Consider the following 57,671-nt stretch of genomic DNA (forward strand, 5'->3'; position numbering starts at 1 on the left):
AGCCAAAGATAGGAATCGAACCTACGACCGGCTGATTACAAATCAGCTGCTCTACCAGCTGAGCTACTTTGGCGTATCCTATTTTCATTACTGTAGATAGGAGTGAGCCAAATTTAATAAGATTTCCCCCGTCTTGTCAACGAAAAACCGCATTTTTTTCAAAAAAAAATCAAATTTTTCAAATTTTATGTACACACAATACACAAAAGAGTGTTTATAGATTGTTGATAAAGTTTAAAGTTCCTAAAAAAGGCCCTCTCCCTACCGGAGAAGGCCTCGATACTAATAAAACTTCCCTATCTGGTATTATTCGAAATCATCGAACCACATTTCCCCAAGAGTGAGGTTTCCACTCAAGAAGGCCGGGCACACGCCGTCCCTATAGAAAGAAACAATCGATTCCAGCGGAGCACCTTCCGTAAGCTGCGTCGAGGTAATCGCCGCACCGTCGCAAACGACATCCATCTGTTCCGCATCAGACTTGTAGGTATCGCATACAGCCTGCAGGGTCGCCGCGTCAACACCGGTATAGGATTCCGTGATAGTGAGGTAATCGCCCCTGTACTCGCCCACGACAGTCGCCGTCCTACTCGGGAAGACGACTTTCTGGGTCACGATATTTCCCGCGACATCGACATCGCAAGAAACCGCCCACTCCGCGGAAACATCCCCCGGGGTTGCACTAAACTTATCAGCCACTTTCTGCATTTCTTCGCGGAAATCATCGCAGCTTTTCTTCAGACCCTCGACTATTTCCTGAATCAACTCATCATCCAGAGGACGCGCAGCGTCTTTCGAAATACTGCGATCCACACTGACGCGGTCTTCGGAACACACGACATAGTCGGCACCGAACCTGTCCTTCATACATTCGCACGCATCGTCAACCTCCATCAAGAACAGCCCCGACATGCGTTCGTCTACCAAGACACGATAAGACCCGTCTGCATTCCAGGTTCCCGATTCTTCCACTCTAATCGTCGAGCCGAACGCTTCCGCGCTGGCAATCTTAGTCACCGACGAGGACGTCGCATAGACATCGCAACGCCCCGTCACGTTCCCCTGTTTTACAGGGACGCTGTACTTTGTTGCACCTTACGGGGAACCGCCGTCCGACGAGGTCGAAGAATCGCAAGCGACGAGAGCCACTGCAACAGCAAACGCAGACATATACTTGAGGGTGTTTTTCATTTGTTCTCCTTTTTCAGGCAATTTGTATGAGAAATGTAATAAACTGAATCAAAAAAACAAGGTTCGCAGCGAAGTTTCGCCCCTTTTTTATATATTTAGGCCATGGAAATTTGCACATTCAAGCACACCGCGCGGATTGACGTCCGCTACGCAGAAACCGACCAGATGGGAATCGTCCACCACGCCGTTTATCCCGTATGGTTTGAACAGGCCCGCACCGAGTTTTTCCGCGCCGTAGGCGCAGGTTACGCCGAAATGGAAGCCGAGGGCTTTGCCGCTCCAGTTCTGGAACTCTCCGTGCGCTACAGACAACCTACCCACTACGGGGAATTCGTGGATATCGAGACGACCATGGTCCGCGAAGGGAGCCTCAAGTTCCGTTTCGAATACAAGGCTTACGTGAACGGGACGCTCTGCACCACGGGTTCAACGCTCCACTGCATGACCAAGGGCGGTCGCCCCACCCGCGAACTACCGAGTGGATTTCACAAGCTCGAATTCGTGACCGAATAAAAATCTTAACGATCTTATGCGGATTTCCTCATTTTGAAGCTGAAGATTCTAAAAGATTTAGCTTGACAGAGCCATTCAAATAGTGTACATTTGCGCATAATAAAAAGAGATTTTGACTTATGGACCAGCCGCTCGCCGAAAGATTACGCCCCAGGAACCTCGATGAGTTCTTAGGCCAGAACAAGATTCTGGGCGAGCAGAGCCTGTTGCGCAAGAGTCTCGAAAACGACAGCGTGCCGAGCATGATTTTCTGGGGCCCGCCGGGCTGCGGAAAGACGAGCCTCGCCCATGTGATTCGCCAGCACACCAAGAAGGCATTCGTGGCACTTTCGGCGGTAGCAAGCGGCGTGAAAGAAGTCAAGGAAGTCCTAGCGGATGCCCGCAAGATGAAGGCGATGTTCAAGGACACAATCCTCTTTATCGACGAAATCCACCGCTTTAACAAGGGGCAGCAGGATGCGCTGTTGGGTGCCGTCGAGGACGGCACGGTGACGCTCATAGGCGCCACCACCGAGAACCCGGGGTTCGAGGTCAACAGCGCCTTGCTCAGCCGTTGCCAGCTGATTTTATTTGCGCCCTTAAGCAAAGACGACTTGCGCACGCTGATTTTTAGCGCGCTCCGCGACCACCCTCGCGGTTTGCAACTTAAAGATGTAGAAGTCGAAGAAGCTGTTGTAGACAAGTTAATCGCGCAATCCGATGGTGACGCACGATTCCTGCTGAATCAGATTGAATGGATCGGCAAGAATCTGGGCGACAAGAAAGTCATCGACGAAAAACTCCTCGAAGAATTCCAGTACAAGAAGCCCCTGCGCTACGACAAGGGCGGCGAAGAACATTACAATTTAATTTCCGCTTTGCATAAATCCGTTCGCGGCTCAGACCCCGACGCGGCCCTCTATTGGCTGCACCGCATGCTGCAAGGCGGCGAAGACCCGCGATTCATTCTGCGCAGACTCATGCGCATGAGCATGGAAGACATCGGCCTTGCCGACCCGAACGCATTACTGCTCGCCACTTCGGCACGAGAGGCCTACGATTTTATGGGAATCCCCGAAGGACTCATCGCCCTCGACGAACTCGCCATTTACCTTTCGCTTGCGCCCAAGAGCAACAGCGTGGAACTCGCCGGAATGAAAGCCGATTCCATCGTGAAGCAGACGGGCACGCTCCCTGTACCACGCGCCTTCCGCAATTCGGTCACGAAGGTCGGCGAAAAATTGGGCTACGGAATCGACTACCAGTACGATCACGACAGCCCCGGCGCCTACTCCGCCCAGGAACATTTGCCCAAGCAGCTCGAAGGCGTCGAAATCTATGAGCCCAAGCCCTACGGCAAGGAAAAGCAACTCGGCGAAAGGCTTGCGCAATTAAAGCAGATCAAGCGGGAAAAGAATCAGAAGTAACATGCCGACGCTGGTCCTGAAACAAGTTCAGGGAAACCAGCAGTATGAAACGCAGCGCTTAGTCGCGATGATTGCGTTCGTATATCTGGTCGATCGCCGCCCCGATAGGACTGTGCTGCACCTTGTCGATTGCTTTCAGGCTCTTTTCCTCGGCACCATCCAAAAAGTTCATTACCTTGTTGAAGATGCGGTCGCAGCCCGCCTCCCACGAGGGCGTGATGTTTTCAATGTAGTTTGCGGCGCCTTCCAGCAGGTCGCCCACCTTCCTGTGGAACCTTTCGGTCGCATCGGGGAAAATGTCATGGGCGATGTCGTAGATGTCGTCGAGAATGCTCGACGATTCTTCGGTTTCAAATTCGATTTCTTCTTTCTTTGCCATAACGGCCTCCTTGTCATTCCCGCAACCTGTGCTGAGCGTTGTCGAAGCAAGGCGGGATTCCCTACTAATTTAGCCTCGGATGGCGATTGCTCAAACAGGCATTATTTTTTTGTTCTACAGGCCGGAACTTTTATGGATTCGTGGACTAGCGAAAACAACGAAATTTCGCAATATTACAAGATAAACGGCCCGTTTTCTGGAACTTCCGTTTTTGAGGCGCTGGGGTTCCCTTTGTGCGTTTTGAAATGTATCTTTATGACATGATCAATGTATCGCAGAAAATAAAAGTCGCCGTATCGCACCTGCTGCGTTCGCAAATGGAACTCGATGCCGAAGATTACGGACTCAAGAGCCTGAGCGACCTGTGCAACAGGATACTCGCCCGCTATGCGGAATTTGCGCCGCCCGACCCGACCAGAATCGGCGCCGACGATACTTTGTACAAAAATGTGCCGCCGTTGCAGTTCTCGCTGAACCAGGCAGGCGAAAGCTTTGCGAACTTCGCGAATTCCTTCGCCAAGAACGCGGGCACCAAAATCGCGACCCTCTGCCGCTACTACTTTGAATGCTACGTGAACATGCCCCGCGGCAAGCGGGAATGCTTTATATTCCGCGATGAACTGGACAAGCTGAATGCCGCCGCGAAGGCTCGCACCAACGTTTCGCTCACCTACCGCGGAGAACGAAAGTGCGTTTCGCCCTGCTTCTTGGCGTTCTCGCCGTCGCAGGTGCGGGCATACGTGGTGGTGTGCGATGACAAAGTAGAGTGTGCCGCTGCCGGCGAGCGATTCCATTCACTACGGCTCTGCCACATCCGAGGAGTCGCCCCCGATACCGCAAGCAAGGCGTTCCACTGCGAAAACTTTGAACTCTCGCACCAGGCGGAAGTGTTCCGCGAACACTTCGACCCGTTCCTGTGTTACGGACAAAGCGTCAAAGTGAAACTCACCGAAGAAGGTGCCAAGCGCTACAACAAGCTCACCACCAACCGCCCGAAAGTGATTGCCAAAGAAAGAACCGATGTGGATGTTACCGCAACCGAGACGAGTTGCAACAACAGGATGTCCGCAGGGACCACCGCAAATTGTATCAGCAACAGAATGCCCGCGGGAAATAATGCCCGCCCGGATTGCGCAGAAGTAAACGGCTCCGGCACCTACACCTTCGAGTGCTCCGAAAAGCTCGCTAAGGTATACTTTCCGCAGTTCCTGAACGACGCCGAGGTCCTCGCCCCGCGAGAACTGCGCCTCTGGTTCAAGGAACAGTTCGAGAAGGCTGCGGGAGTGTATAAGGGCATTTAACATTTTGTATACTACAAAATGTTAAATGGATTTCGTTATTCCGCATCCTTGATCAGACGGACAGACGCATAAGCCGGATAATCCTCGTCGTCAATTTCATCAACACCATCTTCGAAACGCACACACGTATAGAATTTTTCGCGACCAATCGCGTGACTTATTGGATCAACCGTTTTTTCGACGCACCAAAAATGAGCCGAAAATTCGATCAGTTCAAAATCATCGTTGTCATCGCGCCTTCCGCCAGGTACCATCGAAAAGCCGTACTTGTCGGAACTCGAATCGATCCATTCTTCCGAGGCGATGACGCTCAGAACGTCCTTGCAACGGGAATCCTTTTTGGCAAAGCGGATCATCGTTTCCCATTCCTTTTTGCTCGGCAAGTGCCAACCCTCGGGAATCGCCTCTTTCAAGCCTTTTTCGCTATACAGATAACCGTACTTGTCAAAATACTGATAATCCTCATCGTAGGCGACGCAGTCGTCTGAATCCAGCTCAAATTTCAGGTTTTCAGCGAGCCAGACCTGGTTGCCGATTTTGCAGGTCTTGTATTCAGTACCGTCGCGCGTGTCGACGAATGTTCCCATTTCGGCGGCGGTTCTCTTTGCAGTCTTTTCGCCCTCGGCCTGGGGCTGAGCGGTTTTCTTGGCCATAACCATAATGGACATAAGCATTCCTTTTTTAAGTGATTTACCTTTTGCTTTAAGGCAAATCTAGGTAAAAAAGGGTGCTTCAGACGCGAATTATTATTCGGGCAAATTTTTCGGAACTTTAGAGAGGTGATAAATGTTCCGGTATTTGGAACCTGAAAAAATTTTTATGGGTAACTCCGACGGGCTTCAAAATCACCTATACCGAAGGCACACTTGGAAAATCCCTGAACCGCACATGCCTAAATACATGCGTCATCTGCACACCGTTTTCGCTATGAACCTCAGTCGCCTCGCGCTTAGTCGTGGCATAGACACAGCGCAGCCCATGAGCGTGGCACCACAAGACTACAGTGAGCACCGCACCCCATTCGCCCTGCACCCACACAATATCGCCTTTTGTTACTTGAGAGGCAAGCCAGTCAACCGCTGGCTGAACATAGTCGCAAACGGAGTCGAGCTCCGGCGGCACGGTTCCCCAGCAACGAGCGATATCGGGCGGCATATCGACAACATCACCAATGCCGAGCGATACAATTGCATCTGCCCGTTGGTCATCGGTAATGGCGTGGTTCGTAATGTTGAAAAGGCGGGGCATGGTGTTAAATCCCCTAACACTTATAGTCAGCACCAAACCATTTTTTGACTTCAGCTATAGCCGCATCCTTTGCAAAATCCTTGTTTTTACTCCCCCACTTTTTTTCTGGGCGAGCAAACATACGAACAACAAAGTTTTCAATACACTGTCTTGCTTCATCGGGAACAAGATCAAGCACTTCTGGCGTTATCGGGATCAAATCAAGTTGCTTAAAGTTCCCTTCAATTCTACTTTTTCCTTCCTTGAAGGTCGTGATTCCGTTCAAGAAGGAAAGATCCATACTTGCCTTTTTCGCAGCCTTCTTCTGTTCTTCAGCTTGCCGTTCCTGTTCAACAGCGGCTCGTTCCGCAGCACGCTCTGCTTCCTTGGCAAGGCTTTTCTGGATACGCATTTCCATATCTGCAAGAACTTTTTCTTTTTCGTCGCTAGGCATATTCACGATGGATTTTGGTTCGGCCATCTGCCAATTGTTCCACTTTTTCAATGAAGCAATTTTCCTGAAACGATCTAGATTCTCGTAACGAGCAGGTTGTTTGTTAAACTCGTTCACGCCACCATTATCGAGTTTCATATACTCAAAAGTACTATTCGCCTCTGTCGGTATCGGCGTCGCCATAGCACAGAGTTCCTTAACACCCGCATCATCAACCCAAGCGGACCCCAGAAAATCATCCATGGCGTTTTCAAATTCGCCCATATACTTGAGACAATCTTTTTCGCGTTCACCTTCGACAACCAACTCCTCAATTTCAAACGACGTTGCACCCCAGCCAAAAGGTTTTCCTTGACCAATGGAATGTAGGCACTTTGCATTATTATGGAATGTCAAAGCAGAAAGCAAAGCTCCCAATTCAATATGTTTAAGATTATGGAAGGTAATAGTTTCTTCGAATATGGCGCCGGCATTTAGTACATTCGCCATAGACTTCATGTTGTCAGTTCCAACAGAATCCGCAACTCCGTATTCACCAGTTCTTACAACATATCGTTTACGCCCAGCAATAGATTTCGCATCATCCCAGCTTCCGTCAATTGCGTAAAGCGGATAATACGAAGCCTTCGGATTAGCAAGAACAAATTCAACATCTTTCTTGCAGCCCGTAGTAGATTTGCTAAAGGCATGGCCGAACTGAACACGTCCTTTTAAAGAAGGATTATCCTTTTCTTTTGCGATATAGCCAAAAATACTCTCGGCTAAATCGTGATTATTAGAATTATGGGCAGAAGGAATCCAATCAGCAGGGGATTTTGTAAATGGTTGCTTATACATATAGGCGAGACCACAATCCACAAGTTTCGCTCTATCACCAAAACCTTCTTCTCTAAAGAAGACGGGAATACCCTTGGTCTCTAAATTCTTTGCATGGTACGCCCATTCAGGATTATCCTTGTAAATGTAGGCGAGATCCTTGAACATCTCTTCAGAAATTGGGTAGTTCTTTTCGGGCTTGTCCTGAAAAACGAACTCATAAAATTTACCGTCACCCTGTTTGCGATCGATAAAACCAGAAACATCCGGTTGTCCTGTCAAGACTATACTTCCCACCATTTCGCCATTTTCATCTATGCGAACTTTCCGCTTATCAGGCTTACCTTTAGACGGAATCTTTGCAAAATGTATACCATCTCGAGTCTTTTTCAAGTCATCAAAAAAACGGTATTTAAACATCGCCGACTTAGGATCATCTTCGGGGCGATTGGCTTTTTTCGCATCTTTTTGAGCGACATTCAAATCAGCAGATTTCTTATTTGCCTTTGAAAAATTTTGTTCAAATAGATTTTTTCCAAGATACTTGTCCAAATCCTTGAAACTGATACGCCATGGTTTGCCACAGCTTTGAACACTGTATGTTCCATCGGATTTTTTCCTGAGCCAGCCGCACCCTAATTTCGAACCCTTTATCTGGTACAGACAAACAGATCCATTATTGCCGTCATAATCCCATTCGCGATGTGCATACTTATGCGTTTCTTGCGTGGTCATCTTTCCGAAGCTCATGATTTCAAGCACGCTGCGTACAGCCCCCTTGACGGAGGTTCCCGGAATATAGTACTTGCCATCCACATTTGAAAACTGCTTATAAGCATCTGACATTTCGTCGGCATCCCCTTGAGTATGGCCATTGTGGACAAAGATGGGAGACCTCGCCGTAATTTTCACCTTGATGCGTCCGCTTACGCCGTCTTCAAAAGGAATATCGTGCGATATATAACTAGCCCATTCCGGGAAATAAACCTTGTCAGAGACAGGAACAAAATTAAAAGGAGCTTTCACCGTCATTATTCGCCCACCTTTTTAAAGCCTGCAAAAACAATCTCAGCAGGAGTTAATGTTTCAAAACCATTGCACAACTTATCAGGAGTTTTTTTCCAAAACTGTTTCAGCTTAAGCTCAGGAATGCCCTCCATACGGTTCGGCAAAACAGATATTTCAGTAACATCATCGAACTTATTGAATAAATTATACTCCTGAACAAGATGACGACCATCTACATACTTGATCATATAGGAGTCCTGCGTCTGAGCGTCATAAAGCATCGCCTCCAGAACAAAGGGATTCGCAGAATCATCTAGCACGAGATTGCAAGCGCAATCATTAAAGACCTGCGGCTTGTCCGCATCACTTTTCCAGATATAGCCTTGGCACTGTTCAATATTTATCGTCCTGCTCATTACAATACCTCGCCATTTTTATAAACTTTGCCTTCAAAAATGCCATGTCCGCGATTGACGCCGCCACCCAAGGGAAGCATACCCTTGGCTATATCCTTGAGAGCATCTTCAAACGCACCAAGAACATCTGCATCAACCTCTCCTGGTTCCAACAAGAATTCCAATGCATAAGGTTTCTCCGAAGACTCCTTCGACCAGACCCTTTCAGAGAAAAGTGCTCCTGCAACGGCACCGCCCGTAAAGCGATCAACAGAAACATGGTTAAGCATCTTAGTACTGGACTTTTGCTGAATCACGTCCGATACAAGAACTCGACCGCGGCAAGAATAATCCTTGTCCTGAGAACCGAACAAAGTCTGCACAGCCTTATTTTTGCAGCCGGTATATTCCTTGACTAAATCGAAAATATCCTTGTTCGTTGCATCGGCAATTTCTTTCAGCGTTTCAAGAGTCACTCCCATGCGCTTGTTATAGCGGTAAGCCACACGATGCGAAATGGCTCCTTTTACAGAACTTCCAGGAATCAACAACAAGTTCGGCGTAAAGACGGGCTTACCATCATTCCACTCTATCTGAGAAGCACGAACGGCACATATATCGGCATCGTTTTCGCCAGACCCCGCCGCGAACAAGAAAAAGTCACGTGGAGTAAGCTCCAGCTTGTAGCTAGTCCAACCATCCGTATTCAAAACCTGATTACGTTCCTTCGGAACATCCTTCCAAAAACCAGTCGGATCAAAAAGATCCGATGACTTGGCGATATATTTTTCCAAATTTTCACCGTTCGTCAGATCGAGAGTCATCTTTTTAAGTTCGACAATCTTAACCTTGCCAAAGCCTGAACGAGAACCAGCTCCTATACGGAATTCCGAATGCATCATCTGTTCCAGCAGCGTATCAAAATACTGGGCATCATTGGACTCGCCCACTAACTCAATCTCAAAGCAAAAACGTGAGCCCTTGAACACAATCTCTTCGTCAAACTTTCCCGTTTTTTCAGCAGCACCATGATGCGAAATACGGACATGATCGCGAACGGGCAACGTGGCAAACCGGCTAAAGAAAGCATCCGTATCGAAATTGATATTTTGAATGCCATCAACAACGCCATTAGGGCCAACCAAACGGCCATCGGTAAATATGACACGAGAGCCCTGACCATCGTCAGACTTTTGATAACCGAAAACTCGTTCCAATTCTTTGACATCCAACTTCGATGCAAACGCATGGCGAAGGCATCCCGCCACAGACGACGCCGGAATATACGGAAGTCCGTTTACATCTTTTTGCACAAGGGAATCCGTAAGGGAATCTTTATCTCCGCTCCCGATAACCACTGGCGTTTCAGCCTGCAAAACAACACGAGCCAAATAACGGAAGTTATTACTTCTAGCAAAGCTTTTCATTATACACCTCCCTGAATCTTTTTAGCCATCTCGGACGCCAAATTGACAACAAGCGACTTGAATTCCATATCGGAGAAGCCATACTGCTTTGCCGTACTATCAAGGAAATCCTTCAAAAGTGTCTTGCGCGAATTTTCATCCCACTTTTTAGTAGCGACGCCATGCTCTAGGTAACCCTTTTCGGGCTCAAACAGTTCACCAATAATCTCGGTGCGGCGAGAAAGGCGTGAAGCGATACTGCGGATAGTTCCCCATTGGCTTGCAAACGATTCTTCGCCAGTCCAGTAAATCGACTTCTTTGAAATAAACTCGTTTACGCTAGCATAAATGATTGATTGAATGTTAAACTTTCGTTGTTCGCGTTTTAAATAACTCAACAGTACGCTGTCGCAAGCAGGTTGCCAGTCATTCAAAGTCTGATTCAGAGCCTCTGGTTCCGAGGCTTTTTCATAAGCATAACTTGCAGCACCCTGCCCATCGTAACTCAAGAATTTCGGATTGTAAATTACCTTTCCGAAACCTTCGTTTTTGAATTCTCCTACATAACATGATGTGCCTGAAAAATCTTTCACACCGCGCACTACAAATACAGAACCCTTCTCAATACCGCAACGGTCCATATCTCTAGACTGGCGCTTGAAATTCCACGGAGAATACTGGAATGTGCGCACCTGCGACTTTTCCCACACAATTTCTCCACCTGCACAACCCAACTGGTCTGCCGTTGGCGTAAACGTAGGCATTCCGTATTCATCGAAAAAGATAAGACGGGCATCCGCATATACAATTATGTAATCATCGTTGCGCTTTTCCACAACGGGTTCAGCATAGTCAACCGTTTCAATTTCAACAAGGCCGTACTGAGCGGTCTTGGAACGGCCCACGCGTTTTTTCCCAACAAGCAATGAGCTAACAAGTTCTTTGACATCTGTGGCCAAGGAGTCATCTACTTCCACCTCGAAAAACAGTTCCAAGCCTTTTCGTAATGACTCGTAGCCATACATCTGGCTATCCTTGGAACGGAACTTCTCCCTGTCGTGCGCTGACTTTATCGCAAAGAATTTTTCTGGAACGACATCCGTAAACGAGCTCTTAGAATCGTTAAATGCGAGGAATCCGTTACGGCACTGTTTTAAATGCTTTTTCTTGAGGTCATCGCTAGCAAGGTTAGGGATACCATGATGGACATAGCATTCCTCCTTATAGCTGCCAAGCTTTGGATAAAAGAAACAAGACGGTACACGTAACGAGCGCACGCCATTCAAGGCCGGATGCGCATCGCCAAAACGAACTTTTCCGCTATGCAAAATATCCAAAGCAAGGTCACGATGTTCCGCATAGACATTCCCTGCCACAATTCCAAGGAAGTTGTTTCCAGGAATAAAGTCAAGTGTTGACTGGTTGCCCTCAGTAGCAGCGTGCTGGTTGAGGATTACATCGGTCAGCAAGGTGCATTTAAATTTCAAAGTAGACATTATTAGCAACCCTCGCATTTAAAAGTGCAACGACCAAGGCCACGGTTTCTCCAGGAACCCAATCGTTTGATAAGCCCCATACTCTTTTTCAAGACTTCAACAAAGTCCTCGGGGACATCAAGAATTTTCCCCTGCAACTTGCACGGGACAACAACTTCAATACGACGAAGGCTATGGTCCTTTGCGACACCATTTTCGCCAATCGCCGTAGCCGAAAGTCTCTTGTACAAGAACTGCTGCAATTTGTCGCTCTTTATAGCTTTAACTTCGTCATTACTCAAAGTGGCATTGCCAAAAAAGGCAACCCCTCGTGAAAATTTCTCTTTTAAATCAAACGAACCGAAAACAGCATCTATGCGTTCAGTAGAAACTTCATTCGTCAATGCTGCGTAATCTTCAACGGCCTCACGCAAAAGGCCCTTAATCGTTTTGCCAGGAACAAAAGGTAGGCCATCATCATCCTTGACAACCAAAGTATCCACATCGGCACCTGCCGAAAGTCCGGAGCCACAATGCCAGCCCGAAAAAAACTGTATCGTATAATTGATGTTCACGTCAATACTCCTTATTTTGCGGACCTGGTTTCTTGATAGCGGACCGAATGCAACGACAAGACATCGTACGCAGGGAAACTCTTCTTACCATCGCGCAGCACTTCGTTCTGCACCAATTCTTCAGCAATAGAACGCAAGTCGCTATTTTCCAAAATGCTCACGAGACGCTTCGCCTTCTGTTTTGCCATATCTGCATCTTGAGACTGCAACGTAAGCCACTGACGGACATTTGATTTTAACGCGTTACCATCTTCGCCATCCAGCAAGTCGCACACATCCATCAGCTTATTCACCGTCCAGCGATTCGGAGTTTCAGCGAGATAATAAGGGCCAAATACATACGAACAACCCGATGCAGCCAGCTCTTTATCGACAATTTTGTCAAAGCTTTCAACAAAGCTACTCTGTACCTTGTGGAACATCAAGCAAGAAGGAGCCAAATAACGCGGGTTTTCCGGTTTCTTGGCATCTTTTTTAGCCAGGGAACATAGCGATTCCGCAAGATCATAGGCATAGTAGAACGGATACGAGGACTTGACAAACGCAATACCTGCGCAAGCCGTCAGCTTGTTTCCGTTTTCGAATACGGCATTCTTTTTGAGCAGTTCTGCAATAACGCCTTCGCCAGTGCGTTTTTCAAAAGATTCCAAAAACTTTTGTACATACTCAACAGCAAATTCAGCACGGCAAATCACTGTAAAGTCGTCACCACCAAGCACCACCGGGCGAATCGGAATCAATTTTGACTTGTCCTGTACATCGAAATACCCGTGTTCAACAAGAGCATTGAAGGCATCGACCGCAGCACCGACAGTCGCTTCATCCAGCGCTTTGGAAAACGCCTTGAACTCGTCCGTTTTCTTGCCGACTTTCTGCACAACCTGACCAAGACCATTTCCATCGGCATGAATTACGGCAATCCAGTCGTTCTTGCCGGTAATCTGGTCAATTTCAAAAGCAACCTGCTTTGTGAGAACATCAAACCCAAAAGCTTTTTTGGAGAGCGCCTGCGTTTCGGATGCATCACGCTTTTTTTGAGTAGCCTTGTCAAGAAACTCATCCTGTCCGTTTTTATTCTTACGCACTTCAACAGCCGGGAAACCCGTAGAACGAGAACGGAGAACGCCCGTAAACCCCAAATTGATAGGACGCATCTGCCTGTTGCGCTGCACCCTGAGCGAGGCTTCCAATTTGTCAATAGCGTCTGCAATGTCCGTACCATCTTCAACAGGAACAACCGCCTGGCTAATCGTTATGCCGGGAGCGTTCTCGACCACCTTCTTAGGGAACTTGAGCACAGCCTTTTTACAAGCATCTTCGCTTTCGAACAAATACTTGATATTACCTGCTGCTCGTAGAATAGACCTTGGGTCATTCGCCCCGTTATGCGATTCCGTAAAATCATCAAAGTCGGTGGTACAAATCCGTTCCACCAGTTCGCTTGCACCGACAATATCCCGCAACTTGTTCGTCTGAAAAATAAAGCCTTGGATGCCCTGCACTGCAGCACCGTACAAATACTTAGCCATTGTCGTCTCCTATCTTTTCTACAATTTTTTCCAATATCGTCATCGCGTTGTTGAATTTTTCCTTTAAATCTTTGGGAGCACCCTTGCGATGAACCCCTGTCCAGCCATGGTTAAACCCATTGCGGATTTTTTTTGACTGATCCAACAATTCCTTAATTTCTGCAAGAGTCGTATATTTTTCAAATAACGTCTTATAGGCTTCATCTAACGAAGCTTTAAGGTTTACATCATCTTCGCTTTTAGCCTTAAAATCGTCAGGATGTTGCAACATATTCAAAAAGACCGCAGCGTAGCGACGAGCCGAAGTTTCTCTCTCACGCGACGTAAACCTATACTTGTTCCCCCGTTTCATAAGGAACACGCCAAGTGACCCCAGCCATTCATTCATGGCCGTAAACGCCTGCATGTACAAATTGTATTCTGCAAACATCTTAATGAGGCGAAGCTGAAGCTTCAGATAATCCAACGAATAGGAGCCATCAAGAGGCGGTTCACTTACTAACGGTTGGAACTTGTCCACAATCATCTGAAGCACTTGTCTTTCTAAATCACCACCTGATTGCTTTTTGAATTTTTCGATCAAATCAAGGGAATTACGCGCCTTACTTTCAATATTCTGCAATTCGACATTCCTGAATGCGGATGTCAAATCTTCGATGCTGTCCAACAATTCCTTATTGTTCAAGCCGGCAAAGCTACCATTAGACTCCTTCTCTGCCGTTTTCCTCAAGAAAGAAGCATCCGCTGTATCCACCAAGCGCCCAACGCCCTCGGTCCAGTCGCTTATGGTGTAGAAATCCTTTAGCTCAACGATTGGATGTCCAGAAATTTCAAATGCTCCATACAAAACCGACTCAAGGTGAACATTTTTCACCCTTTTCAAATATGCAACTGCAGCCGAGAATACGACAGGCACCATTCTGAAGCCGTGAGTGACATCCAAAACGAGAGAGTCACCATTGTTGAACTTGCTTTGGAGCGATTCAAACCATTTCCAGGTCAAGGACAGATTTGAAACATCTGCAGAAATCTCTTCCATCTCGATTTTTTCAGGTTCTACGCCCAATTCTTTAAGATCTTCCAAAAGAGCTTTCTCGTTTTTTTCCCGCGATTCTTTGGTTACAAAAATGACTATTTTGTCCAGATCAGTCTTGGGATACAATTCGACAATCGCCTTTTGCACAAAACGCGTTTCTTTCTTGGAGTCGCATCCATCCTTACGCCATGATTTATAAATGGCAGGCGTATAGCCATCCTTACCACCGATCCCAAGAAAACTTACAAAGATTCTTCTGCTCATATTTCTCCTATTTTCAAGGGAAAATATACTCTTATTTTGGCTAAAATGAGCAAGAAAAACAAATTTTTTGAAAAACGTCTTGTTTTTAGCAGGAAACGTTCGGGGGAGTAGGGATATCGCCCCAAGGAAGAGTCCAAACGCTTTGCTGATCGTGTTTCATATTTTACCTCTCTTTTTTTCGAACGCCCCATGCGCCCGTCAACCTTTATATCTCTTTGAAAAAGATGAATGTCAACCACATAAAATAAAAAACGGCCCCGATTTAACCGGAGCCGCCAAACAACGGAGATATATGTACCTGCCGAGCTCAATCATCACCCGACACTTACTATATCAACAAATACAACAAAAGTGTCAACCAGAATTTTGAAAAAAAATCTCTCTTGCGAGAGTATGGATTCTATCGCCTTCGGCTCCAGAATGATATCTTGGTCTTACTGCGCACGAAGGCGAGCGAAGCGGACAAACTCGTTTGTCCATTTCCGAGCCGACAAGCAGGCAACCGTTAGGTTGCCATCTCTCTTGCGAGAGTAATGCTTTTCAGGGGGTAATCCGTAATCGGGTAACCATCGGCAGAAACCTGGCGTCTTAATCTCTCTTGCGAGAGTAATGCTTTTCAGGGGCAAAAAGATGAATGGTGAAGAACTCAACCTTTATAAAGTCTTAATCTCTCTTGCGAGAGTAATGCTTTTCAGGGTGGTAACTAAATATGAATTGAATGATGTACGTGACCATGTCTTAATCTCTCTTGCGAGAGTAATGCTTTTCAGGGGACAACTTCCTCTTTGAAAATGCTCCGATCAGTATGGATAGTCTTAATCTCTCTTGCGAGAGTAATGCTTTTCAGGAGTACCCCTCTGGAACCCGCATAAATAAAGGGCTCCAGCGCGCCGTTTTAAACAACTGCACAGAAAAACACTTATTGGAATTTTAATTTTTCTTTACAAATCCCTAAAAAGCACCCGAAATTGGCGTTTTTGAGCGAATTTCGGCAATGAAACACGAATGTTGTTCGTAATAATGTCAAGCGGCAGCCCGGCCACGCGTACCGGACACCATAAATATACCCATTTTTCGCCGAAAAAGGGCATTTCACCGTGAAAATTTCAAAATACCGAGAACTTTTCTCGGCAAAAAGTCTATAAATACTTTATTTTTTTGAAACGGGTAGAGGATCTCTTTTTTCAGGTCGTTGACGCTCTACTTGACTTTTGCTCCGCCATCATTGAGTGAGGCCAGCCTCGTCCGAGCTTCCTCAATTTTTTCAGACGGTATCCCCATATCCTGCAAAACATCGAAAACGTCGTCGTGTCCAACTTCACGCGCCTTTTCCGCCCTTTGGCGCTGCTTTTCGGTTTCATTATGGGCGTCAGTGAGCTTTTTACGGAACACGTCGCCGGCACTCACGAACCCGTACTTTTGTCCTACGCTAACGAACGCCATGTCCAGCTCCTTTTGAATGTCTTCGTTGACATACTCTCCTAAATATACACTAATTTTATGCAGAAGACAAGACACCCTGTAAGGAGGAAGCTTCGCCAAGGATTCCTTGAAACTAGGCAAAATCTCAACCAGTTTCTTTCCATTAAACGCATACTTCATCGCTGCAATTCCCATTCCCACCTCGACATACTTGCAAGCGAGACATTCCCGGTCGGGTATATCCGCCATATTCACGAATGTACAACGGTAGGGCAACGACCATCCGCGAAAGTATTCGGGATACTCGTCATTAAACTCTTTGAGAGGATCCCAGTTTTCATGGCCATTGTAAAAGATGATGGCCATTGTCGGCAAGCGCATTAAGTCGCTATTCTTATCCCGCATTTTCATAAGCGAATTTGCATATTTCGTAATCTGCTCGAATACATTCGGATCACGGCCAGACTTGTGCTCGAGCAAAATCCCTACGAGAACAGGTGCACCGCTCGCAACATTTACACGGAAAGCCAGATCCGCTTCGCCCGTATCATCGACATTTGAATACGAATCGGGAATCCGCACGAGCGTATCAAGATTCACCATCGATAGGAATTTTCCGACTTCCGCGTTCACCTTCCCCGACAGCTCCAGCAGCAATCTAAGATGTTTGACTACGGCGAAAAGCCAACGGAAGAAGGGGTCGTGAAGTCGCTTTCTTTTCTTTTTCTCCATATAGTGCTCCATTTAAAAAAACATCCAAATTCTTTTGGATGTCTCGGTGCACTATTTCGAACCGCAGCAGAAATGTAGAATATGGGAAATTTTTGGCAAGTGCTATTTTGTAAAAGATTTGTAAAAACAATGCACCACTGCCGTTAATTAAAAAAAGCCCCGGTTTTCACCGGAGCCACCCTGGAGGGACACAAAACAATACCGAAACGGCCGTGGCCGAGAAACACTCTAGCCACGTTTGCCTATCGGCGGATCGGGCAGATTGCCCCATGGAAGTACGCCTATAGATTGATGAACATTTTTCATAATCGACCTCTTTGTTTGAACCGGGAGCCCCATGCGCCCGGCACTATTTATATCAGCAAATCAAACAAAAGTGTCAACCAATTTTTTGAAAATATCTCTCTTGCGAGAGTCTTTTACTTTAGATGAAATTGGCGATGCCGGAACGGTGTCCGGCATGACATGCATTCGAGTTTTGCTTTTCAAGTCTTACAAATGGATAAGGAGAGCGTCGCGACGGAATGCTTGCATTCCGGCATGACCGAACCGACCATTTGGCAGCCGTAGGCTGCAATCTCTCTTGCGAGAGTAATGCTTTTCAGGGTTATAAGAGGTAGAAAATTGGAAATCAACGTTAATGCAGTCTTAATCTCTCTTGCGAGAGTAATGCTTTTCAGGGCTTCAAAATAGCGGGAAGGTGAAGCTTCTTGCCGATGTGTCTTAATCTCTCTTGCGAGAGTAATGCTTTTCAGGGTGAAGGCGATCGACGGGAATTGGCGAGCCATCCGTGACGGTCTTAATCTCTCTTGCGAGAGTAATGCTTTTCAGGGCGATAAGTACTCTGATATCTTTGAAAAGGATCTTAGTCTTAATCTCTCTTGCGAGAGTAATGCTTTTCAGGGTTTGAAAACGATTTCGGATGAAGATTTGCTTGCACTTAGTCTTAATCTCTCTTGCGAGAGTAATGCTTTTCAGGGCAACGTCGGCACCGAGGAAGACCTCCCCTCCAACGTCAGTCTTAATCTCTCTTGCGAGAGTAATGCTTTTCAGGGAGAACGTTGCAGAGAATGAATCCTCTATTAAGCGTGTCTTAATCTCTCTTGCGAGAGTAATGCTTTTCAGGGTAAAGTTGATATGCATCAAATTGCTGGTGGTTTATGGAGTCTTAATCTCTCTTGCGAGAGTAATGCTTTTCAGGGTTCCTCAGTGACAATGAATTGTGTCCGAGTTGGGAAGTCTTAATCTCTCTTGCGAGAGTAATGCTTTTCAGGGCTACATTAAGGATGAACGTTGGAAGGAGGTAGTTAAAAGGTCTTAATCTCTCTTGCGAGAGTAATGCTTTTCAGGGAGCTCAAGAGTCTCATCTCTTGGCTGCGGGAAGCCATTTGTCTTAATCTCTCTTGCGAGAGTAATGCTTTTCAGGGAGCTCAAGAGTCTCATCTCTTGGCTGCGGGAAGCCATTTGTCTTAATCTCTCTTGCGAGAGTAATGCTTTTCAGGGCTAGGTATCCGAAGGAACTTTGGAACAGCCGTTTCGGTCTTAATCTCTCTTGCGAGAGTAATGCTTTTCAGGGTGATAAAGCAACGGATGGCTACATCATTTCGTACTACAGTCTTAATCTCTCTTGCGAGAGTAATGCTTTTCAGGGCTCTCCGAAGCCCTTAAGAGGGCAGACAGTCTTGAAGTCTTAATCTCTCTTGCGAGAGTAATGCTTTTCAGGGAAAGGCCGTAAGACCGAAAACGGTCTTGAAATCAGCGGGTCTTAATCTCTCTTGCGAGAGTAATGCTTTTCAGGGGCTTGAAAAGAACGAAGACGAAGTTAGCCGTAGCGTTCTGTCTTAATCTCTCTTGCGAGAGTAATGCTTTTCAGGGGCTTGAAAAGAACGAAGACGAAGTTAGCCGTAGCGTTCTGTCTTAATCTCTCTTGCGAGAGTAATGCTTTTCAGGGGATAATAATATGTTGACTGTAAACGATAAAGGTATGTTGAGTCTTAATCTCTCTTGCGAGAGTAATGCTTTTCAGGGTCGGGGGATACCACGATGCCGTGTAATAATAAGCTCGGTCTTAATCTCTCTTGCGAGAGTAATGCTTTTCAGGGAGTACCCCTCTGGAACCCGCATAAATAAAGGGCTCCAGCGCGCCGTCTTAAACAACTGCACAGAAAAGCACTTATTGGAATTTTAATTTTTCTTTACAAACCCCTAAAAAGCACCCGAAATTGGCGTTTTTGAGCGAATTTCGGCAATGAAACACGAATGTTGTTCGTAATAATGTCAAGCGGCAGCCCAGCCACGCGTACCGGACACCATAAATATACCCATTTTTCGCCAAAAAAGGGCTTTTCGCCGTGAAAAATCCCGCGAATAATCAAAAACGGTTCACTTCAAAGCACCTTGAAGGCGGGATTTTCGATCCGTTTGCCGTTCCCGACAATCCGCACTCCGGTGTCCGCCTGAGCGTCGATCGGGTACATCCTCACCGAATCCGTTTCCGGATCGATAATCTTTTCCATCTCGAACTCGAAGTCACCCAGCTGCCTAGCATCCATAAAAGACTCGAACACCGACTTCTGAACCCTGAACCCGACAGAGAGGCAAAGCTTTACCACCGAGCGGCGACGTCTGTTACTCGACACATCAAAAGAGACCAGATACTTCATGCCGACTCACTGTAATCGGGAGTCCACACCAGTTCCCGCATTTCGCTCCCGTCAAGTATAGCCCGGCGGAACTCTTCCACCCTGAACCGCATGACGCTCCGCCATGGCAGATTCGCCATGTCACCGTAAATTCCGTTCGGCCGTTCCATGAACTCTTCGTAATGCCGCAAGAACACCCGCAACTTGTCGGGCTTAAGATAAAGTTGTCCGTCATTACCCTCGTTCATTCGAGTCTCGAAATCCGCTCCAGCCAAAATCCGCCTATTGAACAAGAAGAGAACGAGCCTGTCCACCAAGGGGTGCCTGAATTCTTCCAGCAGGTCCTGCGCAAGTGAATTGCGTCCGTACACGGGTTCGTGCAGGTAGCCGACCATCGGATCCATGCCGTAGGATTCCAGCAGCGAATCCAGCGACCGTGCCGTCAGGGTGTACCCAAAAGAAAGCAGAGCGTTTATCGGGTCTGTACTTGGACGATACTTGCGCCCCGGGAAATTCAAACCGCATGTAATGCAGTGGGCAAAATTCTTGAAATAAATCCGAGCACCATTCCCTTCGTACCCTCGGAGCGCATCGCGGTCGTCGCCTTGCAAGTTACGGGCCATTTCAAGATTTTTTATGTATTCGTTACGATTTTCAAAGCGGAAGGGATTGTGTCTGCTCCTGGCGTAGGCATCTAAAACACACAGGCCGTTTTCGAGTTTTCGCACCACGCAGCCCTTGGCCAACGCGAAAGCCCGTTCCCTGTCGCGGTAGGCGTCGTATTGCCCGAGCCGCAGAGTGACATTTTTCCCGACCGCAGAAATCAGGCGCCCCCTGTAATGTCCACCGCTGCTCAGGAAAGCGATGTCGGCCCCCTTGTCAAGCAGCGCGAGCATCGCATCGGTTGTCGGGTGGACCGCACCAAAGAGCGAAAGCGAATCCACTTCCGACAGCAGGATGTCGTCGATGGTGCAGCCGTCACGCTGAACCACTAGATGCCCGCCGTTTTTGCCCAGGCGGGTTCCCTGTTCGGTTACATACAAATGCATAGCATAGATTCCCCATTTTTTGAGTTGAGTCCGGGGCTTTGCGCCCCTACAACCTTTATGTCTTTTCGTTTCGGAAAAATGTCAACCACCAAAAACACGAACGGCCCCGGTTTTCACCGGAGCCACTCAACACATACTATATCGCTACGCACAACAAAAGTGTCAACTAAGATAAAAAAATTCTCTCTTGCAAAAGAAGTCACGATACGTGAAAAGCCCCAGTTTTTAATACCAGGGTTTATTGCTTTTGATTGAAATAATATTCGGTGATTAGCAGTGATTTGCAAGGATTTCGATTTCAGTTTCGTCGACAGATGCGATAATCGGACTCATTGAGGTATCCTCCGTTAAGGTTCGAGAGTGCACCATTGCACCCATCCATCTTTTTATTGCCTTTTCAAATGGAAATGTCAACCAAAATTTTGAAAAAATTCTCTTGCGAGAGTGACTTGTGGATCCCCTCCCTTCGGTCGAGGATGACTTGGGCGTGAACGAGTCTTACTGCGACAGAGGCGAGCGAAGCGGGACCGCTTGCGGGACCATTTCCGAGCCGAGAAGCAGGCAGCCGTTAGGTTGCACAAATGCCCAGGGCGAGAGTCGCGGGGGTGCTCGCGCACCCATGACCGAGCCCAGCATTTGCTGTACCGCAGGCACAGAATCTCTCTTGCGAGAGTCTTATTCTTTAAATGAAATTGGCGATGCCGGAACGGTGTCCGGCATGACATGCACTCATTTAACGCTTTCCCTGTCTTACAAGTGTCCAAGGCGAACGCTGCGACGGGGTGCTTGCACACCGGCATAGCTGAACCTCACACTTGGGCTGCGAGCAGCCAATCTCTCTTGCGAGAGTGACTTGTGGATCCCCTCCCTTCGGTCGAGGATGACTTGGGCGTGAACGAGTCTTACTGCGACAGAGGCGAGTGAAGCGGGACCGCTTGCGGGACCATTTCCGAGCCGACAAGCAGGCAACCGATAGGTTGCCATCTCTCTTGCGAGAGTAATGCTTTTCAGGGTTGAAAAAATTGCGGCTTTCATTGATGCTGCGAAGAAGGCGTCTTAATCTCTCTTGCGAGAGTAATGCTTTTCAGGGCGAAGATGCTCTCAATGCCCGTGACGAAGTTAAGGTCGTCTTAATCTCTCTTGCGAGAGTAATGCTTTTCAGGGGGGATGACGGCGGCGTCTTGTATCTACTACCGAATGGGTCTTAATCTCTCTTGCGAGAGTAATGCTTTTCAGGGGGAAAAGGTTGCGAAACAATTCTTGACCTTTGTAAAAAGTCTTAATCTCTCTTGCGAGAGTAATGCTTTTCAGGGTGAACGACGCCAAAACCTTCGTGAACGAATGTGTCGAGTCTTAATCTCTCTTGCGAGAGTAATGCTTTTCAGGGAACAAATCTTCCGGAGGTAATACCATGGAAATAAACTGTCTTAATCTCTCTTGCGAGAGTAATGCTTTTCAGGGGGTACCCCTCTGGAAGCCGCATAAATAAAGGGCTCCAGCGCGCCGTTTTAAACAACTGCACAGAAAAACACTTATTGGAATTTTAATTTTTCTTTACAAATCCCTAAAAAGCACCCGAAATTGGCGTTTTTGAGCGAATTTCGGCAATGAAACACGAATGTTGTTCGTAATAATGTCAAGCGGCAGCCCGGCCACGCGTACCGGACACCATAAATATACCCATTTTTCGCCAAAAAAGGGGCAAATCTTGCAGAAAAAACAGATTCCTTTAGTTATTCGAACCTCGATGCCCCAAAAACACAAACGGCCCCGGCTTTCACCGGGACCGCCCAGCCACAACACAAGGGGCCGTAAGTCTTTTGCGCAGGAGCGCTACCAGCCGAAGATGCCGCCGAAGAACGACTTCGCGATGCTCTTGATCGCACCGAAGGCGCTTCCGACAACCCGGCCCGCGACACGCCCCACAGCACGCCCCGCACTGCCGAACAGACCTCCAAGGCTTTCACCGATATCGGCACCGACATCGGCGCAGTCCGAAATCGATTCAACAATATCGTCCAGGATGCTGTTGCGGTAGTCCTTGAGGTCATCGTCGTCCTTCCACATTTCGCGATCGCGGTTGATGTTGTTCACGTAAATCGTGCGCTTTTGCTTGGGGGTGTAGTGAACAATCTGGTACAGCAGCTTGGTCAAGTTGTAGGGACGCTGCGGCTTGTCGCCGTCCTTGTAGCCTGCGCTATAGTAGATGGGCTCCACGTCAACACCCGTACTTTCCTTGATGCGACGCCGTACCGATTCCACCTTCTCGTTCAGGAATCGCTCAAGTTCGGGCTCGGGCCTGTTATCCTCACGGTTCCAGCCGCGACCCTTCATAGCCATGTCGGCCTGGTTGATCGCCACCAGAATGCGGGACTTGTCTTCACCCAGGTTCGGAACGATCACGTTGCTAATGAGTTCGAAAGAGGTTCCCATGTCGCGGGAACTTCCGTCGAGAATCACCAGCACGAGATCGATCAGCGGGTTGCCTTCGGAATCGCGCTCCAGGAGCTTTTTCGTCAGATTTTTCGCATGACGGTTGTCGGCTTCCTTGCCGTCGCCAAGCCCCGGGCTATCCCACAGAATCAGGTTACCGAGTTCATACTTCTCGATATCCATCGTCTCGGGATCCACCCCCACACCCACCTTGGACACATCGGCGTCAAAGAGCGCGTTGATGGTCGAACTCTTGCCACAGCCCGTGGCACCCGTGATGAGGAGGTTCACTTTTTTGGCCTTGAGCAGAAGCAGGTTCGCAATCAGCTTGCGCTTGACCGCTTCGGGCAATGCCGACAATTCGATATCGTGTTCCATCTTCGAAATGAATTCCTGATTGTTCTTTGCGTTTGTCATAATTGACTCCTTTTTGAATTTGTTTACCTTTATATCAATCGATGCCATACAAGTGTCAACCAAATTTTTTCAACTTTATGCACGGCGCACATCCGGGCGTTTCCGCGGAATCTGTTCTATCACGGCATCCACCACGGCATTTACGTTGTAGCCCGACTCGGCAGAAAAGCATACCGGTTCCTGGATAGATACACCCGTGGCCTCGTAAACACGGCGACGCACCGATTCGGCCTTGTCTCGCAAAAACGATTCAAGAACCGCATCGGGCCTGTTGTACGCGTAATCCCAATGAGTCCCTTTCATGGCGATGTCCGCCTGGTTGATAGCCACTAGAATACGGTCACGATCAATGTTCGGCACAATCACCTCGTTCATAAGCGAGTAGCACGAACCCATATCGCGAATGCCGCCTTCTAGCACCACCAGCACCATGTCCATAAAACTGTGGCGCTTGCCCATGCTCTCGTATGTCATCAACAGATGGTCGACGATTTTACGCTTGTGGCGCGCATCGGCCGAGGCACTGTCGCCAAGCCCCGGGGTATCCCACACGCAAAAATGACTGTTGAGCGTGTAGCGCTTCACATCCATCGTCTCGGGGTCTACGCCCTTGCCCACCTGCGCAAACGAAGCTCCGCACAGTGCATTTACCAGCGTTGACTTGCCAGCACCTGTCGCCCCCACGATCATTACGTCGAGTGGGAGGTTGTCGCGTAGTTTGCAACTCATCTCGTATTCACGGTAATTCTGAAAATTTGTCATAATCGGTACTCCTTTTGATGATGTATATCTTTTGTCTTATGCGATGCATCAACCGTAAGGGACTCAGAATTTCGAGGCCTTTGTCGCGACAGAACTTCGGTCCGCATTCTGCCTCAACTTTTCATGGACCCTTTCGCAAAGGGTCTTGGGGCAATACGCCCTGTACGATCCGAAACACTTGGAAATTGCCTGGCGCTTAACCCCGAGCCGATCCGCCACGTCACTCATCGTGCAGTCACCTTCTTCCAAAAGAATCTGGTACATGGCCTCGGCATTCCTGCGGGCGGCGCTCTCTTCCTGCATCGACTCCAGAACCTCATTGACCATATCGGTATCGTCGGCATTGTAGGAATCACAAGCCCTGCGGGAATCGTTATCGATGTCAGACTGCGGCCCGTACTTTTTATTCTGATACAGGACACTGCCACCTTCCGAGATTTCGCGTTCTTCGCCATAGCGTATCATACGCTGGCCGTACCGAGCAGCCTTCCTTTGCAGACCGGCGAAATGCCAGCCAATCTTTCTGCTGAGCCATGTTTCAAAATTGGCGTTGCACGATTCGTCGTACGTCCTATAAGCATCCACGAAGGCGTCATAAGCGTTACTGAAGACAACCCCCTGCTTGCGTCGGTCGCTATTCGGCAACCACGCCACGTCGAAGTCGAAAGGAGTCCGTTTGAAATGGACCATTGCCGCCTTCTTGAAGGAATCTTCGTAATAGCGGTAAAGAGCCTGAATCGAGGCCTGGTCACCGTAATTACGGGCGTTTTCAATCAGCTGGTATCCGATGTTTGCGTTCTGAGTCGTCATACTTCTATCTCCTTTGGCATTGCGGCCAAAACGATACCGGGGACATCCCGATGTCGTGTGTTGACGTGACCTTTAGCGGCACCAGCCGCCATTGGCCTATGATGAGATAGAAGGCCTTTTACCGAAGGCTAACGGGCCCAAGTTTGCGCCCCGGGCAGGGCGAGGCTTATGCCTAGAGGATTTTTCCGAGGATGATTGCTATCAGTATGAGCATGGTGTTCTCTCCTATGTTGTTTGTGGACGTTATATCAGTCGAAACCTTCACGGTGTCAACCAGATTTTTTTCGCCCCAAGAGGCACGGCCCTTTACGCAGCCTTTTCGTGCATTCGGGCGATAATCGACTCCGTCGCCGTTGACGTGTAGCGGCTGAAAAAACGCTCTTCCGCAAAGTCGATTTCCTTCAAGGCTGACTCGAACGGGATATCCATCAGCGGACGGCTGTAGCGGTATTCCGCGCCACCGTTCTGGAACAGGCAACCGTTAGGGGCGATCATCAGGTAACTTTGGATCATGACCGAATTATCTTCGATAAAGATGTGGCGTACGCCATCGGCCTTACCGAAAAAATCTTCGCGGTAATTGTTACGGATGAACGTGTAGAATTGTTCGTCCGTAATACCCTTGTTGTCACCAAAGGGCATCTGACGCAGAATCTTGTACTTGCAAGCGCCAAGGGCGGCGACCTTGTCTACAAGGACTTCACCGAAGTTGTTCTGGTTGACGACAGTGTTCACCTTTATGCGGACATTCGGATTGATGGCACGGAGAGCAGTAAGTTTATCCGAAATATCTTCGAAAGAAAGCGTACGGCCATTGCACTGGCGACCAATCTTCATGTTCGTTTCATGGCTGAAGGAATCGAGCGACACCCCCACCTGCGAGAGCAGGCGGGCAAAGGGGAAAATATTTTCCAAGTGAGATCCGTTCGTGATTACCGAAACTTCGGCACCGCAAGCAACAGCCGTTTCAACCACGAACTGCGTCTTTTTCTGGAAAAGAATCGGTTCGCCGCCGACAACGCTCAGGCGCCAACGAGCAGCACCTGCACCAAAGTGTTCAGCGTGGTAACTGGCAATGTTTTCGATGACCTTGCGGACATTTTCGGGCTTATTCCAGACCTCGTCGAGACGGTTCCAGTCGCTGTAGCAGAAGGAACACTTGTAGTTACAACACTCTGTTATGTGCCAATTCACCACTATGGGGATATCCTTGGCGAAACGCACGAAACGGCTGTCGGTGTTCTGGAAATTGTTCTGGGGATTGATTGCGTTCGTCATAGGATCCATCCTTGTGGCCACGCGAACAGCTCCTAGCCGCCTAGATTTCACCCGCCAAGACGCAAAAGCAGGCCACAGCAAAGCTGTGGAATTTACGGAGCAGCCCTAATGGCCTATGTTAGATAGATTCCGTTCTGACGAACGGGTGCCTGCCGAAACAGACTGAAAAAATAGAAAGCCGAAGTCGAACCTCGACTTGGCTATAATATACCTAAATCCCAAAGGGATGTCAATAGGTTTTCGAAAAAAATTTCATTTTTTCCAATTATTCATAAAATTCCTGACATTCTCGTTCGCCATGGAATTCGCCAAGGACAAAGGCGAAACCCCGGCCCCGTTCGCGATGTTCATGTCGGCACCCTTTGTCAGGAGCTTTTCAATCAGCCCGATCTTGTCCTTCGACTTGAAAATCGCATAGAAAAGAGCCGTATTCCCGACGCCGTTCTGCCTGTTCACATCGATTGCATTTTCAAGCAGGAAGTCAACCATCCGCGGCCTTTCATGCAGAATGCAATACATCAGTGGCGTAAAACCGTTTGAATCCACCTGATCAAAACCGGTTTTTTTCACCAGTTCCACAAACCATTCAAAGTCATCTTCAATTATCGCGTTGACAATGCGTTCCATAATTCATCTCCTACTTGTTTGTTTACTCCACGGAAGCTATCGATCGTCAGCCTGACGGCTTCCCTTGCGTGGCTCCGATTCCCCGCTACGCTTTCAAGCTGGTAAATAGACGCATCACGCATTTTTTCCTTAAACGCAGATTCCGTAAGGCCGTTCATAAAGGCTCGCTGCAGTTCGTTCGTGTACTCGCGACCTGCGACATGCCCCATTTCAGGCGTACCAATGATTTCCGTGCCATCAACAGCATCAATATAGTTTCCTGTCGCGGGATTGTACTGCCCATTCGCCCTTGCAAGGCTCTTCACTTCTTCCGTCGTGTAATAGCCAGGCTGCGCCCTACTCTGCCCTTTTATAAGTGCGGGGCTATACGGATCGCAGTAAGACTGCAGTTCTCCATCCTTTACGTATCCTAGAACTCGACCCTTGTCATTGTACACAACAAAGTTGTCCTTGTACTTGGCAACTTTCGCAACTTCCGTGCCGGACTTGTCGAAAATCGATGCGGAATTTTTTCCGACATAATAGATGTCGTCGGCATTTTCCACCCCGGCAAACCGGATCGTCTTGCCGATTTCGACACCCTTCCCGTTAAATACAAGTCCGGACTTCGTGTATACATTACCTTCGACGGCAATTGCTTTCGAAAACGTTTTCACTGCCGAATACGATCCAAGGACAGCTCCCGTCACAGCGCCAATCAGGTAGCCGTCGGCAGCACCGTTTACGGTCTCATAGAGCAATTCCTCGCCACGGCTCCCTTGCGCATAGGAAATCCCCGCAGACAAAAGCCCTCCAACGGCACCACCGCTAAGCGTGGCAACGGTAGTCGTCTTGGCAATCACTAGCAGCGATACCGAAAGTACCTGCCCGCCAGGGACTACCCAGGAAACAACCCATACAGTCCCGACAATGGCTGCACCAACTCCAAACTTTGCAATAGCGGCATTGTAGCAACGCTCTACCCTTTTTTCCTGTTCGGCACGGTTCGAAGAATATGTAAGGAAATCTTCTTTTTGGGACCACTGCCAGTCCGCAAGATACCTGACAAAGTCCGCTTTTGTTTTCGGATCGGCCGCCAAGACCATCTTATGCCATTTTCCGAAAATTCCAGAAACAGATGACTCGACAATGCTGTATTCGGAACTTTCCGAAACTGACTGGGCGGTATTCTGAAAACCATTTTCAGCGACGACTTCATAAACGCCGAATTCGCCTTCACCTTTACCGAAAACCATCAAGCTTTTGTCATAGACGGAGTTTTCCGTGTCAAAAACCTTCTTGGCGGAATCATATACGGAAAGGCTTTCGTCTACAACGCTTTTCTCGGTATTAAAAATTTGGGTATAACTACTGTAGATGCTTTTCGAGGAGTCAAACAAGAACTGCGAAAAGCACTCCGAAAAGAGTAGAAAGCCCCAAAGGATGAAAAGGCGCCTAATCATTTTACTCAACCACCTGAATCGTGTAACGCTTTACGGATGTTGGCATAGGAAACGACTTGTATTCCGTCATGATACTTTCCATAACGCCTTCGCCGGAAGATATGTCCCCATCCGAAATCTTGGCCTGAACGGATTTTTTCGAAGAGAACGGGAGATAAGAGGATATCGGTCTTTCATAGCCATCGAAGGATATCTCCACAGGCAGGTCCTTGCCAACATCATCGTTCGAGAGCGTCATCTGTATTTCGATAGCGCCCTCCCAACCATCCTTGACCGGAACAAGGAATTCCACGTAGTCGCACCGATCGAAGATTAAGGGATGATGCCCATCCTCGAACTCATAGCTCTGCAGGCCATTGAACGCAAAAATGTGGAAATCCTTCTTTGAAAACCTAATAACACCGCGGATAAACTCATTCTCGCTTTCCTCATCGTCCGTATCTATTTCGAACTTGTACAGGAGATTAAGCCAACCGTTGGGAAGGGCCGAGTAATGGATTAACGCAGATGACACATCGGCAGCATACCGGCCACCAGGTATCTGGATATTCTGCGTGACACTTGCATGGTAGTCCCCGGCAATGGCTACCGCCTGAAACACGAACAGGCAAAGAGCGAGCAGAATTTTGTTGATGGACTTGTTTTTCATAATAGTGTCTCCTATTGTTTTGAGAGATTTGGGGCAACCGCGCCCTCACACGTTTCATCGTCTTTTCATATGATTGCGTCAACCGCTATTATCCATTTTTAAGAACTGATTTGTAACACCCATCCTCACGAACTAGAATAAGACTAGCCTTGGATAGGCGATTGAGAATTCTGTCAAGTTTTTTCCCTCGCCAACGCAGTCTTCGCTTAGTCATTCGATAGGAACTCCAAGATCGCAAAGCATCTAGGACATCCTCGAAACTTTTCAATCTTTTTCGAGAAGATCGTGTATCGGCAAGCCGAAGGAGTTCACATTTGTCTGCATCCGCAAAATCCACAAAGCCCCTACCCTTTGCGAGCTGCGACATCAACACCACGCTGCAGTCATCGGAGGTTTTCTGTTTGACACAATTTTCGAGCGAATCATGCAGCCCTTGCGACATGAATTCACCATCACAAATAGAAGCAAGCTTAAATAAACGAGCAAGGGAAGGAGATAGGACCTTTTTTTGTTTATTATAAAAGCTATTTTCCGAACCATCGGACATCAAGACAAAACCCGAAATCTGATTCAAGTTCCCCTTGATAAGCTTCATACCTGCAATGGCGTTATTCGATGTCGTAAAGACCGTAGTGTTCGCAAACTCACCATTTTCCGGATGAGACGCCACCAGCACCTTGCCATTCTTGAAATAACCGATGACGCCGTCACCAATGTGGCAAATCACGAACTTCCCTGCCTTCACGGCAACAAACAGGAGCGTAGAGGCAAGGTCCCTGACAGAACAGCCTTGTTCCGCACAGAGAGCATCAAGACGCTGGCCGACAACTTCAAGGATGTGCTTCTTTACAGCGACACCATTTTCTTCGTCAATGACAAAGTCAAAGTTATCTGCCATAAAGTTGCAGATTGCCCGAGTCACCGCCTCGGCACCAAAATGGGAATGGCTCGCAGAGCCCGCTCCATCGGCAAGGGCGCATACGGAGCACCCGTCCTTGACAATAGAGAAGGTCTTATCCTGACAAGGCGTACCCGAGCTTAAGTGGCCACGCCCCTGAACGGCACTTTGTACGGTAACCCAGCACATACTACAACTCTGCCCAGCCCTTGATGCCATCGACGTCCAGCTGGATTTTATCCCCCGGAGCAGACTGCGAAACCTTCGAGACGCTAGCACTAAGCCAAGCAAAAAATTCCCTGAAGTTCAGGCCCTGCAACTTGAGCGGGCGGCGCTTCGGAGAGAACGCCGCCAGAGCATTCATGTCTGCGTCTTCGCCAATGCCGATCGGGAAAAGGGTCAGCTTGCGATTGTTGATCATTTCGCAGGTACGCTGAACCGCCCTTGTGTATTCCGAACTGTCGCCATTCGGCTTCCCGTCCGTCATGAGCACAATCCACGGCTGATAATAATCCACACCGCTGGCCTTATATTCGCCCTTCCTTTTTTCGAGCAAGTCGAGCGCCATATTCATCGCCTCGCCCATAGGCGTGCCACCATGAGCGAAAAAGTTCGGCGAATCAGGCTGATGCTCGAGAGTGCTGAAATCGGTCTTGAGCACGGCAGATCCACCGAATGTCACGACGGCAATTTCTGCGGCGTACAGGGCGGTCTCGTCACTGCGCACAGCATCGTAGAAGCACCTGACTCCTTCGTTGAGTTCGCTGATCGGCTGGCCTTCCAGGGAACCGCTAGTGTCCAGAACGAGGCACACAGGCACACGGGTGGACGGGTTGTTTTCGAGGTCTTCAATGTTGAGGAGTTTATCGTTCGTCATAATGTTTTTTCCTTTTTTTGTTGTTGATTTTGTTAAACCTTTGGTTTTTAGCCGAAGAGGCGGTACAGGGAGCCAAATATTCCGCTAAACGAGGGCTGGGATAGGGATTTCCGCAATACACGCGGGCTTTCAGAACTGCGATGGTGAGCAAGCCTTCGCTTGCGCAAGCACTCAATGCAGGCACCTTTCTTGTCAATCCAACTCTGTTCAGCTTCGTTTTTACAGTATGGACATTCCACATAAACCTTGCCCTTCTGCTTCTTGAAACGAGTCGGATAAATCCACGTAGACATTTCATCCTGTTCGCCAAGCTTTCCCGAATCGAGCAGTCGCAAATACTCCTTGAATTTCTTCAGCCATTCAGAAGCACTCAAGCGCGTACCTTCGGTAGAATAGCGACCACCCTTATTGAATGTGTTGTAGAAAGCATCCTTCAATAAGAACGGAAGGTGGCTCCACAGGAATCTCCACGGGCCATTCGGAGTTTTCTTGTTCGAAGATTCTCCGAGTGGGTACGAGAAATCCATGTCGATGATATTCTGCTGGGCGCTATCGCCTCCCTTCTGATTGTACGGCATTTGCCCGGTAATCATCAGCGAAAAGAGAAGGACTGCCACGGCAAAATTCTCATTGCCAACCGTGCGGAGGTAGCGATCGTAATTGCCACGATTCTGGAGCTCCGGCGGTGTAAACGGGATTGTTCCGACAGGGCACGGATAGCCCGCCACCTGGTAAGAGTCGCAGTCCACAAAGTAAACTTCGGTTGGCTTCTTTACAAGGATGTTGTCAGGATTGATATCGCCAAGGACAATACCCATCCTATGCAAGCAATCAATTTTTTCCAGGATGTTCACGCAGAGCTCAACCAAGTCCCTCTTGGACCAATGAGGGAATTTTTTCAGAAGGAGCGGCTTTTGGTAAAGTGTACGGATTTTCACGCCATCGGCCTTCTGCATCAGGTAGCCCACAAATTCATTCCGAGAATTGTACAGCGGCACCAACGGAAGACTGATGCCTGGAAACTTTATCCCGGCAGAAGCCATCGCTTGAATTTTTACGAGCTTATGGGTCGTTGTCTTTTCGGGCTTATACACCTTAGCCACATAGGGCGTATTCGTCACATAAACAGCACCCTCGCCACCTTCGCCCAATACAGAAACCAAACGGATACTCGTACCTTTCGGCGTGTGGAGAATATCCCCAAGCCGAGTAGCCAAGGTCACTGCAAGACGTTTATCAGAATCAATCGACATCGGTTTCATCGCCATCCTCCAAAATTTTTCCGTTTTCAAGTTCGTGCGTATTCGGCTTTGCCGTGCAGAAAGTATTCATCGCAATCACATTGCCAAGCCTTCTACAATGACTCAAGGCATCGTCCGGGAATATTACGTCGTAGCATTCATTCGTAAAGTCAGCCTCGGTCGTTAAAGAATCAGGCGGCAGCTTTTTCAAATAGCGGTCATAACAGACCCTTTTTCGGTGGTTTTCGTTTTTCTTTTCGTAAAAATTTCCCGTAACCTCGAATGTATCATCACCAAAGCAGGCATTCAACACAAGTCTATAGTGGAGTAACGAATCGTCAAGTGACGTAGTAATAAAGTAACGGCAGGAATCATCACTGAACCAATCAATGATGGTGCATACGGTTCCAAATTCCTGCTGCAAATGATCGGCCCCTCTCTGATTGATGGGAGGCATCCAGTTGGATTTAAGGATCCTTTTGGCAAAAATATAAGCCTCCGTGCTTTTCGTATTGAGCGTAAGCGCGACGCTACCGTTCTGATTACGAAGGCGTAAATAGCCAAAAGGGAACAAGTCAATAAAGTCTTTAGGTTTCATCAGCGGGGACTCCTTAATCGTGCCGTTTTGACGCTCTCGCGTCGTTTTCCGACCATTATATCAGAGTCATTCCCCGATCTGACAACCACTTTTTTTGAATTTTTTCCAAAAAGCAACAAAAAAGGCCAGCCGAAGCTGACCGTGAGAAAAGAGAAAATGGGGGGGGGAGTTAATCTCCAAAATCCGCTTCCAATACCTTAATCGAATTTGAATCAATATTTCCAGATAGGTAACCATACGCAGCATACAGAAGTTCTGGAGTAGAATCACCTACAGGTCTTTCTATATTGAACGATAGGAACGATTTAATTTGAGCGTTCACTTCTTTTATTTTATTCACAATAAATTTCACATCAGGATTCGAGGATGGGGATAGCGTAGCCAACATTTTCTCCCCAGTAGATTTGCCATCCCTTGTTTTACGCAATCGACACAACGCTACTAGACATTCAAGGCAAGCAGTATAAAGCAGACGACGTTGGGATTTGTATTTTTCTTGTTCCTCTTTATTTGCTATAGACATCCAATTAATTGAATTTCTTATTGATTTAATTATAGTCTTAACATTTTTTTCATCTAATTCATAAACAAATCCATTGACGCGCCACATTGCTATTGCCATTATCCTTATCGCATATATTGACTTGTTCATTTGGCCTGACAGATTAATAACTTTCGCCAAAAGTTCCTTCTGCCAATCCATTGAGCAATCACCCAATGCATAAGCAATCCAACTAGTCGTATTCAAATTAATATTATCAAGAATATGGGTAAAGTACGGGTAAAACCAATCTGGTACATCTTTATGCATACAAGACAAAAAATGCATAAATTCATCAATAACACATTTTGGAATATTTTTATTCGGCAACATTTTTTTCAATTTATCACAAACATTCTCAGTTTGCTTACGAAACGAATCAGGACATTCAGAATCTTTAATGCTTCGCCCATTATTCCAAACCACTATTGCCGGAAAACGAAGTGACTTCATAAATTCACACGCTTTTGGGGATCCTCCAATTACATGGGGATCCAAAAGTTGCAAACCCCGCGGCACATTTCGAATATATCCCCAAACCTGATCACCAATACCCGCAGGATACTTAGCCTCGATATAACAAATTGCATTCGTTTCAAAATCCACTTGAATAAAAAATACATTTGTATCTTCAAATTTAGAATGAGCTGAACCTGTTATAGTAAAAATTCCCGAATTATCAATTTTCTTATATTCCGTTGGCAACCACGATTCAATTAAATCAGATGTCTCTTCTGAATTCTTTTTTGACACGTGATGCATGTCAGCCCAGGTATATTCACGCACAAAATTGGGTACAGGCATATCATGCACATAATCCTTATGCGACTTATTCTCCCACTTGACCGTCACGGACCTAAACGAAGGCTTGTCCGACACAGAAATAAATTCAAGGTTATACGGGAGTGGTACTCCGTATGTATAAGTCAAGTGCAAACGACATGTTTCATCTTGTTCAAGCGGGAACGAAGAGTCGCTTATATAAGCATAATACTTCGCTACCGATTTTTTATTTCCTTGTTCAAGCGGAAACTCGTAAAATGGTTTGCCTTTTGGGAAAATAAAATTCCACGAAATCGGGATAGACACAGGCTTGCCAACAACAGGACGAACTCGCACCTTGCCCGATTCAACGAGAACATGTTCCCCGTTTGAATCCATCATGTTCAGCTTCGGCAAAACATCGCACCAAAGGGGGATATCGGGACTAACATTTTGCAAGCGGTCATAAACAATCCCTCCCATAGAGGCATCACAACTTGCATCAACAACAATCTCATTGTTCCGAGCATCAACCCGTGCAAAAGAAGAACCCCATTCAAAATGGAATTTATCTACAGAAAAAGCATTCTTTAATAAAGTCGCATCCCACGCCGTCAGTGTACGTTCCATATTTTGCGGAACATTTTTTTGCCGCTGCACAGATCCTGATATACGACTATACCCTAAACGTTCAAAAAACCACCCTTTTGTTTTTGGATTTTTTTTCGCCAACTTATCATCATAGGCAATCCTAACAACCGTCTTAATTTCATAATCATCATGAATAACACGGATATATATTTTGTCATCGGGGTGGAATCGTTTTTGCAAATCTCCCAATTTTGAAAACAGAACTGCAATACTCCGAGGTAATATTTCGGCATTAGAGAATGCCGAATTCATGCAACGCTTAAAGACATTTACACTAGGTGAAAAATCATCTACATCGTCGTTCGTAATGTATATGCATTTTTGACAGGGAAATTCATCTTTTAGATTTTTTGCAAAATCTGAACACGCTCTCGCTACGGCATTTCTACTATCCTCCTCATCATCAATTGCTGAACGAAGAGTTTCGTCAAAAATAGAATGTATCGAGAATGTCTTGACCTTATCTAATTTGGTAGAAATCCATTTTGACTTCGCCGAAGAGCAAGGATATTTTCCAACCTCCTGATAAATTAGTTTTTTAGAGAACAATCCGGTTTTACCGTCATCTATATGGTACGATGGCCTGACCGAATTCAAATCGACTGACGCAACCGCATTAATCTTTCTACTAACTTGTTCATCATTCGACTTAAAACTTTCAAGAGCAGGAATATCTCCTAAAAAAGCCTTATATGACTGTTGCGCACAATCTAAAACATCGGCATAGGTTTCACGCTTTTCCGGCAGCTTCGTCACATCCAACACAGCCCTAGCCGACTGCCATATTTTTTTGTTATACAGATATTCCAGCAAGTCACCATTCTTTACAAGCAAAAGATTTTTATAGTCGGGAATCAAGACATTCTGTTTGAACCTAATTTTATCACTTTGGTTCAACAATGCCGCCTTAAGCCAGAAATAACACGATGCCGTCAATTCACGCAAACGATTCAAATCGAATTCAACTTGTTCGTTCAAGTTTTGAAGCATCAAGTGAGCTTTCCATATTTTCCGATAGTTTTTATCATTCAGAAGAGTGTTATTGGGCGGTGTATTCCTCCACGGCCCTATAGCTTCAGCCTCATCACTTTTTAACCAACTATGCACCATCATAACAAAACGTTTAAATTCGTCGCTTACGCAGACCTCTCTTTTAGCACAAGCGTTTTCTTTTTCAAGCAGCAAATCATCCAAATCCTTCATAAACGACTTGAATAAGCGATTTTCTGCAGTATCCAAGCTAGTCGTGTGAAATACGCCCATCATTCGCTGTTCCGAGGCAATTTTTTGCTTTACCGTAAAGCCAGGCTTTTTGGAAAGCCACATCATGCTCTTGCTATCTATCTCGCGTATTTTTTCGGGACGCGTAATAAGGTGCTCGCGCAGATTTTTTTCGTGAAGAGCTTCTATCAAATTCCGAATGGCGACAGATGCAAAATTCACGATATGCTGTAGTCGGTCATTCTGCCAGGCGATCTTTTTTATATCAAATGATGCAATTCCATACAAGACGTCATCAATGGTACTTGGCAACGGGTCGTCTGTAACCGGGTCAAATTCCATTACAGAAGAAAACATTCCCACTATAGAAAACAACAATTCATATTGTTTTCCGTTACCTTCGGCAATCCGCCTATATATCGAAGTCAGTTCTTCCGCCATACTCAACCGCACTTCTATTTTTTCGTCATATAAAGCACCAACTTTAATCGGTCCGGGCTATATGCCCCCCGATCTTCAAGAATGTTCTTTATCTGCACCTTATCTCTCTTGCACTCGCCTTTCTTAATGAGTTGAACACATTCTTCTACAATAGGGTCAACCGATTTTTTTTGCGCTAGTTCCTCGCGAGAAGTCTCCCCGACATCCGAACTATCGGACGCTTTATCATCCTTAGAACCATCTTCCCTTAACAAATAGCCTGATGTCGTCCAAATAAATTGTCCATAGTTCTGATTTACAGCATTGTCAAAATCGGCATGGAGTGTTTCAGGAAGAACAAGCTTGATAGAATCCAGCACTTCTTTCTGTGTACCTCGAGTCTCGAGACCACGGAGTTTTGGCATCACCTTTTGCACGAGCTGATCTTCAAAAGCACGCTCCATCGCCAGTTTACGTTCATAGTCACTTTGGGCAGCAATAACCCCAGGATACAGAGACATGTAGTTTTCAATCGATTGCCATACGCGGTGTCCTAAAGCACGGCCACCCTTTCCAAGCTGTTCATTAATTTTTTCAACTTTATCTTTATATTCAAGAATTTGTTTTTCATCAAACTTATAAGCGCCATCAACCCACAAATTCCACACAGCCTTCGGCAACAAAGCCGCCGGTTCCGCAAGATGAGACCCAGTCCTAGAGCGTATCAACGTTTTGGGACGTGGGAAATTAATAACAATGCCTCGGTCAATCACCTTATCCGAAAGAGTCTTGGTCGTTTCATCATTGTTCATAGTGCCAGTCCAAAGCACGTTACGGCCAAGACGCAGTGGGAAGTTTTCCATTTTACTCCCGATTTTCACACCAATATAGGGGAAATTGGGGTCGTTTTCTGCCAATCCACGACGAGTTTCCAATTTGCTCAAAAAATCTGCAAAATACAGTTCAACATTTGCAAGATTCATTTCGTCCAAAAGAATCATGGTTATGCAATCGTTTAGCCCATTCTGGTCTTCCGGTTTACGCTGCGACTGCGCCAAAAGGCGAAGCATATCCGTCGGTTCAAAGCAATTGTCTATCGAGTTGTAATAGCCCAGCATCGCCTCTTGACAATCCCAGTTCGGCTGAACAGGAACACTCAAAAAGTTTATGCCGCCAAAGCGAGAATAAAGACGCGGAAGTTCCGACTTACCGGTACCGCTCACACCCGCAAGCACCGTAAGGGGAGACATTTCCGAAGTCTTGAGTGCCGTATGGAATGCATCGAGAATACGGCGAGGGAAATGCAGGCCGCTATCCTCGATTTTCTTGTTAATGCAATCTAACCAAGCAATTTCACTTTCAGCGGCATTATCTTGACGCTGCATCTCTCCAGCAAACGCCTTGTTGATTTCTGCAATACGGTCTTTTCGTTCAGCGGGATTCTCGTAGGTGGAGCGCAATCGTTGAAGCTGCTCCACCACGATTTTTTTGTCACGTTCAGCATCCTCTACTTGCTGAGACAAATCTTCACATTTGGTTTGCAAACGGGCATAATCGTCATGTCTATTGGCAAAGTCCCTCTTTTCCTGTTCCAGCTGATTTTCGCGGTCCTTAAGGAGATCTTCCCTCTCCTTTAGCTCTTCTGCCGTTTTCCTCAAAACATAAGACGGGGTTTCGCTGATTTTCTGTACAGCCAATTCAAGTTCCTGCTGAACACGCTGATAATCCAACAGTACCTCTGCAGGGTTCTTGCCTCCGAGTTCAGCCTTAAGGTCATCAAACGAGGCTACGATACTCGACTTTGCAGCAAGGGCTTCACGCAATGTCTGAGTTTGTTTTTGAAGAGACACAATCTCCGCATCTTTATCGGCACAAAGTCTTTGCCAACGATTATTTACTTCAGTTTCGATATCACCTTCGCGTATATCTAGAGCATCCGCTTTATTCGCATTTCGCCGTTCGTCAAAAGAAAGCCTTTGATTTCGCTTATTCAAATCGTCTTCACGCTGGTTAAGCTCTTGCTCCCGAGCGTTCAATCCATTAATTTCATCAATGAACGTCTTGACATCCTTATTATGCAGGTTTAGCAAATCGTTCAAGCTTTTGTATGAATCCATTGTTGATTTGTAACTCGCTGCCGTTCTATTGAACTCATCCTTTTGGGAATTCTTCTCAGAAAGCAGAGCCGCATTGTCTTGAACAAGAGCTTCGTTCTGTGACCGAAGTTCCGTATTCTTTCCAGACAGTTCCGCCTTTTCGGCGATCAACTGTTCAATCTGTTTTTTTAAGGAAGCCGTATCGGACTCGGCGGCCTCCATTTTTTTTCGAGCATCATCATCGGCCTGTTTAATAATCCTATCTTTTTCAGCATCGGCTTCTTTACGAATCTGATCCGCCGCAGCATAAGCCTCTTCTCGTATTTTTTGCGCACCGATCTCTGCTTCTGCACGAGTTTTCTCCGACGATGCCTGAGCCGATTCAATAATCTTCTTGGCTTCAGATTCCACAGCCGTTAGGCGATCCTGATACAAACCCGACGCTAATTTTTCTGCTTCTTTAAATAAGTCCGCCTTTTTCTGAGCCAATTCCGCAGACGCAGCCATAAGTTTTTCCTTTATAGCATCAAAAGCCTTTTCTTGCGACTCTATAGCTATTTCGCGAGCCTCAATATCAGCCTTCGTCTGCAAGAACTTTTCTAGTTCCTCCTTATGGGTTCTTTCCTTTTGCAATAGAGCCTCTTCTCTTCCATCTATTTCTTCAGAAGACATTTTTTCTCCTTTTTTTACGAGGGCCAATTCCCAGCCAGCTCCATCAATCATTGGATTGATTTGATCGACAAATTCTTTGACTTTATCCAAGCTCATTTCAGCCATAAATTTATCTCCTATTAAGTTTCATACTCACTTACTTAAACAAGAAATCCTTCTTCTGCAAAGAAATGGATTATATCCACCACATGCTTTTTTATTTCAAAAACACGGGCAGAATCGACCTTTTCAGGAATTTCGCCATGTCCACGCTTTTTGACAATATAACTTATATCGCCAAGCATAGTTCCCCATCTTTGGGCGATTTTTTGCAACAATGCTTTCTCGGCAAGGGTACAAAAAGCAATACACGCAGCATTCATAGACGAGGGTTTTCTAGCAAGAGCCGCTCCAACCATATATTCTCGGGTCTTGACAAGAGCGGCAAAATCCGAATCATTCCGTTTTTCAGAAAAAGCTAAACCAGCCGCAACCACCTTCTTCTGCCAATCAGAATTTCGAAGAGCATTCCCCAATCGATTATTTGCCGAAACAAACAGGTATTCCAATATTCGATACAAATCAATAACAAGGGCGTTATTCAGCGTTTCAGCATCTATTCCACGCCGTTCCATATCGGTTACAAAACGGATTAAACTCGTATCCAGTGTATTGCACAATGCAAATCCGAGTTCTTCCTCCATGCGGCCTATCGCTTCGTCCCTCTCGTTTTGCAGGCTGATTTTTTCCAAAAAAGACAGGCCATGCTTTTCTTTAACCATTACACCAAGAGCGTCGTTTATAAGGTAATAAATCTGTTCATGAACTTTTTCTACGCATTCTTTAACTTTGCGCAGTTCATCTTCCAACTTTCCTGAATGAAAACTTCTGCCCCGCTTTAGGTTCAAAAAAAGAATCATGTGCAAAAAATCTGGATATTTCGCTGCAAACCCCTTAAAAAGCGACTCCTTTTCAAACGTGATTAAAAAGAGCGGGAGTAATGGCAACAGAGACGGTAAATGATGGTAGGCATTAGCAACTCTTGAAGGTTTCTGGCAAAAAGCATCCCTTTCTTTTGTAATGAGATCAAACCCCATACTCTTTGCACACCGAAAAGCCAAACTACCCACACAGTACGGAGCATCGCTATTATTCTCCATCGTGTCAAAGAAATTCATTGCGTCTGCAGCAACGTTGTCTTTGTGCAATAAATAAAACAAGACCCATTCCGAAAGCTGCGTCAAGTACAATACAGAATCTGCAACCGCCGAAAAAAGCATTTCTGCCCTATCCGGAGAATCAACAGACATTTGAAGCTCCCTCATACTTTTTTCAACAAGGTCTATTTTCTCTTTAAGCTTTGGGAACCTTCCTTCAGACGAGAGCGTTGCCGTATTCAGGGCGTTCGTCTGAATCTGCAATCGTTCCCTAAGATTTACAATATATTTTCTGTCTATCTCGTTTTTTATTTGCGACGCCGTAAAGAATGTCGAAATTTTTCCAAAGCCATCCGAAAAGACCCAGTCTCTCGAAGAGCCTTCAGGCTGCATAACGTCAATTAAAAACCATCTCAGATTTCTTTTCGCCATCTGCGACTCATCTATCTGAGCGTAGACACTGTCTTTTCCGGGGTGCAACCGATGCAACATCGCCGTCACAGTATGTCTATCAGGAACAACATTAAAAGATTCTTCGTAATGCAGCTTATACGCTTTCTGCTTTTCCTCTTTTTCCTTTCCTGCCGTCGAGTAGCCTTTGTACTCAAACATCTCCACACCCGATGTTTCGTCATATTTTTCTTTGCCGTCAGAATACTTAAAATATCTATCAGAACCTATCACATTAAAGTACGGGAGCAACCTTCCCGAAATGGCATCGACATACACATGAATATCGGTATACTGAATTTCAGATGATTCTGTTAAACGTTTGGCCCCTTCATCCGTTATCCGACGGCACGAATCAATATAATCCTGCTGTTCTAGCCGCGACAGCACAAACGAGACCAAATCTTTTTCTAGCCCCATACATGACGCAAGCTCATCTTCGCTTGTTATTTTGATCTCCACAAGGCGAAGAATAGTATCCTCGATGATATTTTTCGCATAACCATCAAGGCCCTCCGCAGATGCAACGAACTCGTAGCAGGGCCATAAAATTTTGTGGCTAATCCTCATGGGAGTTGCCGCATCAAAATCAACACCGCCAATTATCTTTTCCATGTCAAAACCGCCCCAAATCCTTCATCATTTTTTCCATTGCACAAATCGTAATATTCAGACAAGGCCGGAATCTTTTGACTTCGTGCTGCATCGGATGTTGCAAACTTAGCACACCCCACCGCAATCAGAACCCTCTTTTGACGAGACATGCTTACACACAGACGATTCGGAGTCAAAAAGTCTATCGCCCCTTTCGACCGAACAATCGAAAGGAACACAACATCAAATTCCATTCCCTGAAATGCATCTACCGTACCAATCTTATACGAGACATCCTTTAATTCTTCCTTATGTTCTCTTAATTTGCTTTGTATAAGATCCCGTTGAGCACTATAAAACGCAATAATGCCCAAAGTCAGCTTTTTCTCCTTGGGAACGTCTTGCTGAAACCGAACGAATTCCAAAAACTTTTCTACAATACAATCCGCTTCGCATTCACGAATTCGGCTAGAGCCCTGCCGTTTTTCCGCTCCCGCTTCAGGAGGCACGTCAATCCATACCGCAGCCTTGTTCTCGATTCCGGGGAGATCATGAGCAAAATCCTCTGCAGGTCGTGGAGATTCATATCCTTCACCATACGGCTCATAGAACAAGCGCGATCCAAATTTCCCTAAAACGGGATGAGTACGGTACTGTTTGTCAAGAGTTATAGTCCGCTTACGTCCATCTCTTTCTTCAAGATCTTTTAGCTTTTTGAACAACAGCTCAAAAAGACTGAGCTCAAAGGCATCTTCATAAGTCGAGAGAAGATCCTTTGTACCGACAGACGACTCCTCTTCTGCGGATTTATCGTTATTTTTCAGGGCATCATACACTTCGTTGCACAGGTCATCATCGACAAGTTGTGGGAGCTGACGATGGTCTCCAACCAAAATAATGCGTTTAACCGCCTTACACATCGGAATCAGCAAATCAGGGGGCGTCGCGCGCGCCGCCTCATCAACAATCACCGTATCGTACAAAGTTATATACTGGGAATTGTTTTCTTCTACAGCTCTTTTCTGGCGATTTATTTCCTTGCCAACAGACTGCTGACTCGTTGCAGCATAAACAAAATTACAATCCTTGATGGCCTTTGCAAAAGACTCTTGGCCAATCCTCAGCGCATCGACCCAATCCGCAAGAATCTGTTCCTTCTTAGACTGTTTTTCACGACGAGAATGGAGTAACTGGGAAATCTCCGTACACAAAGCCTGAACGTCTCTATCAATTTTAACGGCAATGTGTGCCGGCCGCGGCGAGAATTCTTCAAGCAAATCCTTCTTCATTTTCGCTAGAGCATCCAGCTGCTCTTTTTGGGGAGTGCCCCCCATCACCAAATCCATAAGAAGGCTCTGTTCAGCCTCATGTTCCAAAAACCATCCGGAATCTTCTAGACCAAAATACAGATCCTCCACTCGTTTTGCCCCATCGTCTGCATAAGAATTTTCTGTCACCCTTAGTGCATTGACTTTCCGCAAAAGTCCCTTCGTCCCTTTCGATTCCCTTTCTTGAGCAGACCCCTTCAACAATTTTCTAGCACGACTCGCATATTCTTCAGGAATCGGAAGCAATTGAATATATTCGAGCAAGCGAGTCTTATTTTCTGTCAAGGGAGTGTGAACATATTCCGCAACATACGCATTGAACGTTTCGTCCTCATGGGATATGTGAAGTTCCGGGTTAGATTCCAAAACACGGTCAACAACGGAGTCGCACCATTTCCCTATATGATCATTATAGCTTTCCGAGGATCCTTGGCGCTTTCCATATTTCCATGTCGGTAAAGAATTTACCCTGATGCGTTCAATCATGTTCTCAACGGCATCGTGTTGGAACGAGGTTGCAAGAACTCGCCCCGCACAAACGCCACGCTTATCCTGGAGCTCATTCAAAACTTCAAGTACAGCCGTTATCACAGTCGTCTTTCCCGTTCCGGGAGGCCCCTGAACAAGCACGATTTCAGGCGTATTAAGGGCAGCATCAATCGCTTCTAATTGACGGTCTGTTGGCGGATTCTTAAATATTTTTTCCCTAATCCGGTTACTTATAGATACCTTTTTAGGCAAATTACCCGTCGGAATATAATCAAAAGAGCCTTCGAGAATGTTCCCCAAAAAATTGATTCCCGATTTACCTTCTGCAATTTTACTCCAAGCATCTTGCTGGCGCGCAATCTGGCTTTCTTCGCCCGTCATCGACATGACGATATAGCCATTTATGGGAATATCATTTACCGACTTATTGTTCTTTCTTTCGGGAATCCTAATTTCAATCGAATTTTCTTCGTAACTTATAATTGGACAGCAGAGTTCAAGTACATCATTTTCGGGAACTTCTTCGCCCCGCCATCTTTTTTGATTTGCCGCATCCCGAATTTTCTTTAACTGCTTTAGATGCTCGCAATAATCCAAAAAGTCACATGTCGTATTTTCCAAAAACATCGGGTATGGAGTTGTATTATCATATAAAACAATCTCTTCGATCATATACCTCGAAACATCTTCCGCAATGTTTCCTTCAAAATAAAGAACAACACTATTCTCTGATTTCGACATCCTCGAAATATAGTGGCGCGCTCCAAATTTTCGCGCTTGCGCCATAATGCGGTCGCCACGAGCACCGGTGTAATTTCGCCACGCCTTAAGGTAGCTCCCCGTTTTTTCGGTTAACGCCTTAAGCTTTTCAATATTGTATTCCGATGCCACCTTTCTTTCGTCAGAAAAAGTGAGATTCGCCTTAACCAAATAAAAATTCGCTGCAGGATGAATATTTTTTCGCGAGGCAACTCCCGTTACAGCAAAATACTTTTCATTTCCCGATGCCGAAAGTTTCTTCTGTTGGATTTTCAGGGCAAAGCAATGTCCAAAACGATGGCATAGAATGGAGAATGCACCAAGAATCTCTTTTTCTCCACCGTCTTCTTCATCTAAATCAGGTTTCTCGCTATCGTCATCCTCCTTAGAAGCCGAATAGTTCCCCTGCATAATAAAATGCGTCTGGCCCTTGATTTTTACTGAGCACCAGTCAGCAAGGCGTTCCCTCAACTTGTCACTACTTTCAGGACTTTTCTTATTCCTCAATCGCTCAATATTTTCATCTTCGGCCAAAATGGTCGTTTCACCAAAATTCAATACCCGACCGGCAAATACATACAAATCAAATATAAAGCCAGCATCAGTCAACGCTCTCACATTGCATATATGGGCATTTCCCCGACAGAAGTGAGCATCGATATTCGCCTTGTCTTGTTTATTCTTGAATTCAAACTCTACAGAATCATTATCCATTTGGATAATGTAATTGTGTTGGAGCGGGTTTGGTAGAATCGTACAAAGTCCAAGCTTTATTTTATTTGCATCAACCCCGTTGCAGGCCCTTGCAGAAATATTTTCATAAAAAGGAATTGTCTCTATCTCAGCTACATCCATATCACGCCCTCCCCACAACCTCAATCGCAAGAACCCTGCTAAATCCAGTTTCTTTGTCGTAACACTTCAAAGAATACGCCTCGTCCTTCTTTGGCTGCAATATATAGGCGCTTAAAATTTTTTCTTCAGCACCGTTAACTGCAATCGCAAACTCACGAGCGGTACAATTTTCTTGAACAAGCCTGAATTCTATTCCAAGTCCATTTTCGTTCATTGTCCGTATTTTTATGAGTTTACTGAAAAAACTATCTATCTTAAAAAGAGCAACGATATGCTCATGCAAAAAGAATTCCTCGCCATAGCCTTGATCGCTAAATACAAGCTCATGTGCAAAGACCTTTCGTCCAGCTTCATCTTTCAAAATAAGGACCTGCGGAAGATTCTCATCGCACCATGGGCATTTTTCTTGAGAATCATACACAAAACTCATATTACAATCGGGGCAACGAACACACTGCATATAGGAATGAGCCAAAGCCCTCGCCCACAACATTGCCGTAGGCCGCGTCTTTGAAGATTCCCTGCCACACTCAGAAAAAGTCTTGTTAAAAAGGTCGAACGTTTCGTCAGTCAAAAAGAACTGTCTCGGCAACCCATCTTTAGTATGGTTGGATATGTCCTCAACGTCCTCAACCCATGGAATTTTCCCCGAATACTGCGGATCAACTTCAAAATTATCCTTAGCGACGTCCGCCGGCTCAGTTTCATCCCAGTTGCATTCACCACCATTCATCGCCTTTTCACCCGCAAATGGATGCAAAGCCGCTAGCGATTCAAAAGCAAGAACCGCAAAAGAGTATACATCGCTCGCCTGAGAACAGGGGGATCCATTTAAAAGTTCCGGAGCAGCATACCGAGCCGTATAAACCAGCTTATCCGGATCTTCGCCTGGAATGAAAATATTGTCCGCATCAATTAGCCAAACATTTTGAGTCAATCCCTTTGGATCAGCAGTCACATAAACATTGCGTGGAGACAAATCGCAATAGACCATTCCTGCGCCGTGCAGCTTAGACATTTCGGCAGCCAGCTTGAACAAGAGTTCAAAACGCCTTCGATATCCCCCATCTTCAGCCATCCGCTTTATTCCCGATTCATCGAGCGGAACAATATCCGAATAGGGGATCATATCATCCATAAACCGCATCACATATCCTGCATAATCCGCAAGGCGAGCCATCGGGTACGCAATATGTATTCGCTCGGGGAACGGTTTGTATATTATTGACTTAAATTCATCATTCGCCTTTTTGAATTCAGCCTTATTCTTCACGCGGTCTATCAGTGTCGCATTTGCACCAAGGGCAAATTTTACAACAATCTCCGGATTTTGGGTATGACAAACAAGCCCCTGCCCGCCACGACCAATTTCTTTGCCAATAGAGTGGCTCACTCCAAAGGAATCGAGAACCTCCCTAATTTCAACCGTCACTCCATCGCTATCACACACCGAAACAGTTATATCACTTTTGCCTTTCGTGTACATAGTTACAATCCCGCAATTACAAGAGTTTTATCATCCGTATGGTGCGGCACAGGCCAGTTTTTCATCATATTGCGGATAAAAGAGTTTCTTTTCCAAAAAAACTTTTTGCGCACTTCGTAAAAAACATCTTCCGCAAACGGGAGCTCTTTACCCAATTTCATATCGGCAGAAATACCATCCGTACAAAGGACAACCCCCTTAAAAAGGGCGCGATCAAAAAAGCCATACTTAAATTCACGCTCCGCAGACTTGTCTGACAGAGAATAAGTCGTATTAGAAAAAGAATCTTTCTTGTCGTCGGCAAACACGATGCTTTGTTCTTTATCATGACCTAAAAGACACACCATGCCATCCCCAAGCCTCGCAACCAAAATTTTGTGTTTCGTTACAAAAACAAAAAGACATGTTGCAGAGCAATCTGCGGCAGCACGAGGATAAACAAGCCTTTTCCACGTTTCTATAATGTTTTCCAAAAGCACCGTAATGGGGAGAGACTTGTCCTTGTTCTTTACAAACAGCTCCATCTCCTTTCGAACGGCAAGACAGGCCATCTTGGAGCCGTCATCAGAAAATGGTTTGCTCCCCATACCATCAGAAACAATAAATAGGGAGAACTTCCTTTTCTTAACACACAAAAAAGAATCCTGATTAGCAATTCCCTTGCCAATATGGGCCGGGCCAATCACACTCGCGCCACAAACAAAATTTTTCCTAAAAAAAATCATCCCCAACCATCCTTGTCAGAATCTGCATCATTAGAATGGGAGTCAGATTGCGAACTAGAATCGTCGGGAAAGTTTTCTACCGCGAACAATATATCGTGAGCATTCACGGCACGCAAATTTCCAAAATTCCTCTTAAGCACCGATACATCTAAAGCATCTCCGCCACAAAGAACCACAAAAAAATTGTTCACGTTCGCAGCAATAAATTTTTTGATACAACTCGATGTTCGGCAAGAATCCGACAGGGCATATCCATCTGTCAATAGCAAGACATTTTTTCCATCCAACTTTTCAACAAGAGATTCAAGAGATTCCTTGCCACCATCCCATTGCATTTTAGAAAAAGATATCCGCTGGAATTCGTCATAAAAATTCTGAAGAGTAGAAAGCGTTTGCATTATATTGCCGAGCACCGACGGTTTCCCCATCGTGCACATGCTTCCAGACACATCAACAATAACGCAAATCTCTTTCATACCACAAATTTCTACAAGTCTATACCCAATTCTTTAGCCAAGTCTTCAATAACCGATACAGAAGAACTCTCTTTTGTAAGCAGCGCATTAGGATTTTGCGACTGGCTACGAACAGAAACACTCATCGTTACAAACTTGAAGAAATCTCGAATTTTGCTAGCCTCGTCAGCCAGAAACACCTTGTTCTTTGAGCCAGTCAGGAACTGGTTCAGCACAGGATCATCCTTCGTCGTTCCTATCGCCATGGCAAAGCGCTCGCACTTGGAACTGCGACCGCCCCCCACAAAATCCTGCATAGGGCCCTGCCATTCATCATTGGGTTCTCCATCCGAAACAAGGACAATCGCTGGGCGATAGCCGTTCGAAGGAATAACGCTTTTGTCTTCAAGCATGTCCTTCGCCATTCGCAAAGCAAGTCCCATAGGAGTACCGCCGCATGCTTTCAATGTAAAAACGCATTCAATATCCTTGACAGACTGTAACGGGATATCGTAGGAAGCCCCACCTTCGCCAAAACTAATAACAGCGAGATCTATTTCAACTTCACCCTTACCTGCCGTTTTGAACGAATCTATCATTTCGTTTACAGCAGCATTCAGCTGTTTAATCTTTTCCCCACCCATTTCGCCCATACTTCCGCTCCTATCGAGCAAAAGAATTACCGGAAGAGGCCGGGCCTTGGCAACAGTGTATTTAGACGGATCAAAAGCCATAATAAAACTCCTTGTTTTTGATTAAATATACACTTATTTATTTGCATTGGATTATGCAAGTATATATATTTTTTACAAGAGACGTATTGTCAACCAATTTTTATGCGTAATTAAACGGTAGAATTATTGCAGCCTCCCACACATCTTTGCATTCCGTCTTTGGATCAAGAACAGGATTTGCCTCCGCATACTTCGCGAATGACTCGCAATGTTTGCATAAATCGCTATAGGTTTTAGCATACGATTCAATGGGCATTGCGTCCAAAACATTCAATATCCTCATCGGAGAAAGCGCTAAAGAATTGATGGCAAACGTAGAATCTTTCGTCATCACCTCAATAGACTTATTCAACAACGCAATTGTAGTTTCCTTGGAGCCTTTTACATAGAAGTTACAAATTGCAGCCCACTTTAGCACGAGTCCACTAGGATACGGATCATAATCACGCTCAGTCCATTTTTCAAATGGAATAGTCACCTTCACAATAGGTTTACCGATTTTCAACGAATAGGCCCAGAGCCTCAAGAAATTAAGAACAAGCCAATTATCAACCTTTTTGCCGTCTTCAACATCATGGAAAAACTGCTCTATCGTTTTTTCCTCGCCAAGAACTTCTTTCACCTGAGTTTTAAACCACGCAGCAGCGTTCTCAAGCTCCCCCTTACGGAGATATTCCACAACCAAAAAGCTTGCAGGCAATTCACTCATAAAATTAGAGTGTCGATAATCCTCAAGTAAAAAATCTATCGCCTTTTTGTGATTGCCCGAGAACGCCAGCGCTTGCCCAAGAGTCCCCAAAATCACAGAATAACGTTTATCTTTAAAGTCTTCTTTTGTGTAAATTTCCGAGTAGAAGGGAAGCAACTTTATATTTGATTCATATCTTTCCAAAACCCGACTGTAATCAGCATCATTAAAATCAAACGAATTAAACATAACCTGCGCATAGCTTTCTATCCAGAACTCTTCTTCGATATCATATAGTTCCGCATACACCTCTTTATCTCGGCAGTTTTCTCTCAAGTCTTTTATTTTTTTCACCAACGCTCTTGCAGCATCAAGATCAACACTCCCCGAATGTTGAGCAAACTCGCCCTTCATTTTTAGATACCGAGCGTACACGATAGGCGAAGGTTTATACGTATCAATAAATTCGTCAAGGTGTTTTATCAGGTCTCCCGTTTTAGAGAACTGGTCACCTTCCGTTCCTCGGTTATGCATTTTTTCAATACACAATTCTGTCAAAATTTTCCAAACGCTATCATAATTCTTGCTTGTAACAGATTCAAAGAGCTCTTCTAAATTCGGCCTAGCCTTATCTGGAACATCATAGAAAAGACTCCCGATCAATTCAGCCGCAGCCTCAATATTTCCGTCCTCTATGAAGGCCTTTACGTTGAGCCCTTTGATCAAGCTCCTCTTTTTCGCAATCTCATGAGGTAGATTATAAAATTTCACCAAATTAGCAGCAATATCAGCCAATGCAGGAAAAATACTTTTCCTTGCCGATTGACATTCTATCCTGATTCGCCCGTCAAAACTGGGATAGCAACTTGTAAGAAATTTTTCAATAGATTTTTTTAACTTTTCGTGATATTCTTTTTTATGTTTATCATAGAGTCTGTTTTTTTCAATAAATTCTCCACTTAGGTTTTTCTGATACCGATTGGCGAGAGCTTCGGCACGTTTTTTTTCTGTATCTTTATAGCCATATTTAAGAACAATTTCTATAGCATTATTGATATTTTGGAAATCCTCTTCTGTTGCACCTTTTTGTTTTCGTCTTTTGCATTCCGCAAATAGCTGATCAACTATGATGTGCGCAGGAGCTACATATCCAGTAACTTCAAGAGCTCTTTCTGCAATAAAGATATTTATTGAATCATTCTTTTCAAACAAGCCAGATTGAAATATATGGCTCAAAACTTCGTAAAGTGAATTTAAGTAATAATTTTGCCGACTCCCCACAAAATCAGTATTTCCGGGAGAAACAAATACCCTCTCAAAAAAAACGTCACGGTATTTACAATCACATACGAATTTCATTGAGTTGTCTAAGAAATCCACCCCTGAATTTTGGCTGACATCGCTTGTATGAAAAAAATTCGCTATAAGATTGCTTAAGAATTTTTCTTTGCGTTCATCATAACATTCTTCATATTTTTTTGAATCAATGGCGATTGTACACTGTTTTAAGAAACTCACGCTTTCTGCTTCTTTTTTTTGAGTAACTACAGCACAAACGAAAGATGAATCCCTCGAATCCGATTCCTCAAAACAATCAAACGTTCCTTTTTCATCAATACCAATATTCCATGTAGCCATACAAACTCCTTTTTATACAATTACTGACACCGATTACGCATAATTAAACGGCAGAATCATCGCCGCTTCCCAAAGGTCCTTGTCCTTATCAAGCTTAAACGCATCGCCATGCGCTTCTACATAGACCTTAAAGGTTTCACAAGCATCCACAAGCTGTTGTAACAGTCCTTCGTACTCCTTTTCATACTTTTCTTCTTCTGTCACGCAATAGAGCATCTGCAAAATCGGGAGAGCAAGAGTCTTTATAGCAAACCCACCCTTCTTAAGCAACTTTTTAGCCTCTTCCAAAAGTACTACACCGCGATCAACATTTTCTCCTTGCAAATACGAAAGAGCTGCCCACTTGAGGACAAGCGGCCACGGATATGTATTCTGAATATTCCAGGATTCCAATTCGGGAATATTGCATTCTACGGGCCGCTCTTGCAACTGCGCCAATACAAGAATCTTAAAATAGTTGACCATCTGCCACAAGTCCGAAGTGGACGAAAGATTCTTACCAAAGTCTTCAAACGAGACTCCATCCGTCTGTTTTTCAAACCACTCGCACGCCCTTTCAAAATCGCACATGCGGTGCAATACAGTCACCATAAAACTTGCAGGCATCGATTTCCAGTCCGCAGAGGAATTCGCATAATCCTCTTCAAAACAGTTTATAGCCTCGTCCAAATTCCCTTGGAACGCAGCCGCCTGACCACAAGTACCAAGTAATGCCGCCAAGTCATCATCACCAGCCGCATTTTCAAACGGGAACGGCAAGTCACAAAGTTTTTCATGGCAGTCTAACATAGGTTCAAAACGATCGGTAACGCTGGAAAAATCGTAGCCGTTAAATAAAATCTGCACATCTATCAATTTTGTCTGCAAATAAAATTTCCAGCGGTCCATAGTACGGCCAATTTCTTGGCCTCCAGTCTTCCAAAAACATTCAATATAGTCTAGCACATTACAGGTCGCATCACCTCGGTGCGAAGAAACTTTAGCCAGTACACGCCAAATATCCATCAACAATTGGACATCTATGCCGTATTCCGATTTTTGTGCGCCATTCAATTTTTGAATTCGAGCATACTCATTCTGCAACTCCGGCTCTAGTTTAAAAACACGACCAATTAGTTGAGGGTCCTCACCGCGATTGTCGAGTGCGTACTCACAAGTATCAAGCACAATCCTCCACGCTTCAGTATAAGTATGACCATCAGTAAAAGCGCCATTCATTATATCGGAGAACAGTTTAAAAGGAATGTTCTCTTTGGCAAAGAAGGCCCGCAACCATAACTGAAGTGCAGTCAAGTAATTTGACTCTTCCAAAAAGCGCTTGCACGTATTCTCGTTTGGATTTCCTAGAGGCGTTTTTTCTTCTGCAATGAGGTTCGGTGTTACAGATTTAGAAGGCTCCATGCTTGACATTTCATAATAGTCAACGCATTCAGCATAGCAGACTTTATCCCCCAAAAAAGCACTGCGATTCTTATTAACCATACCACCAGCTTGGTCCGCAAGAGTAACCAAAACCGATTTTGCCGCCTGCTCGCAATAAAGGCGAATGTTTAAGACCTTTTTATCAATAGATTTTATCCAACGGAGCAGTTCTTGCTGAAGATTTTTATGGTAATCATACCAATCCAAAGACACATTTCCATTCACTGGTAAACCAACCACATTTAGCCAGCGTGTGCCTAAGACGATATTCACGGAGTCGCCCGTATTAATTTCATCCAATAAAATAATCTGTCGTAACACCGACATCACCCCCGAAAGCCACCAGTGTTGCGGATTACAGAGAACGAGCGGACGACCTTTTGATACAACCACCTTGTAAATGTCATTTTTCAGGTTACCGAATATCGTAGACTTTTCGTCATCAGTGCGATTCATGGCGTGAAAATAATTCAGCAATTCCTCGGTACCTCTTTCTCCCCGCCCATTCATCATATAAAAGAGATTCGAAAATTTTTCATCAAGCGATGCTGTCAATTCCGTAGTTATCACAGCACACACAAAGGATTTTTTTCCTTTAGAACTGTAATATTCAAAATTTCCCGATTCATCAATTCCAATATTCCAGCATGCCATAAAAAACTCCTTTTTTCAAGAAATATATAAAAAAGCACAAAAGGCCCGCTAAAAAGCGGGCGGGATGAGGGTGAAACATGCTTTAGGCGCGACTGCTTTCGTTTGAGGCCATCTTTTCAATGGCACTCACGATTGCGACCACAGCCGAAACGATTGCGAGGATTCCTTTGACCTGATTCATGTCGTACTCCTTTTTTGTTTTTGAGGGGCTAATCGTTTGTCACGGGGGCCGAGTTGCCACTTTCCCCAATCAGCTTATCGCCCTTGGCTTTTTCAAGCCCCTCAATAATGACCTTGGCGGCGGAAATCAGAACTGCAGCGACCGTGACAGCACTTTTAATCTTATTCATTTTCATTCTCCTTGTTAAAAGATTAGTGATTTCACTCTTTATATCTTTTTTCAAGGAGAAGACGTCAACCTCAATACGAAAAAAACGTGAAAAAATTAATCCACGTTTCATAAATACATCTCATCCAATTTTTTACAGCAACGAAATCGTGTAGCGTCCGCTACCCATCACCGTATTTTTCCCAACACCGACAATGCCGCCCATACGGATTAAATCGAATAAGTGGCCGGATATATTCCGTATAATAACTTGGCCAACGAATCCAGAATAGTCTAGGTTAGCCTGCTGACGAGAACTCCTTCGGGAGCGCATTTCTTGATGCGTAGCCGAGGCTACGCGAACCTGAGTCAATTCCTCTAAATTGGCACACCAATTTTCAGACAGGGGAGAACCATAAAACTGCGAAAGTAGCTTTAAGCGTTGCACCAAATTTCTGAAAAATGTCACGGTATCCCATTCCATAAGGAACCTGCCACCTAAGGCTTTAAGGGTCATCGGTTTGATTATGTCAAGACATACCCCATGAGTCGGACTATAAGACTCCGGCAACGTTTGGCCATCGATCGATTCGGCCGATAGGCATTCACGAAGAGTGCTGGTTTTAAAATGCGGCAGGCCTTTAACATAAAAACGTACATGCTTTGCACCGACACCTTCGCGACCAAGAATGATTAACGACTCGTTCAAGAGAGAGATTTTGTCTTCATGATTTCCAAACAGGGTGATATCCAGTTCAAAAATTTTATCGTCAACTCGCTTACAATCGAACATTCCTCCCACGGGAGGAGTCGCAATGCCGTCATGCACACCCTTCTCGCTTGCTCCAAAGAACAAACCGAAAAGAGGGGCAAACCGTTCACCTTCGTCATGCCAAAAATATCCTAGCGCACCCCGCAGCACAGCCTCGGGAAACCGAGCGAATTCATCGGCTCGTTCAACTTCGAGCGAAAACTTTACTCGAGTCAAATAGAGTTCCGGCCAAATATCCATAAGTCTTGATGCCCCCTAAAACTGCTTCAACAACCGAATTCTCTCGGGCGTATCGGGGTGGGTGCAGAACATGATGTTCGCCTTCGCGATGAGGCCCTTAAGTTTCATGTCGTTGTCGAATTCTTCGTCGGGGTGGATGATGTAGAGCTGCGCCACGTCGCTACGGCGCACGGTGTCGAGGCCGGGGTAATCCGAGATTTTCTGCAGGGCAGAGGCGAGCGCCCACGGGTCGCCACAGAGTTCGGCGCCGCCCGCATCGGCCACGTACTCGCGGGAACGCGAAATGGCAAGGCGCGTGAGCCAGCTGAACAAGTAGCCGATCGTGCTCCAGATCAAAACAAGAATCAGCGCAAAGATGATGATGACGCCGCCGCTTCCACCGCCGCGCCTGTTGCGAGAATGGTTGCGGGGGCCGCGGAGCATTGCCGAAAGCAGTTGCATCGACACCATCTGAATGGTCGAAAAAATTCCCACGAATACGATGCACACCACCATGAGTCGCGTGTCGCGGTTCTTGATATGCGTGAGTTCGTGCCCCACGACAGCGGCGAGTTCCGCATCGTTTAATTTGTCTATAAGTCCGGTCGTGAGCGTAATCGTGAACGAGGGAATGTCGATTCCGCTCGCAAACGCGTTCAGGCCGTTGTCCTCAACAATGTTGATCTGCGGCATCTCGATGCCGCCTGCAATGCAGAGGTTCTCGACAATGTTGTAGACGCGCAGGTTATCCTTGCGCTCAAGGGGTTTCGCATGCGTCGCATGGCGTATAATGGCGGTATTCGCGCAATAGGCGATAATGAACCACACGCCGACAATCTGCAATGTGTAAGGAAGCACCTCCCAAAAACTATGCCGCACTTCGGGCCAGTGCAGAATGCCGTATTTCATGTAGGTGGCGTGGCCTTCGGGGCACCCGCCTTCGACAATCGAGCAGAGTACGCCAAAAAAATCCAGACATAAAATGACTGCAAACACCATCACCAAAATAATAAGGGGGAACAGACACAGCAGCAAGATGCTGTTGCGGTTGTTCCGCCAAATCTGGGTCTGGAGTCCAACGTATTTCATGAGGGAAGACTAAAACTTCACCTCGGGAGCCTTGTTGAGCGCATCGCGGCTTTCGGTGGCCTCGTACATGGGCTCGCGGCGGAATCCGAACATTCCCGCCACGATGTTGCTCGGGAACACTTCGCAGGCATTGTTCAGTTCGCGAGTCGTAGAATTGAAGAAGCGGCGGGCGGCAGAGAGTTTGTTCTCAATGTCGGCGAGTTCGTTCTGCAGCTGCAGGAAGTTCTGGTTCGCCTTGAGCTCAGGGTAGGCTTCGAGCGAAATACGGAGCCCCGCAAGCGCACCGGACAGCGCCTTGTCGGCGGCAACCTTTTCGTCGACAGTCGTCGCGCTCATGGCGGCGGCACGGGCGGCGGTCACCTTCTCCAAGGTTTCCTTTTCATGCCCCGCATAGCCCTTGACGGTGTTCACCAGCTGCGGCACCAGGTCATAGCGCTGCTTGAGCTGCACGTCGATATTCGCGAATGCGTTCTCGCGGTTGTTGCGCAGCTTCACGAGTCCGTTGTACATCATGATAAACCAGGCGACAAAGACGACCGCCACGATGGAGACAACTAATCCGACTGTCATATTCAACTCCTTTTTATTTCTTATAAAGAAATGTATATAAAACGAACGCGACCCCGTAGGACCGCGTTCGCTAGTTGAGATAGAATAAGCTTCAGAATCTAGTCTTGGATGCGGGTCCAGTTAAGGATGCCCTTCTTGACCAGGTAAATGTAGCCCGCTTCGAGAATAACCAGGAAGCCGAGCAACACGAACAGCAGGTCCCAGCCGCCCTTCAGGAACTGGACGGTCCAGGGGTAGAGGAACGCCACTTCGAGGTCGAAGACCAGGAACAGCATGGCGACCATATAATACTTGACGGGATAACGTTCACCCGAGGTGCCGGACACATGGGCCACGCCACATTCGTAGGAAGTTCCCTTGATGGAAGTTCCCTTGATTTTACCCGGATGCAGGAACCAGTTTGCGACCAACAGAGCCGTAGGCACGACAAGAGCCAGAACCACGAGAATGGTAATGGCAAAGGTAGTATCGAAAATCTCAACGTTCGTCATAGTGAGGCAAAACATAGTAAAAATCTTTTTGCTAGTGAAGTGCTAAAATGTAAACTATATTTGCAAATATGAAAAAGATCACTACATTTTTGGGATGTGTGGGTGTGGTGTGCTTGATTTCGGGTTGTTCGTCGAACGACGATTTGGAGAAAATCGTGCTTCCAAACCAACCCACCGCCGAAGTGGCATCTTCCAGCAACTCGAATTCCCCCAGTTCCTCCGCGACTGCGGCTCCCGGCAAATCTTCCAATTCCGGCAACGCCAGCAACCCCGCATCGTCCGGAAACTCGCCGATTGAAGCTCCTATTGATACCGTCCATAAAGAAGTCGTTATCACGTCCTCTCCTAGCGACTATCCCGATCCTTATTTCAGCAGCGGAATTTTCTGCTGGACTGAAGAATGCGAAAAGCAATGGGCGGGCGTATCCTCCGCCTCTGCCCCCAAGTCGTCTTCCTCGATAACCATCGACATCGGCATGTCCGTCGAGGCGCCGGTGTACCCGACCGTAACCGAGACTCAGATGATCGACGCGCGTGACCAGAGCGTCTATAACCTGGTCCGCATCGGCGGCGTCCATTGGATGAACGAAAACCTCAAGTACAAACCGAGCAGCGGCGTGTACTGCGATCACAACGGCGAAGACGTCTGCGCAACTTACGGCGGATTCTACACATACAGCAGGGCCCAAGCGGTCTGTCCCGCAGGTTGGAGACTCCCGACCCAGGCCGAAGTCGAAGCTGCAAACCTGGAAAAAGGTCACGACTGGTGGACTATCGGCGGAAGATTCAAGCTCACCTCCAGCGGGGAATCCGATGGATACGGCCTGGATGGCGAACAGGGATACCTTTGGCTCGCAGCAGGTACCGAAAACAACGCCTGGCGCGTCGAGGACTACACCGGCAAGCAGATCGAAGAAGCTACTTCCGCAACTGACCGCGCCTTTAATGTCCGCTGCGTCGAAGGCGAATAGCCTCGCCACAGAGCCGACACCGGCGCATATCCAAGTCGCTCCGACCAGGAACGCCGCATAAAAACTAAAAGACCCGGACCAAGTCCGGGTCAAATTTTTTTCCGCTGGAACGGGGCCTATACACCGCCAATGCGGTCCATGCCCTCGTCCAGGAGAAGCGACACGTTCTCGATTTCCTTTTCCATCTGGTCATGGTAAATCTTCGCACGGGAGAGCTGCTTGCGCAGTTCCATGTTTTCCGACATCAGCTCCACCGCCAAGAGCGCAAGGCGCTTGCGGTTGTCCATCTGGAACTTCGCCGAACGGGCGAAACGCTGGTCGATGTTGCTTACGATATCCGAAAGGTCCGCATCGGGCAAGTCGGTGCGGATCTGGATAGTCTCCTGCGCTACGGAAACATTTACCGATCTCAAAGGTTCGATACTAGCCATTACTTTATTCCTACGCCGAATGGATCATCGTCCATCAGCATCCTTATCCGAAAAAACTTGTCTGCGAGCCCTCCTGCTTGCTCGCGAACAGGTCGTTTTCTTTTTCGTCTGCACTGTGAACTTCGATGGTCGGGACGTCATTCTCGGTTTCCTGCGAAACGGAGTCGTCCAC

At 46.3% G+C, this 57,671-nt stretch carries 46 protein-coding genes, 1 tRNA gene and 3 CRISPR repeat arrays (1 of these 50 running past the window's edge); of the genes, 4 read left to right on the forward strand and 43 right to left on the reverse strand.

All coding sequences use genetic code 11. The features are described 5' to 3' along the window. Both Q0P86_RS04755 and Q0P86_RS04760 read right to left on the reverse strand, forming a co-directional pair. A tRNA-Thr gene (locus Q0P86_RS04755) sits at positions 1 to 73 on the reverse strand. 233 nt (positions 74 to 306) lie between these two features. Continuing rightward, positions 307 to 1,056 (reverse strand): hypothetical protein, encoded by a 750-nt coding sequence (locus tag Q0P86_RS04760; RefSeq protein ID WP_295037782.1) that lies wholly within the window; start codon positions 1,054 to 1,056, stop codon positions 307 to 309. A gap of 237 nt (positions 1,057 to 1,293) precedes the next feature. On the opposite strand from Q0P86_RS04760, the gene Q0P86_RS04765 reads away from it, so the two are divergent. Then, complete coding sequence (locus Q0P86_RS04765) at positions 1,294 to 1,704, forward strand: thioesterase family protein (RefSeq protein ID WP_290994441.1); 411 nt, start codon at positions 1,294 to 1,296, stop codon at positions 1,702 to 1,704. A gap of 119 nt (positions 1,705 to 1,823) precedes the next feature. Beyond that, a complete protein-coding gene (locus Q0P86_RS04770; protein WP_295037784.1) occupies positions 1,824 to 3,110 on the forward strand; it encodes a replication-associated recombination protein A in 1,287 nt (428 codons plus the stop codon). A gap of 58 nt (positions 3,111 to 3,168) precedes the next feature. Here the strand turns inward: Q0P86_RS04770 and Q0P86_RS04775 are convergent, their stop codons facing one another. Further along, a complete protein-coding gene (locus Q0P86_RS04775) occupies positions 3,169 to 3,489 on the reverse strand; it encodes a hypothetical protein (RefSeq protein ID WP_294112111.1) in 321 nt (106 codons plus the stop codon). Between the two features lie 260 nt (positions 3,490 to 3,749). Between Q0P86_RS04775 and Q0P86_RS04780 the strand changes: the two genes are divergently transcribed. Further along, entirely contained in the window at positions 3,750 to 4,790 is a 1,041-nt protein-coding gene (locus tag Q0P86_RS04780; RefSeq protein WP_295037786.1) for a WYL domain-containing protein, read from the forward strand. A gap of 35 nt (positions 4,791 to 4,825) precedes the next feature. On the opposite strand, the gene Q0P86_RS04785 is transcribed toward Q0P86_RS04780, so the two are convergent. From Q0P86_RS04785 to Q0P86_RS04970, 38 genes are all read right to left on the reverse strand, one after another. Beyond that, positions 4,826 to 5,458: a fibrobacter succinogenes major paralogous domain-containing protein gene (locus tag Q0P86_RS04785; protein WP_290994451.1), complete on the reverse strand. Its 633-nt coding sequence runs from the start codon at positions 5,456 to 5,458 to the stop codon at positions 4,826 to 4,828. A 181-nt stretch (positions 5,459 to 5,639) separates the two neighbouring features. Next, positions 5,640 to 6,038 carry a CRISPR-associated protein Csx20 gene (gene csx20, locus Q0P86_RS04790; protein WP_294112109.1) on the reverse strand — a complete coding sequence of 133 codons (399 nt, stop codon included), beginning with the start codon at positions 6,036 to 6,038 and terminating at the stop codon, positions 5,640 to 5,642. 13 nt (positions 6,039 to 6,051) lie between these two features. Further along, entirely contained in the window at positions 6,052 to 8,319 is a 2,268-nt protein-coding gene (locus Q0P86_RS04795; protein WP_295037789.1) for a TIGR03986 family CRISPR-associated RAMP protein, read from the reverse strand. Further along, positions 8,319 to 8,711: a TIGR04423 family type III CRISPR-associated protein gene (locus tag Q0P86_RS04800; protein ID WP_290994457.1), complete on the reverse strand. Its 393-nt coding sequence runs from the start codon at positions 8,709 to 8,711 to the stop codon at positions 8,319 to 8,321. Before Q0P86_RS04800 ends, Q0P86_RS04795 begins: the two co-directional genes overlap by 1 nt. Continuing rightward, entirely contained in the window at positions 8,711 to 10,117 is a 1,407-nt protein-coding gene (locus Q0P86_RS04805) for an RAMP superfamily CRISPR-associated protein (RefSeq protein ID WP_290994460.1), read from the reverse strand. The genes Q0P86_RS04800 and Q0P86_RS04805 overlap by 1 nt, the downstream gene beginning before the upstream one ends. Further along, positions 10,117 to 11,583: a hypothetical protein gene (locus tag Q0P86_RS04810; protein ID WP_295037792.1), complete on the reverse strand. Its 1,467-nt coding sequence runs from the start codon at positions 11,581 to 11,583 to the stop codon at positions 10,117 to 10,119. Before Q0P86_RS04810 ends, Q0P86_RS04805 begins: the two co-directional genes overlap by 1 nt. Before the next feature lie 11 nt (positions 11,584 to 11,594). Further along, entirely contained in the window at positions 11,595 to 12,146 is a 552-nt protein-coding gene (locus tag Q0P86_RS04815) for an RAMP superfamily CRISPR-associated protein (RefSeq protein WP_290994464.1), read from the reverse strand. An 11-nt stretch (positions 12,147 to 12,157) separates the two neighbouring features. Beyond that, complete coding sequence (locus Q0P86_RS04820) at positions 12,158 to 13,675, reverse strand: CRISPR-associated protein (protein WP_294112104.1); 1,518 nt, start codon at positions 13,673 to 13,675, stop codon at positions 12,158 to 12,160. After that, the gene (csx2, locus tag Q0P86_RS04825) at positions 13,668 to 14,975 is read right to left on the reverse strand and encodes a TIGR02221 family CRISPR-associated protein (RefSeq protein WP_290994468.1); all 1,308 of its coding nucleotides are present in this window, start codon (positions 14,973 to 14,975) and stop codon (positions 13,668 to 13,670) included. The genes Q0P86_RS04820 and csx2 overlap by 8 nt, the downstream gene beginning before the upstream one ends. A 509-nt stretch (positions 14,976 to 15,484) precedes the next feature. Next, positions 15,485 to 15,825: direct repeats of the CRISPR family, unit length 37 nt; unit sequence GTCTTAATCTCTCTTGCGAGAGTAATGCTTTTCAGGG. Positions 15,826 to 16,175: 350 nt separating this feature from the next. Further along, the gene (locus tag Q0P86_RS04830) at positions 16,176 to 17,129 is read right to left on the reverse strand and encodes an Rpn family recombination-promoting nuclease/putative transposase (protein WP_294112103.1); all 954 of its coding nucleotides are present in this window, start codon (positions 17,127 to 17,129) and stop codon (positions 16,176 to 16,178) included. A 570-nt stretch (positions 17,130 to 17,699) separates the two neighbouring features. Continuing rightward, a CRISPR array of direct repeats spans positions 17,700 to 19,231; the repeat unit is 37 nt; unit sequence GTCTTAATCTCTCTTGCGAGAGTAATGCTTTTCAGGG. 285 nt (positions 19,232 to 19,516) lie between these two features. Then, positions 19,517 to 19,792, reverse strand: a complete 276-nt coding sequence (gene cas2, locus Q0P86_RS04835) for a CRISPR-associated endonuclease Cas2 (protein WP_294112102.1) — start codon at positions 19,790 to 19,792, stop codon at positions 19,517 to 19,519. After that, complete coding sequence (cas1, locus tag Q0P86_RS04840) at positions 19,789 to 20,820, reverse strand: CRISPR-associated endonuclease Cas1 (protein WP_294112101.1); 1,032 nt, start codon at positions 20,818 to 20,820, stop codon at positions 19,789 to 19,791. Before cas1 ends, cas2 begins: the two co-directional genes overlap by 4 nt. A gap of 976 nt (positions 20,821 to 21,796) precedes the next feature. Then, positions 21,797 to 22,281: direct repeats of the CRISPR family, unit length 37 nt; unit sequence GTCTTAATCTCTCTTGCGAGAGTAATGCTTTTCAGGG. Positions 22,282 to 22,653: 372 nt separating this feature from the next. Further along, positions 22,654 to 23,670: a GTPase gene (locus tag Q0P86_RS04845; RefSeq protein WP_295037797.1), complete on the reverse strand. Its 1,017-nt coding sequence runs from the start codon at positions 23,668 to 23,670 to the stop codon at positions 22,654 to 22,656. Positions 23,671 to 23,745: 75 nt separating this feature from the next. Next, complete coding sequence (locus Q0P86_RS04850; protein ID WP_290995406.1) at positions 23,746 to 24,432, reverse strand: GTPase; 687 nt, start codon at positions 24,430 to 24,432, stop codon at positions 23,746 to 23,748. Between the two features lie 63 nt (positions 24,433 to 24,495). Continuing rightward, positions 24,496 to 25,242, reverse strand: coding sequence for a hypothetical protein (locus tag Q0P86_RS04855; protein ID WP_294112097.1), 747 nt, complete (start codon positions 25,240 to 25,242; stop codon positions 24,496 to 24,498). Positions 25,243 to 25,548: 306 nt separating this feature from the next. Then, positions 25,549 to 26,520 carry a viperin family antiviral radical SAM protein gene (locus Q0P86_RS04860; RefSeq protein ID WP_290995401.1) on the reverse strand — a complete coding sequence of 324 codons (972 nt, stop codon included), beginning with the start codon at positions 26,518 to 26,520 and terminating at the stop codon, positions 25,549 to 25,551. A 252-nt stretch (positions 26,521 to 26,772) separates the two neighbouring features. Further along, positions 26,773 to 27,147, reverse strand: a complete 375-nt coding sequence (locus Q0P86_RS04865) for an ankyrin repeat domain-containing protein (RefSeq protein ID WP_290995399.1) — start codon at positions 27,145 to 27,147, stop codon at positions 26,773 to 26,775. After that, on the reverse strand, positions 27,123 to 28,589 hold the full coding sequence (locus tag Q0P86_RS04870; RefSeq protein ID WP_294112094.1) for a GH-E family nuclease: 1,467 nt from the start codon (positions 28,587 to 28,589) through the stop codon (positions 27,123 to 27,125). The genes Q0P86_RS04865 and Q0P86_RS04870 overlap by 25 nt, the downstream gene beginning before the upstream one ends. A 1-nt stretch (position 28,590) precedes the next feature. Then, positions 28,591 to 29,238, reverse strand: coding sequence for a hypothetical protein (locus Q0P86_RS04875; protein ID WP_295037800.1), 648 nt, complete (start codon positions 29,236 to 29,238; stop codon positions 28,591 to 28,593). A gap of 88 nt (positions 29,239 to 29,326) precedes the next feature. Continuing rightward, complete coding sequence (locus tag Q0P86_RS04880; protein WP_294112089.1) at positions 29,327 to 30,325, reverse strand: PP2C family serine/threonine-protein phosphatase; 999 nt, start codon at positions 30,323 to 30,325, stop codon at positions 29,327 to 29,329. Position 30,326: 1 nt separating this feature from the next. Beyond that, positions 30,327 to 31,013, reverse strand: coding sequence for a VWA domain-containing protein (locus Q0P86_RS04885; RefSeq protein WP_294112087.1), 687 nt, complete (start codon positions 31,011 to 31,013; stop codon positions 30,327 to 30,329). Positions 31,014 to 31,060: 47 nt separating this feature from the next. Beyond that, on the reverse strand, positions 31,061 to 32,275 hold the full coding sequence (locus tag Q0P86_RS04890; RefSeq protein ID WP_295037803.1) for a serine/threonine protein kinase: 1,215 nt from the start codon (positions 32,273 to 32,275) through the stop codon (positions 31,061 to 31,063). Then, the gene (locus Q0P86_RS04895) at positions 32,256 to 32,852 is read right to left on the reverse strand and encodes a hypothetical protein (protein ID WP_290996506.1); all 597 of its coding nucleotides are present in this window, start codon (positions 32,850 to 32,852) and stop codon (positions 32,256 to 32,258) included. Before Q0P86_RS04895 ends, Q0P86_RS04890 begins: the two co-directional genes overlap by 20 nt. Positions 32,853 to 33,021: 169 nt before the next feature. Continuing rightward, positions 33,022 to 36,468, reverse strand: a complete 3,447-nt coding sequence (locus Q0P86_RS04900) for a DUF2357 domain-containing protein (RefSeq protein WP_294112081.1) — start codon at positions 36,466 to 36,468, stop codon at positions 33,022 to 33,024. A gap of 14 nt (positions 36,469 to 36,482) precedes the next feature. Then, positions 36,483 to 39,320, reverse strand: a complete 2,838-nt coding sequence (locus Q0P86_RS04905) for a hypothetical protein (RefSeq protein WP_294112079.1) — start codon at positions 39,318 to 39,320, stop codon at positions 36,483 to 36,485. Between the two features lie 35 nt (positions 39,321 to 39,355). Next, complete coding sequence (locus tag Q0P86_RS04910; protein ID WP_294112077.1) at positions 39,356 to 41,416, reverse strand: hypothetical protein; 2,061 nt, start codon at positions 41,414 to 41,416, stop codon at positions 39,356 to 39,358. Further along, positions 41,404 to 44,826 carry an ATP-binding protein gene (locus Q0P86_RS04915; protein WP_294112075.1) on the reverse strand — a complete coding sequence of 1,141 codons (3,423 nt, stop codon included), beginning with the start codon at positions 44,824 to 44,826 and terminating at the stop codon, positions 41,404 to 41,406. The genes Q0P86_RS04910 and Q0P86_RS04915 overlap by 13 nt, the downstream gene beginning before the upstream one ends. A gap of 1 nt (position 44,827) precedes the next feature. Then, positions 44,828 to 46,312, reverse strand: coding sequence for a protein kinase (locus Q0P86_RS04920; protein ID WP_294112073.1), 1,485 nt, complete (start codon positions 46,310 to 46,312; stop codon positions 44,828 to 44,830). 2 nt (positions 46,313 to 46,314) lie between these two features. After that, complete coding sequence (locus tag Q0P86_RS04925; protein WP_294112071.1) at positions 46,315 to 47,037, reverse strand: PP2C family serine/threonine-protein phosphatase; 723 nt, start codon at positions 47,035 to 47,037, stop codon at positions 46,315 to 46,317. After that, on the reverse strand, positions 47,034 to 47,513 hold the full coding sequence (locus Q0P86_RS04930) for a hypothetical protein (protein ID WP_294112069.1): 480 nt from the start codon (positions 47,511 to 47,513) through the stop codon (positions 47,034 to 47,036). The genes Q0P86_RS04925 and Q0P86_RS04930 overlap by 4 nt, the downstream gene beginning before the upstream one ends. Before the next feature lie 11 nt (positions 47,514 to 47,524). Next, positions 47,525 to 48,226 (reverse strand): VWA domain-containing protein, encoded by a 702-nt coding sequence (locus Q0P86_RS04935; RefSeq protein ID WP_294112067.1) that lies wholly within the window; start codon positions 48,224 to 48,226, stop codon positions 47,525 to 47,527. 100 nt (positions 48,227 to 48,326) lie between these two features. Beyond that, positions 48,327 to 50,552: a hypothetical protein gene (locus Q0P86_RS04940; protein ID WP_294112065.1), complete on the reverse strand. Its 2,226-nt coding sequence runs from the start codon at positions 50,550 to 50,552 to the stop codon at positions 48,327 to 48,329. 33 nt (positions 50,553 to 50,585) lie between these two features. Next, entirely contained in the window at positions 50,586 to 52,628 is a 2,043-nt protein-coding gene (locus Q0P86_RS04945; protein ID WP_290996503.1) for a hypothetical protein, read from the reverse strand. A 209-nt stretch (positions 52,629 to 52,837) separates the two neighbouring features. Then, entirely contained in the window at positions 52,838 to 52,978 is a 141-nt protein-coding gene (locus Q0P86_RS04950; RefSeq protein WP_290996502.1) for a hypothetical protein, read from the reverse strand. 132 nt (positions 52,979 to 53,110) lie between these two features. Further along, a complete protein-coding gene (gene cas6 / locus Q0P86_RS04955; RefSeq protein WP_290996501.1) occupies positions 53,111 to 53,968 on the reverse strand; it encodes a CRISPR system precrRNA processing endoribonuclease RAMP protein Cas6 in 858 nt (285 codons plus the stop codon). A gap of 15 nt (positions 53,969 to 53,983) precedes the next feature. Then, a complete protein-coding gene (locus tag Q0P86_RS04960; RefSeq protein ID WP_291025624.1) occupies positions 53,984 to 55,036 on the reverse strand; it encodes a M48 family metallopeptidase in 1,053 nt (350 codons plus the stop codon). Between the two features lie 9 nt (positions 55,037 to 55,045). Next, entirely contained in the window at positions 55,046 to 55,606 is a 561-nt protein-coding gene (locus Q0P86_RS04965) for a LemA family protein (RefSeq protein WP_290996497.1), read from the reverse strand. A 98-nt stretch (positions 55,607 to 55,704) separates the two neighbouring features. Further along, complete coding sequence (locus tag Q0P86_RS04970; RefSeq protein ID WP_072980680.1) at positions 55,705 to 56,097, reverse strand: NADH-quinone oxidoreductase subunit A; 393 nt, start codon at positions 56,095 to 56,097, stop codon at positions 55,705 to 55,707. A 68-nt stretch (positions 56,098 to 56,165) separates the two neighbouring features. Here Q0P86_RS04970 and Q0P86_RS04975 point away from each other — a divergent pair, with 68 nt between their 5' ends. Continuing rightward, positions 56,166 to 57,068, forward strand: a complete 903-nt coding sequence (locus tag Q0P86_RS04975) for an FISUMP domain-containing protein (RefSeq protein ID WP_294112060.1) — start codon at positions 56,166 to 56,168, stop codon at positions 57,066 to 57,068. Between the two features lie 116 nt (positions 57,069 to 57,184). Here the strand turns inward: Q0P86_RS04975 and Q0P86_RS04980 are convergent, their stop codons facing one another. Next, entirely contained in the window at positions 57,185 to 57,499 is a 315-nt protein-coding gene (locus Q0P86_RS04980; protein WP_072980676.1) for a hypothetical protein, read from the reverse strand. Positions 57,500 to 57,542: 43 nt separating this feature from the next. Continuing rightward, positions 57,543 to 57,671, reverse strand: the 3' end of a protein-coding gene (locus Q0P86_RS04985) for a hypothetical protein (RefSeq protein ID WP_290996493.1). 747 nt of this gene lie beyond the right edge of the window; 129 of the gene's 876 nt are visible here — the last part of the coding sequence; its start codon lies beyond the right edge, outside the window; the stop codon is at positions 57,543 to 57,545.

It is taken from the genome of uncultured Fibrobacter sp., from assembly GCF_946062555.1.
GTDB lineage: Bacteria > Fibrobacterota > Fibrobacteria > Fibrobacterales > Fibrobacteraceae > Fibrobacter.

Coding starts and splice junctions, on each gene's coding strand:
- Q0P86_RS04765 (WP_290994441.1), top strand. CDS start 1,294: ATGGAAATTTGCACATTCAAGCACACCGCGCGGATTGACGTCCGCTAC.
- Q0P86_RS04770 (WP_295037784.1), top strand. CDS start 1,824: ATGGACCAGCCGCTCGCCGAAAGATTACGCCCCAGGAACCTCGATGAG.
- Q0P86_RS04775 (WP_294112111.1), bottom strand. CDS start 3,489: ATGGCAAAGAAAGAAGAAATCGAATTTGAAACCGAAGAATCGTCGAGC.
- Q0P86_RS04780 (WP_295037786.1), top strand. CDS start 3,750: ATGATCAATGTATCGCAGAAAATAAAAGTCGCCGTATCGCACCTGCTG.
- Q0P86_RS04785 (WP_290994451.1), bottom strand. CDS start 5,458: ATGTCCATTATGGTTATGGCCAAGAAAACCGCTCAGCCCCAGGCCGAG.
- csx20 (WP_294112109.1), bottom strand. CDS start 6,038: ATGCCCCGCCTTTTCAACATTACGAACCACGCCATTACCGATGACCAA.
- Q0P86_RS04795 (WP_295037789.1), bottom strand. CDS start 8,319: ATGACGGTGAAAGCTCCTTTTAATTTTGTTCCTGTCTCTGACAAGGTT.
- Q0P86_RS04800 (WP_290994457.1), bottom strand. CDS start 8,711: ATGAGCAGGACGATAAATATTGAACAGTGCCAAGGCTATATCTGGAAA.
- Q0P86_RS04805 (WP_290994460.1), bottom strand. CDS start 10,117: ATGAAAAGCTTTGCTAGAAGTAATAACTTCCGTTATTTGGCTCGTGTT.
- Q0P86_RS04820 (WP_294112104.1), bottom strand. CDS start 13,675: ATGGCTAAGTATTTGTACGGTGCTGCAGTGCAGGGCATCCAAGGCTTT.
- csx2 (WP_290994468.1), bottom strand. CDS start 14,975: ATGAGCAGAAGAATCTTTGTAAGTTTTCTTGGGATCGGTGGTAAGGAT.
- Q0P86_RS04830 (WP_294112103.1), bottom strand. CDS start 17,129: ATGGAGAAAAAGAAAAGAAAGCGACTTCACGACCCCTTCTTCCGTTGG.
- cas2 (WP_294112102.1), bottom strand. CDS start 19,792: ATGAAGTATCTGGTCTCTTTTGATGTGTCGAGTAACAGACGTCGCCGC.
- cas1 (WP_294112101.1), bottom strand. CDS start 20,820: ATGCATTTGTATGTAACCGAACAGGGAACCCGCCTGGGCAAAAACGGC.
- Q0P86_RS04845 (WP_295037797.1), bottom strand. CDS start 23,670: ATGACAAACGCAAAGAACAATCAGGAATTCATTTCGAAGATGGAACAC.
- Q0P86_RS04850 (WP_290995406.1), bottom strand. CDS start 24,432: ATGACAAATTTTCAGAATTACCGTGAATACGAGATGAGTTGCAAACTA.
- Q0P86_RS04855 (WP_294112097.1), bottom strand. CDS start 25,242: ATGACGACTCAGAACGCAAACATCGGATACCAGCTGATTGAAAACGCC.
- Q0P86_RS04860 (WP_290995401.1), bottom strand. CDS start 26,520: ATGACGAACGCAATCAATCCCCAGAACAATTTCCAGAACACCGACAGC.
- Q0P86_RS04865 (WP_290995399.1), bottom strand. CDS start 27,147: ATGGAACGCATTGTCAACGCGATAATTGAAGATGACTTTGAATGGTTT.
- Q0P86_RS04870 (WP_294112094.1), bottom strand. CDS start 28,589: ATGATTAGGCGCCTTTTCATCCTTTGGGGCTTTCTACTCTTTTCGGAG.
- Q0P86_RS04875 (WP_295037800.1), bottom strand. CDS start 29,238: ATGAAAAACAAGTCCATCAACAAAATTCTGCTCGCTCTTTGCCTGTTC.
- Q0P86_RS04880 (WP_294112089.1), bottom strand. CDS start 30,325: ATGTGCTGGGTTACCGTACAAAGTGCCGTTCAGGGGCGTGGCCACTTA.
- Q0P86_RS04885 (WP_294112087.1), bottom strand. CDS start 31,013: ATGACGAACGATAAACTCCTCAACATTGAAGACCTCGAAAACAACCCG.
- Q0P86_RS04890 (WP_295037803.1), bottom strand. CDS start 32,275: ATGAAACCGATGTCGATTGATTCTGATAAACGTCTTGCAGTGACCTTG.
- Q0P86_RS04895 (WP_290996506.1), bottom strand. CDS start 32,852: ATGAAACCTAAAGACTTTATTGACTTGTTCCCTTTTGGCTATTTACGC.
- Q0P86_RS04900 (WP_294112081.1), bottom strand. CDS start 36,468: ATGGCGGAAGAACTGACTTCGATATATAGGCGGATTGCCGAAGGTAAC.
- Q0P86_RS04905 (WP_294112079.1), bottom strand. CDS start 39,320: ATGGCTGAAATGAGCTTGGATAAAGTCAAAGAATTTGTCGATCAAATC.
- Q0P86_RS04910 (WP_294112077.1), bottom strand. CDS start 41,416: ATGGAAAAGATAATTGGCGGTGTTGATTTTGATGCGGCAACTCCCATG.
- Q0P86_RS04915 (WP_294112075.1), bottom strand. CDS start 44,826: ATGGATGTAGCTGAGATAGAGACAATTCCTTTTTATGAAAATATTTCT.
- Q0P86_RS04920 (WP_294112073.1), bottom strand. CDS start 46,312: ATGTACACGAAAGGCAAAAGTGATATAACTGTTTCGGTGTGTGATAGC.
- Q0P86_RS04925 (WP_294112071.1), bottom strand. CDS start 47,037: ATGATTTTTTTTAGGAAAAATTTTGTTTGTGGCGCGAGTGTGATTGGC.
- Q0P86_RS04930 (WP_294112069.1), bottom strand. CDS start 47,513: ATGAAAGAGATTTGCGTTATTGTTGATGTGTCTGGAAGCATGTGCACG.
- Q0P86_RS04935 (WP_294112067.1), bottom strand. CDS start 48,226: ATGGCTTTTGATCCGTCTAAATACACTGTTGCCAAGGCCCGGCCTCTT.
- Q0P86_RS04940 (WP_294112065.1), bottom strand. CDS start 50,552: ATGGCTACATGGAATATTGGTATTGATGAAAAAGGAACGTTTGATTGT.
- Q0P86_RS04945 (WP_290996503.1), bottom strand. CDS start 52,628: ATGGCATGCTGGAATATTGGAATTGATGAATCGGGAAATTTTGAATAT.
- Q0P86_RS04950 (WP_290996502.1), bottom strand. CDS start 52,978: ATGAATAAGATTAAAAGTGCTGTCACGGTCGCTGCAGTTCTGATTTCC.
- cas6 (WP_290996501.1), bottom strand. CDS start 53,968: ATGGATATTTGGCCGGAACTCTATTTGACTCGAGTAAAGTTTTCGCTC.
- Q0P86_RS04960 (WP_291025624.1), bottom strand. CDS start 55,036: ATGAAATACGTTGGACTCCAGACCCAGATTTGGCGGAACAACCGCAAC.
- Q0P86_RS04965 (WP_290996497.1), bottom strand. CDS start 55,606: ATGACAGTCGGATTAGTTGTCTCCATCGTGGCGGTCGTCTTTGTCGCC.
- Q0P86_RS04970 (WP_072980680.1), bottom strand. CDS start 56,097: ATGACGAACGTTGAGATTTTCGATACTACCTTTGCCATTACCATTCTC.
- Q0P86_RS04975 (WP_294112060.1), top strand. CDS start 56,166: ATGAAAAAGATCACTACATTTTTGGGATGTGTGGGTGTGGTGTGCTTG.
- Q0P86_RS04980 (WP_072980676.1), bottom strand. CDS start 57,499: ATGGCTAGTATCGAACCTTTGAGATCGGTAAATGTTTCCGTAGCGCAG.